Source organism: Microbacterium sp. 11MF, assembly GCF_000383475.1.
GTDB lineage: Bacteria > Actinomycetota > Actinomycetes > Actinomycetales > Microbacteriaceae > Microbacterium > Microbacterium aquilitoris.
On record NZ_KB911459.1, the window covers coordinates 994,386 to 1,051,328 of the forward strand.

51 protein-coding genes and 4 tRNA genes (2 of these 55 running past the window's edge) are annotated in these 56,943 nt (G+C 69.1%); 17 read left to right on the forward strand and 38 right to left on the reverse strand.

Going from position 1 to position 56,943, the window contains the following annotated elements; translation table 11 throughout:
- From mltG to H286_RS0104895, 7 genes are all read right to left on the reverse strand, one after another.
- A protein-coding gene (gene mltG / locus H286_RS0104865) for an endolytic transglycosylase MltG (RefSeq protein ID WP_020097308.1) crosses the window boundary here: on the reverse strand, positions 1–654 show its 5' portion. Its footprint begins 747 nt before the window's first position; only the first 654 of its 1,401 coding nucleotides appear in the window; its start codon is at positions 652–654; the stop codon falls past the left edge of the window.
- A 19-nt stretch (positions 655–673) separates the two neighbouring features.
- Positions 674–1,126 carry a Holliday junction resolvase RuvX gene (ruvX, locus tag H286_RS0104870; protein WP_020097309.1) on the reverse strand — a complete coding sequence of 151 codons (453 nt, stop codon included), beginning with the start codon at positions 1,124–1,126 and terminating at the stop codon, positions 674–676.
- Positions 1,123–3,789, reverse strand: a complete 2,667-nt coding sequence (gene alaS / locus H286_RS0104875) for an alanine--tRNA ligase (protein ID WP_020097310.1) — start codon at positions 3,787–3,789, stop codon at positions 1,123–1,125. The genes ruvX and alaS overlap by 4 nt, the downstream gene beginning before the upstream one ends.
- Positions 3,790–3,859: 70 nt before the next feature.
- Positions 3,860–4,096 carry a hypothetical protein gene (locus tag H286_RS0104880; RefSeq protein WP_018186732.1) on the reverse strand — a complete coding sequence of 79 codons (237 nt, stop codon included), beginning with the start codon at positions 4,094–4,096 and terminating at the stop codon, positions 3,860–3,862.
- 81 nt (positions 4,097–4,177) lie between these two features.
- The gene (gene rpsD, locus H286_RS0104885) at positions 4,178–4,834 is read right to left on the reverse strand and encodes a 30S ribosomal protein S4 (protein WP_018186731.1); all 657 of its coding nucleotides are present in this window, start codon (positions 4,832–4,834) and stop codon (positions 4,178–4,180) included.
- A gap of 139 nt (positions 4,835–4,973) precedes the next feature.
- Positions 4,974–6,482, reverse strand: a complete 1,509-nt coding sequence (locus H286_RS0104890; protein ID WP_231370887.1) for a tetratricopeptide repeat protein — start codon at positions 6,480–6,482, stop codon at positions 4,974–4,976.
- Positions 6,475–7,830: a replication-associated recombination protein A gene (locus H286_RS0104895; RefSeq protein ID WP_081630829.1), complete on the reverse strand. Its 1,356-nt coding sequence runs from the start codon at positions 7,828–7,830 to the stop codon at positions 6,475–6,477. Before H286_RS0104895 ends, H286_RS0104890 begins: the two co-directional genes overlap by 8 nt.
- A gap of 128 nt (positions 7,831–7,958) precedes the next feature.
- Between H286_RS0104895 and H286_RS0104900 the strand changes: the two genes are divergently transcribed.
- The 3 genes from H286_RS0104900 (at position 7,959) to H286_RS0104910 (ending at position 10,251) form a co-directional block, all read left to right on the forward strand.
- Positions 7,959–8,261 carry a hypothetical protein gene (locus H286_RS0104900; RefSeq protein WP_020097314.1) on the forward strand — a complete coding sequence of 101 codons (303 nt, stop codon included), beginning with the start codon at positions 7,959–7,961 and terminating at the stop codon, positions 8,259–8,261.
- 70 nt (positions 8,262–8,331) lie between these two features.
- On the forward strand, positions 8,332–9,585 hold the full coding sequence (locus H286_RS0104905) for a DUF349 domain-containing protein (protein WP_018186727.1): 1,254 nt from the start codon (positions 8,332–8,334) through the stop codon (positions 9,583–9,585).
- Between the two features lie 96 nt (positions 9,586–9,681).
- Positions 9,682–10,251, forward strand: coding sequence for an SAM-dependent methyltransferase (locus tag H286_RS0104910; RefSeq protein WP_036324048.1), 570 nt, complete (start codon positions 9,682–9,684; stop codon positions 10,249–10,251).
- On the opposite strand, the gene H286_RS0104915 is transcribed toward H286_RS0104910, so the two are convergent.
- The 10 genes from H286_RS0104915 to pdxS form a co-directional block, all read right to left on the reverse strand.
- Positions 10,230–12,497 (reverse strand): RelA/SpoT family protein, encoded by a 2,268-nt coding sequence (locus H286_RS0104915; protein WP_018186725.1) that lies wholly within the window; start codon positions 12,495–12,497, stop codon positions 10,230–10,232. The genes H286_RS0104910 and H286_RS0104915 overlap by 22 nt on opposite strands.
- 69 nt (positions 12,498–12,566) lie before the next feature.
- Positions 12,567–13,556 (reverse strand): protein translocase subunit SecF, encoded by a 990-nt coding sequence (gene secF / locus H286_RS0104920; RefSeq protein ID WP_028497396.1) that lies wholly within the window; start codon positions 13,554–13,556, stop codon positions 12,567–12,569.
- On the reverse strand, positions 13,556–15,271 hold the full coding sequence (gene secD, locus H286_RS0104925) for a protein translocase subunit SecD (protein WP_018186723.1): 1,716 nt from the start codon (positions 15,269–15,271) through the stop codon (positions 13,556–13,558). The genes secF and secD overlap by 1 nt, the downstream gene beginning before the upstream one ends.
- Positions 15,272–15,310: 39 nt before the next feature.
- Complete coding sequence (locus H286_RS0104930) at positions 15,311–15,760, reverse strand: preprotein translocase subunit YajC (RefSeq protein ID WP_018186722.1); 450 nt, start codon at positions 15,758–15,760, stop codon at positions 15,311–15,313.
- A gap of 76 nt (positions 15,761–15,836) precedes the next feature.
- Entirely contained in the window at positions 15,837–16,868 is a 1,032-nt protein-coding gene (ruvB, locus tag H286_RS0104935; RefSeq protein WP_018186721.1) for a Holliday junction branch migration DNA helicase RuvB, read from the reverse strand.
- Entirely contained in the window at positions 16,861–17,472 is a 612-nt protein-coding gene (gene ruvA / locus H286_RS0104940; RefSeq protein WP_018186720.1) for a Holliday junction branch migration protein RuvA, read from the reverse strand. Before ruvA ends, ruvB begins: the two co-directional genes overlap by 8 nt.
- Before the next feature lie 47 nt (positions 17,473–17,519).
- The gene (gene ruvC / locus H286_RS0104945; RefSeq protein ID WP_018186719.1) at positions 17,520–18,080 is read right to left on the reverse strand and encodes a crossover junction endodeoxyribonuclease RuvC; all 561 of its coding nucleotides are present in this window, start codon (positions 18,078–18,080) and stop codon (positions 17,520–17,522) included.
- 56 nt (positions 18,081–18,136) lie between these two features.
- Positions 18,137–18,901, reverse strand: a complete 765-nt coding sequence (locus H286_RS0104950) for a YebC/PmpR family DNA-binding transcriptional regulator (protein ID WP_020097317.1) — start codon at positions 18,899–18,901, stop codon at positions 18,137–18,139.
- A 58-nt stretch (positions 18,902–18,959) separates the two neighbouring features.
- On the reverse strand, positions 18,960–19,550 hold the full coding sequence (gene pdxT, locus H286_RS0104955) for a pyridoxal 5'-phosphate synthase glutaminase subunit PdxT (RefSeq protein ID WP_020097318.1): 591 nt from the start codon (positions 19,548–19,550) through the stop codon (positions 18,960–18,962).
- Positions 19,547–20,437 (reverse strand): pyridoxal 5'-phosphate synthase lyase subunit PdxS, encoded by an 891-nt coding sequence (pdxS, locus tag H286_RS0104960; protein WP_018186716.1) that lies wholly within the window; start codon positions 20,435–20,437, stop codon positions 19,547–19,549. The genes pdxT and pdxS overlap by 4 nt, the downstream gene beginning before the upstream one ends.
- Positions 20,438–20,477: 40 nt before the next feature.
- On the opposite strand from pdxS, the gene H286_RS0104965 reads away from it, so the two are divergent.
- Both H286_RS0104965 and pdxY read left to right on the forward strand, forming a co-directional pair.
- Positions 20,478–21,830 carry an aminotransferase class I/II-fold pyridoxal phosphate-dependent enzyme gene (locus tag H286_RS0104965; RefSeq protein WP_020097319.1) on the forward strand — a complete coding sequence of 451 codons (1,353 nt, stop codon included), beginning with the start codon at positions 20,478–20,480 and terminating at the stop codon, positions 21,828–21,830.
- The gene (pdxY, locus tag H286_RS0104970) at positions 21,827–22,678 is read left to right on the forward strand and encodes a pyridoxal kinase PdxY (protein WP_020097320.1); all 852 of its coding nucleotides are present in this window, start codon (positions 21,827–21,829) and stop codon (positions 22,676–22,678) included. Before H286_RS0104965 ends, pdxY begins: the two co-directional genes overlap by 4 nt.
- Before the next feature lie 21 nt (positions 22,679–22,699).
- Here pdxY and H286_RS0104975 read toward each other — a convergent pair whose 3' ends face one another.
- Positions 22,700–23,251 carry an HIT family protein gene (locus H286_RS0104975; RefSeq protein WP_020097321.1) on the reverse strand — a complete coding sequence of 184 codons (552 nt, stop codon included), beginning with the start codon at positions 23,249–23,251 and terminating at the stop codon, positions 22,700–22,702.
- Complete coding sequence (gene thrS / locus H286_RS0104980) at positions 23,248–25,257, reverse strand: threonine--tRNA ligase (protein ID WP_020097322.1); 2,010 nt, start codon at positions 25,255–25,257, stop codon at positions 23,248–23,250. Before thrS ends, H286_RS0104975 begins: the two co-directional genes overlap by 4 nt.
- 154 nt (positions 25,258–25,411) lie before the next feature.
- Here thrS and H286_RS0104985 point away from each other — a divergent pair, with 154 nt between their 5' ends.
- A complete protein-coding gene (locus tag H286_RS0104985) occupies positions 25,412–26,578 on the forward strand; it encodes an SLC13 family permease (RefSeq protein ID WP_020097323.1) in 1,167 nt (388 codons plus the stop codon).
- Between the two features lie 23 nt (positions 26,579–26,601).
- On the opposite strand, the gene H286_RS0104990 is transcribed toward H286_RS0104985, so the two are convergent.
- A complete protein-coding gene (locus H286_RS0104990) occupies positions 26,602–27,114 on the reverse strand; it encodes a glycine cleavage system protein R (RefSeq protein ID WP_020097324.1) in 513 nt (170 codons plus the stop codon).
- Positions 27,115–27,190: 76 nt separating this feature from the next.
- Between H286_RS0104990 and H286_RS0104995 the strand changes: the two genes are divergently transcribed.
- Positions 27,191–28,234, forward strand: a complete 1,044-nt coding sequence (locus H286_RS0104995) for an NAD(P)-dependent alcohol dehydrogenase (RefSeq protein WP_020097325.1) — start codon at positions 27,191–27,193, stop codon at positions 28,232–28,234.
- A gap of 18 nt (positions 28,235–28,252) precedes the next feature.
- On the opposite strand, the gene H286_RS0105000 is transcribed toward H286_RS0104995, so the two are convergent.
- Positions 28,253–28,603: a YnfA family protein gene (locus H286_RS0105000; RefSeq protein ID WP_020097326.1), complete on the reverse strand. Its 351-nt coding sequence runs from the start codon at positions 28,601–28,603 to the stop codon at positions 28,253–28,255.
- Between the two features lie 135 nt (positions 28,604–28,738).
- On the opposite strand from H286_RS0105000, the gene H286_RS0105005 reads away from it, so the two are divergent.
- Positions 28,739–29,047 carry a DUF7882 family protein gene (locus tag H286_RS0105005; protein ID WP_020097327.1) on the forward strand — a complete coding sequence of 103 codons (309 nt, stop codon included), beginning with the start codon at positions 28,739–28,741 and terminating at the stop codon, positions 29,045–29,047.
- Positions 29,048–29,118: 71 nt separating this feature from the next.
- On the opposite strand, the gene H286_RS0105010 is transcribed toward H286_RS0105005, so the two are convergent.
- The 3 genes from H286_RS0105010 to H286_RS0105020 all read right to left on the reverse strand — a co-directional run bounded on the left by H286_RS0105010 (position 29,119) and on the right by H286_RS0105020 (position 29,415).
- Positions 29,119–29,190 (reverse strand) — tRNA-Val (locus H286_RS0105010).
- Between the two features lie 24 nt (positions 29,191–29,214).
- Positions 29,215–29,288 (reverse strand) — tRNA-Cys (locus tag H286_RS0105015).
- 55 nt (positions 29,289–29,343) lie between these two features.
- A tRNA-Gly gene (locus H286_RS0105020) sits at positions 29,344–29,415 on the reverse strand.
- A gap of 160 nt (positions 29,416–29,575) precedes the next feature.
- On the opposite strand from H286_RS0105020, the gene H286_RS0105025 reads away from it, so the two are divergent.
- Positions 29,576–29,648 (forward strand) — tRNA-Val (locus H286_RS0105025).
- A gap of 45 nt (positions 29,649–29,693) precedes the next feature.
- On the opposite strand, the gene H286_RS0105030 is transcribed toward H286_RS0105025, so the two are convergent.
- The 4 genes from H286_RS0105030 to zapE all read right to left on the reverse strand — a co-directional run bounded on the left by H286_RS0105030 (position 29,694) and on the right by zapE (position 34,113).
- A complete protein-coding gene (locus H286_RS0105030; RefSeq protein WP_020097328.1) occupies positions 29,694–30,164 on the reverse strand; it encodes a type II toxin-antitoxin system PemK/MazF family toxin in 471 nt (156 codons plus the stop codon).
- Between the two features lie 32 nt (positions 30,165–30,196).
- Positions 30,197–31,480, reverse strand: a complete 1,284-nt coding sequence (locus H286_RS0105035) for an ABC transporter substrate-binding protein (protein ID WP_020097329.1) — start codon at positions 31,478–31,480, stop codon at positions 30,197–30,199.
- A 167-nt stretch (positions 31,481–31,647) separates the two neighbouring features.
- Positions 31,648–32,916, reverse strand: a complete 1,269-nt coding sequence (locus tag H286_RS0105040; RefSeq protein ID WP_020097330.1) for an ammonium transporter — start codon at positions 32,914–32,916, stop codon at positions 31,648–31,650.
- A 165-nt stretch (positions 32,917–33,081) separates the two neighbouring features.
- On the reverse strand, positions 33,082–34,113 hold the full coding sequence (zapE, locus tag H286_RS0105045) for a cell division protein ZapE (protein WP_020665424.1): 1,032 nt from the start codon (positions 34,111–34,113) through the stop codon (positions 33,082–33,084).
- 54 nt (positions 34,114–34,167) lie between these two features.
- Between zapE and H286_RS0105050 the strand changes: the two genes are divergently transcribed.
- A complete protein-coding gene (locus tag H286_RS0105050; RefSeq protein WP_231370889.1) occupies positions 34,168–34,872 on the forward strand; it encodes a dihydrofolate reductase family protein in 705 nt (234 codons plus the stop codon).
- Here the strand turns inward: H286_RS0105050 and H286_RS0105055 are convergent.
- Positions 34,844–36,082, reverse strand: a complete 1,239-nt coding sequence (locus H286_RS0105055) for an alpha/beta fold hydrolase (protein ID WP_020665425.1) — start codon at positions 36,080–36,082, stop codon at positions 34,844–34,846. The two genes, H286_RS0105050 and H286_RS0105055, sit on opposite strands and share 29 nt — an antisense overlap.
- Before the next feature lie 25 nt (positions 36,083–36,107).
- On the opposite strand from H286_RS0105055, the gene H286_RS0105060 reads away from it, so the two are divergent.
- The 4 genes from H286_RS0105060 (at position 36,108) to H286_RS0105075 (ending at position 41,309) form a co-directional block, all read left to right on the forward strand.
- A complete protein-coding gene (locus H286_RS0105060) occupies positions 36,108–36,689 on the forward strand; it encodes a DUF3000 domain-containing protein (protein ID WP_018186698.1) in 582 nt (193 codons plus the stop codon).
- Positions 36,682–37,878: a ribonuclease D gene (locus tag H286_RS0105065; RefSeq protein WP_020097333.1), complete on the forward strand. Its 1,197-nt coding sequence runs from the start codon at positions 36,682–36,684 to the stop codon at positions 37,876–37,878. The genes H286_RS0105060 and H286_RS0105065 overlap by 8 nt, the downstream gene beginning before the upstream one ends.
- A gap of 72 nt (positions 37,879–37,950) precedes the next feature.
- A complete protein-coding gene (locus H286_RS0105070) occupies positions 37,951–39,156 on the forward strand; it encodes a thiolase family protein (RefSeq protein WP_020097334.1) in 1,206 nt (401 codons plus the stop codon).
- A gap of 11 nt (positions 39,157–39,167) precedes the next feature.
- Positions 39,168–41,309, forward strand: a complete 2,142-nt coding sequence (locus tag H286_RS0105075) for a 3-hydroxyacyl-CoA dehydrogenase NAD-binding domain-containing protein (RefSeq protein ID WP_020097335.1) — start codon at positions 39,168–39,170, stop codon at positions 41,307–41,309.
- A gap of 54 nt (positions 41,310–41,363) precedes the next feature.
- Here H286_RS0105075 and pepN read toward each other — a convergent pair whose 3' ends face one another.
- From pepN to dut, 7 genes are all read right to left on the reverse strand, one after another.
- Entirely contained in the window at positions 41,364–43,886 is a 2,523-nt protein-coding gene (pepN, locus tag H286_RS0105080; RefSeq protein ID WP_020097336.1) for an aminopeptidase N, read from the reverse strand.
- 20 nt (positions 43,887–43,906) lie between these two features.
- Complete coding sequence (dxs, locus tag H286_RS0105085; RefSeq protein WP_020097337.1) at positions 43,907–45,874, reverse strand: 1-deoxy-D-xylulose-5-phosphate synthase; 1,968 nt, start codon at positions 45,872–45,874, stop codon at positions 43,907–43,909.
- 73 nt (positions 45,875–45,947) lie between these two features.
- On the reverse strand, positions 45,948–48,812 hold the full coding sequence (locus H286_RS0105090; RefSeq protein ID WP_018186692.1) for an aconitate hydratase: 2,865 nt from the start codon (positions 48,810–48,812) through the stop codon (positions 45,948–45,950).
- A gap of 149 nt (positions 48,813–48,961) precedes the next feature.
- On the reverse strand, positions 48,962–49,606 hold the full coding sequence (locus H286_RS0105095) for an LON peptidase substrate-binding domain-containing protein (protein WP_020097338.1): 645 nt from the start codon (positions 49,604–49,606) through the stop codon (positions 48,962–48,964).
- A gap of 28 nt (positions 49,607–49,634) precedes the next feature.
- Positions 49,635–50,414 carry a DUF3159 domain-containing protein gene (locus H286_RS0105100; protein ID WP_020665426.1) on the reverse strand — a complete coding sequence of 260 codons (780 nt, stop codon included), beginning with the start codon at positions 50,412–50,414 and terminating at the stop codon, positions 49,635–49,637.
- Positions 50,415–50,416: 2 nt separating this feature from the next.
- Positions 50,417–51,001, reverse strand: coding sequence for a DUF3710 domain-containing protein (locus tag H286_RS0105105; RefSeq protein WP_020097340.1), 585 nt, complete (start codon positions 50,999–51,001; stop codon positions 50,417–50,419).
- Positions 50,998–51,447 carry a dUTP diphosphatase gene (dut, locus tag H286_RS0105110; protein WP_026302850.1) on the reverse strand — a complete coding sequence of 150 codons (450 nt, stop codon included), beginning with the start codon at positions 51,445–51,447 and terminating at the stop codon, positions 50,998–51,000. Before dut ends, H286_RS0105105 begins: the two co-directional genes overlap by 4 nt.
- Before the next feature lie 12 nt (positions 51,448–51,459).
- Between dut and H286_RS0105115 the strand changes: the two genes are divergently transcribed.
- Complete coding sequence (locus H286_RS0105115; RefSeq protein WP_020097341.1) at positions 51,460–51,930, forward strand: DUF3093 domain-containing protein; 471 nt, start codon at positions 51,460–51,462, stop codon at positions 51,928–51,930.
- A gap of 36 nt (positions 51,931–51,966) precedes the next feature.
- Here the strand turns inward: H286_RS0105115 and H286_RS0105120 are convergent, their stop codons facing one another.
- The gene (locus H286_RS0105120) at positions 51,967–52,260 is read right to left on the reverse strand and encodes a DUF4193 domain-containing protein (protein WP_018186686.1); all 294 of its coding nucleotides are present in this window, start codon (positions 52,258–52,260) and stop codon (positions 51,967–51,969) included.
- A 219-nt stretch (positions 52,261–52,479) separates the two neighbouring features.
- On the opposite strand from H286_RS0105120, the gene sepH reads away from it, so the two are divergent.
- Positions 52,480–53,502, forward strand: a complete 1,023-nt coding sequence (gene sepH, locus H286_RS0105125; RefSeq protein WP_020097342.1) for a septation protein SepH — start codon at positions 52,480–52,482, stop codon at positions 53,500–53,502.
- Positions 53,503–53,504: 2 nt separating this feature from the next.
- Here sepH and H286_RS0105130 read toward each other — a convergent pair whose 3' ends face one another.
- A complete protein-coding gene (locus H286_RS0105130; RefSeq protein ID WP_020097343.1) occupies positions 53,505–54,617 on the reverse strand; it encodes an alkaline phosphatase family protein in 1,113 nt (370 codons plus the stop codon).
- Positions 54,618–54,711: 94 nt separating this feature from the next.
- Between H286_RS0105130 and H286_RS0105135 the strand changes: the two genes are divergently transcribed.
- Positions 54,712–56,943: the 5' portion of a DNA gyrase/topoisomerase IV subunit A gene (locus H286_RS0105135; protein ID WP_028497399.1), read on the forward strand. The gene runs 222 nt beyond the window's last position; only the first 2,232 of its 2,454 coding nucleotides appear in the window; its start codon is at positions 54,712–54,714; the stop codon falls past the right edge of the window.

Sequence of the window (56,943 nt, forward strand, 5' to 3'; positions counted from 1 at the left end):
TTGCGAGGTCATCTTCTTCTGCAGGGAGTACACGCCCGGTTTGAGGACGTTCGGATCCTCTCCGTTGTCGATCAGATAGGAGTAGAACGCGTCGGAGGTCTTCGTGACCCCCGCATCGAAGAGGGCGCGGGAGATGTCGGCACCCGTCTGGCCCGAGAGGACCGTGACGCTCGCCTCGCCTTCGGCGAGACCGGCCTCGTAATCCTTCGGCTCCTCCCATCCGAGGACCTTCCGGATCTGATCCTCGTAGGTGTTGAACACGGCGAACCCGCCGCCGACCAGCCCGCCGATGATCGCGATGATGATGACGAAGACGCCCCACGCGGCGACCCGGCTCTTGCGCCGGTCACGGTCCTGCCGGTGCGGTGCGGCGGACGGGGCCTTCAGCCCCTCGTCCTCGAAGAGCGCGTCGATCGGGGCGGTCGACGAGGCGGTCGCCCGCTCGGTCGGGCGAGGACGCGGAGCAGCAGCGGATGCTGCCTCTTCCCGCTGCCCACCGGGGGCGGCTCCGGCGTCCGTCGCCGACCCCGTCGGCTCCTGGCTCTGCGCCCTCCGAGCGGCCCGACGCGACGACGGGATCGCCCCGTCCGTCGGAGCGGAAGGATCTGCCGGGAAGGTCTCGGGGCGGTCGTCGCGCGAGGGGGTCTCGGACATCGGTGGACTCCTGCGTCTCCTACAGCGCCGCACCGGCCGGGTTACCGGTGCTCTTCTCGACGTCGATCGCCTGCTGGAGGAGGACGACCGCGGCGATCTGGTCGACAATCCTACGAGACGACTTCTGCGAACGCCCGTTCTGACGGAGCACGGCGTTCGCCGAAACGGTGCTCAGCCGCTCGTCGACCATTCGGATGGGCGCATCGACGGCGGCGGAGAGCTCGGTGGCGAACTCGCGTGCATCCGTCGTCGATGCGGTCTCGGTGCCCCCGAGGCTGATCGGAAGACCGACGAGGATCTCGATCGGGTCGTACTCGCGCGCGATCTCGACGATGCGCGCGACCGAGGTCTCGGAGCGGGGAACCGTCTCGACGGGGACGGCGAGCATCCCGTCCGGATCGCACCGAGCGACCCCGACGCGGGCTCGCCCGACGTCGATCCCGAGTCGGACCCCGCGACGGAAACCGCTCACGCGGTCGCGCCCTCCAGTGCCGCGACGATGCCGCTCAGCGCGGTCGGCAGAGCGGACGCATCCGTTCCGCCTCCCTGAGCCACATCGTCACGGCCGCCGCCGCCGCCGCCGAGCACACCGGCAGCGGTCTTCGCGAGCAGGCCGGCCTTGGCACCCGCGGCGCGCGCGGCCTCGTTCGTGGCGACGATGATGATCGGACGCCCACCGGCCTCACCCGCGAGGGCGACGACACCGGCGTCGGAACCGAGACGCTCGCGCACCTGCAGCGCGAGGGTCCGCAGGTCGTCTGCGGAGGCGACCGAGCCGATCGACTGCGCCACCACACGGTAGGAACCGGCGGAGACGGCGGATGCCGCAAGAGTCGGGACCCGCTCGCCGAGGGCCTTCGCCTCGAACTGGGCGATCTTCTTCTCTGCCGCCTTGAGGCTCGCCTGGAGCTCCGCGATGCGGGCGGGCAGCTGGTCACGCGGGATCTTCAGTCCCGAGGTGAGCTGGGACACGATCGCCCGCTCGGCCGCGAGCTCGCGGAACGCATCCTGACCCACGAGGGCCTCGACGCGGCGGTTGGAGGCGCCGACCGACGACTCCCCCACGAGGTTGATGAGCCCGACCTGGGCGCTCGAGGACACATGAGTGCCGGCGCACAGCTCGCGCGACCAGGGGCCGCCGATGTCGACCATCCGCACGGTGTCGCCGTACTTCTCGCCGAACAGCGCCATGGCGCCCGCGGCCTTCGCCTCGTCGAGCGACATGACCCGGGTCGTGACCTCCAGGTCGTCGCGGACGGCGTTGTTGGCGATCTCCTCGATCTCGCTCCGGGTCTCGGGCGAGAGCGCCTGACCCCACGAGAAGTCGAACCGCAGATATCCTGCGCGGTTGAGGGAGCCCGCCTGGGTGGCGCTCTTCCCGAGGGTGTCGCGCAGAGCGGCGTGAACGAGGTGGGTGGCGGAGTGAGCCTGCGCGGCCGCACGGCGGTTCGCGGCATCCACCACCGTCGTCGCGGCGTGACCGACGGCGACCTCGCCCGTGGTCACCTCGACCGTGTGGCTGATGAGACCGGGGACGGGCTTCTGCACGTCGAGGACCTCGAGTTCGTAGCCCGGACCGACGATGACGCCCTTGTCAGCGACCTGGCCGCCGGACTCCGCGTAGAGGGCGGTCTCGGCGGTGATGACCTCGGCGATCTGCCCCTGCGCGGCACGATCGGCCGGGGCGCCGTCGACGAGGATGCCGAGGATCCGGGACTCCGTCTCGAGATCCGTGTATCCCGTGAAGACCGTCTCACCCAGCGCGCGGAAGTCGCGGTAGACGCTCGTGTCGGCGAGCTGACGCTTGCGCGAGCGGGCGTCGGCCTTGGCGCGGTCCCGCTGCTCCTTCATGAGGGTGTCGAATCCGGCGCGGTCGACCGTGAGGCCGGCTTCCTCGGCGATCTCGAGCGTGAGGTCGATCGGGAAGCCGTACGTGTCGTGCAGCAGGAACGCCTGCGAGCCGCTCAGCGCGGTCGACTGCGTGGACTTCGCGGACTCGATCGAGGTGTCGAGGATCTCCGACCCGCTCGCGAGGGTGCGCAGGAACGTCGCCTCCTCGGCCAGCGCGTACTGCGACAGCCGGGCGTAGTCGGTCTCGACGACGGGGTACGACTCCTTCATGGCGTCCCGGGAGACGGCGAAGAGCTCCGCGAACGTCGGTCCCTCGACGCCCAGCAGACGCATCGAGCGGATCGCGCGGCGCATGAGACGGCGCAGGATGTAGCCGCGGCCGTCGTTGGCCGGAGTGACGCCGTCGGACAGGAGCATGAGCGACGAGCGGATGTGGTCCGCCACCACACGGAAGCGAACGTCGTCGTCGTGGTTCTCGCCGTACCGCTTGCCCGAGAGCTCCACGGCCTTGTCGAGGACGGGACGGACCTGGTCCGTCTCGTACATGTTGTCGACACCCTGCTTGATGAACGCGACGCGCTCGAGCCCCATACCGGTGTCGATGTTCTGCGCGGGCAGATCCCCGATGATGTCGAACTCGTACTTCGAGCGCACGTTCGTGATCTCGTACTGCATGAACACGAGGTTCCAGATCTCGACGTAGCGGTCGTCATCCGTGGCGGGTCCGCCGTCGACGCCGTACTCGGGACCGCGGTCGAAGAAGATCTCGGAGCACGGGCCGGCGGGACCGGGAAGCCCCGTGGTCCAGTAGTTGGTGTCCTTGCCCAGGCGCTGGATGCGCTCCTCGGGGAGGCTCGAGTGCTCGAGCCAGAGCTGGATCGCCTCGTCGTCCTCCTCGTAGACGGTGACCCAGAGGTCCTTCGGATCGAATCCGAGCCCCCCGTCGTCGTCGGGCGTGGTGAGGAGCTCCCAGGCGTACCGGATCGCGTCCTTCTTGAAGTAGTCGCCGAACGACCAGTTGCCCAGCATCTGGAAGAACGTGCCGTGACGCGGGGTCTTGCCGACCTCTTCGATGTCGTTCGTGCGGATGCACTTCTGGTTGTCCGCCGCACGCTTGTAGGGCGCGGGAACATCGCCCGAGAGATACGGGATGAAGGGGACCATGCCGGCGACGGTGAACAGCAGCGCCGGGTCGTCGCTGACGAGGGATGCCGAGGGCACGATCGTGTGCCCGCGCTTCTCGAAGTAGTCCAGGTAGCGCCGGGCGATCTCAGCGGTCTTCATCGTGTGTCCTCAAACTGCATGCGGGATCGGTCGCGTCCCAGGGGCCGCGACCGGGAGATGGGGAAGTGGGTCAGTCGCCCTGCGGGGCGGACGCGGCATCCTTCGACAGGGCGTCCTGCGCGTCGGCGACGATGCCCTCGATCTTCGCCTCCTGCGTCCGGTAGGCCTCGCCCATCCGGTCGGTGAACTCGGAGATGCGGAGGTCGACCTCGGAAAGGAGTTCCTGGCCTCGCGGGTCCTTGTTGACCAGGTGCGCGGCGACGAAGCCGGCGACGATGCCCATCAGGAACCAGAGGACTTTCTTCATGGGGTCCATGTTAGGTGCAAAGCAGAAGGGGCGCCGGGTGAACCCGACGCCCCTTCGAACCGCTGAGCGGTCGAACCTCGCTTAGCGCGCGGCGTAGTACTCGACGACGAGCTGGACTTCACAGGTCACCGGGACCTCGGCGCGCTTGGGGCGACGCTCGAGACGGGCCTGGAGCTTGTCGAGCTCGACCGACAGGTAACCGGGAACCGGGGGCAGGACTTCGGCGTGACCGCCGGCGGCTGCGACCTGGAACGGCTCGAGAGCCTCGCTCTTGGCCTTGACGTGGATCGTCTGGCCCGGCTTCACGCGGAAGGACGGGCGGTCGACGAGCTGGCCGTCGACGAGGATGTGTCGGTGCACGACGAGCTGACGCGCCTGCGCCGTCGTGCGGGCGAAGCCCGAACGGAGCACGAGCGAGTCGAGACGCATCTCGAGGAGCTCGACGAGGTTCTCACCGGTCAGACCCTCCGTGCGGCGGGCCTCGTTGAAGGTGTTGCGCATCTGCTTCTCGCGGATGCCGTACTGCTCGCGCAGACGCTGCTTCTCGCGAAGACGGACGGCGTAGTCGCTGTCCTGCTTGCGCTTGGTGCGGCCGTGCTCACCGGGAGCGTAGGGACGCTTCTCGAGGTAGCGGGCGGCCTTGGGGGTCAGTGCGACGCCGAGGGCGCGCGAGAGGCGCACCTTGCGGCGGTCCTGGGACTTCGTTGCCACGAAATCTTCCTTCCATGACGTGGCCATGTCTTTCACGGCTCACGGGCGTATCGCCGTCTCTCGCCCTTTCGGACTGCACGCCGGGGCACGCCGAAAGGTGGGAAAGAGAGAAGAGGATGCCCGAAAACACGGTTTCGAGCCGATTAAGCCTAACAGACGGTTGGGATCATCCCTGGCCGCGAGCCAGATCGAGTGCACCGGGCGGGTAGAAGGGGAACGCATCCGGGTGGAGGTCATCGAGCCGGTACCAGCCGACCGACGTCTCACCGTCGAGAACCTGGATCCGCTCGTCGACGCTCAGGGCATCGAGCTCGGGACTGCTCACCGCGAAGAGGTACGCGATCTCGTGTCCGGGCCGGCCCTCGTTGTCGAAGATGTTCTCGATGACCCCGAGGAGCCGCGACTCCGTCACCGTCGCCCCGAGTTCCTCTGCGAGCTCTCGGCGGACGGCCGCCTCGGCCGTCTCCCCCGGTTCCACACCGCCGCCCGGAGCCCGCAAGAAGGCCGGGCGGACCGTCGTCGCCGGATACAGCTCCCCCAGGATGAACCCGTCCCTCATGACGACCGCCACCGAGATCACGCGGATGCGAGGGCGGGAACGGACCTCGGCTGCGTAGGCGCGGAGCGCCCGGCCGTAGAGCGGTATCCCGTCAGCGAGAGCCGCGAGGGCGGTGCGGAGCGCACGGACGGCTTTGTCGTCGTCGTACAGGGCGAGCGCTCGGAAGCCGGCCGCGGCGCCCGCCAACGGGTCGGTCGGCGGGACGTCCCTCAGAATGGCGATCGCGCCCGAGGCATCCCCCACGTTGCGCAGGGAACTCGCCAGCTGGATCCTCGCCTGCGTCTCGTAGGGAAACTCGAGCCCCGCAGCGAGCGCCGCGCGATAGAGCGGGATCGCCGCCGCCTCCTCCCCCAGGAAGTCCTCGACGGACGCACGCTCGAACAGGGCTCGAGGGTCGCTGCCGGGAGTCCCCGCGAGCGCGCCGCTCATCGCGGCGCGGAGCTCGTCGGGCTTCTCTTCGTCGGCCGCCGCCCACACATCGTCGATCCTCCGGCCGAGGTCATCGGCCCCGCCTGCTGCAGGTGCATCGCCGCTCAGCATCGCTCGGACGCGCCGCTGCAGCGGTTCCAGCCCCACGTCGACGTTCGCGTCACGCGCGAAGACGGTGAGTCCGCGCAGCGCCACGCCGGCATCACTCAGCTCGCCGGACAGCAGATGGGCGAAGAAGGCGGCATCCGGGACCTCGCGCACGGTGCCGTGCTCGAGCTCATCCCATTCCGGCGGGCCTTCCGGGACGCAGTCCGCGGCGATCAGGACGTGCTGACGCCGCGTCGAGTTGGCGCCGCTCCACTCGGAGCCCGCCTCCACGACGATGCCCGCCCGATAGCCGGTCTCTTCGCGGAGTTCCCGGACGCCCGCCTCTCGCGGCGACTCACCCGGATCGACGGCGCCCCCGGGGATCTCGGCGATGACACGCTGCGGGCCGACCCGGAATTGATCGAAGAGGACCACCGTGCCATGCGGGGTGAAGGCGATGACCGCGATCGTGTCGCCCTGGTCGAGGACGTCCCAGTCGGCGCGCGCGCCGTCCGGCATCCGGTACACGTCGCGCCGGATCCGGGTGAAGCCGTCGTAGACGACCTCACCCGATTCGCGCACCCACCGAGGATCAGTCACCGAGGATCTTCCGGATCTTCTCGAGTCGGGCGGAGATGTCCCGCTCCACACCCCGACCGGTCGGCTCGTAATAGCGGCGACCACGCAGCTCGTCGGGCAAGTACTGCTGCGTCGCGACGCCGACATCGAGATCGTGCGGGTACACGTACCCCTTGCCGTGACCCAGGCGCTTCGCTCCGGCGTAATGCGCGTCCCTCAGGTGGATCGGCACCCGGCCGAAACCGCCGGCACGGACGTCCGCGATCGCCGCGTTGATCGCGGTGTACGCGGCGTTCGATTTCGCCGTGGTCGCGAGGTAGGCGGTCGCTTCCGCCAGGGGGATGCGTCCCTCCGGCATCCCGATGAACGCAACCGCGTCAGCCGCGGCGACCGCGATCTGGAGCGCCTGCGGGTCGGCGAGTCCGATGTCCTCCGCGGCGGAGATGACGAGGCGCCGCGCGATGAACCGGGGATCCTCACCGGCTTCGATCATTCGGGCGAGGTAGTGGATCGCGGCATCCGGGTCGGATCCGCGGATCGACTTGATGAAGGCACTGATGACGTCGTAGTGCTCGTCGCCCTGCCGGTCGTACCGCAGCAGCGCGCGGTCGACGGCCTGCGCGACGTGCTCCGCCGTGATGACCGGCGGGGCGGTCTCCTCGGCGCCGTCATCCGATTCGTCGGTCGGCTCCGCGGGTTCAGCCATGGACGCCGCGGCCTCGAGCGAGGTCAACGCACGCCGCGCGTCACCGGATGCGAGGTGGACCAACGCGGCGCGCGCCTCGTCCGACAGGCTGACCGCACCCGCGAGTCCCCTCGCGTCGCTGACGGCTCGGTCGATCAGCATCCCGAGGTCCGCATCGGTGAGCGGCTGCAGGGTGAGCAGAAGCGACCGCGACAGCAGCGGCGAGATGACCGAGAAGGAAGGGTTCTCGGTGGTCGCGGCGATGAGGATGACCCACCCGTTCTCGACACCCGGGAGCAGCGCATCCTGCTGAGCCTTCGTGAAGCGGTGGATCTCATCGAGGAAGAGGATCGTGGAGGCGCCGTAGAGGTCGCGCTGCGTCATCGCCTCCTGCATGACCTCGCGGACGTCCTTGACGCCGGCAGTCACCGCGGACAGCTCCACGAACCGACGGCCCGACGTCCGCGCGATCGCTTGCGCCAGCGTCGTCTTCCCCGTCCCCGGCGGCCCCCACAGGATCACGGACACCGCGCCGGTGGTCGCGCGCCCCGAATCTGCGAGGGCGACGAGCGGCGAACCGGGGCGCAGCAGATGCGTCTGACCGGCCACCTCGTCGAGAGATGCCGGTCGCATCCTGACGGCCAGTGGCGTCGCTCCACGGAAAAGCGCGTCACTCTGTGCCATCGTCCCAGGCTAATCGCCGTCACCGACATCCCGGGTCGAGGCATGGCCGCCGGGTTTTGTCGCGAGCGCGCGAGCCGAATAATCTGCAGGTGGCTGGGCTAGTGCGCAGCCCCGACGGAAGGATCGCCGTGGCAGCGGGCAAGAGCAGGCCGCGCGCAAGCGCACAGGAACGGGAGCGCGTCCGCCTCTATGAGGCGCGCCGACGCTTCAACGCGTCGCTGGTGCAGCGCCGCCGCCGCGACAACGTGATCGCCGGCGTCGCGGGCGGCATCCTTCTTCTGGGGATCCTGGCGGGTCAGGCGGCCTACTACACCGTGGGCCCCGGAACTCCCGGACCCGCACCGAGCCCGACTCCGACCTCGACGACGAGCGAGACACCCGCGCCGTCGCCCACGGCGACGGATTCGCCGACGCCCACTCCGACCCCGTGACCGCCGCGTACTAGGCTGAGTCACTAATCCGACCCCCCATGCGGCGCATGCCGCCGACGAGGTGACCCCCGTGAGTTCCGCCACCCCCGAATCCGCCGAGACCCAGCCGTGGGGCCGCGTCGACGACGACGGCACCGTCTCCGTCCGTGAGGGCGACCAGTGGCGCGTCGTCGGCCAGTACCCCGACGGCACCCCCGAAGAGGCGCTCGCCTACTTCGAGCGCAAGTATGCAGACCTCGCCTCCGAGGTGACGCTGCTCGAGGTGCGCCACCGTCGGGGCGGCGCCTCGGCATCCGACCTGCGCGGCACCGCCCGGACGATCCGTGAACGGCTCGACGGCGCTGCCGCAGTCGGCGACCTGGCCACGCTCGAGGCACGCGTCACCGCACTGGAGGGGGCACTGTCCGAGGCGAGCGCGGAAGAGGCGCAGGCGCAGCGGGCAGCAGTGGATGCCGCCGTCGCCGAGCGCGAGAGCATCGTCGCCGAGATCGAGGCGATCGCCGCCAAGGACCCGCGCTCCATCCAATGGAAGCAGACGACGGCGGACGTAGCCGCGCTGTTCGCACGCTGGCAGGAGCACCAGAGCACCGGCCCCCGCCTGCCCAAGGCGGTCGGTCAGCAGCTCTGGAAGCGATTCCGTGACGCACGTGCCGTCGTCGACAAGAACCGGCGCGAGTTCTACTCGAGCCTCGACGAGCAGCACAAGAGCGCCCGCGATGCGAAGACGCGCCTCGTCGAGCGCGCCGAGGCGCTGGCGCCGAGGGGTGAGGATGGCATCTCGGCGTACCGCGAGCTGCTCGACCAGTGGAAGAGCGCCGGCCGCGCCGGAAAGAAGGCGGACGACGCTCTCTGGGCCCGGTTCAAGGCAGCCGGCGACGTCCTCTACGGCGCGCGCATCGAACGCGAGAACGCGGACGTAGAAGCATCGAAGGAGAAGATCGAGGCCAAGCGCGCTCTGCTCGACGAAGCTGCCGCCGTCGCGAAGGAGAAGGACAACGCCAAGGCGCGCACACTCCTCACGAACATCCAGCGCCGCTGGGACGAGATCGGTCGGGTGTTCCCGCGCGACACCGAGCGCGGGCTGGACGACCAGCTCCGCAAGGTCGAGACCACGCTGAAGTCCCGCGAGGACGAGGACTGGAAGCGCAACAACCCCGAGACGAAGGCGCGTCAGAACGACATGACGAGCCAGCTCCAGGACGCCATCACCAAGCTCGAAGAAGAACTCGCGGCCGCAGAGGCCACGAAGGACAAAGCCGCCATCGCCAAGGCGAAGGACGCTCTCGAAGCCCGCAAGGGCTGGCTGCGCGCCCTCGGCGGCTGACACCTCGTACCGACAGAGAGCGGAGCACTCCCCCGGGGTGCTCCGCTCTCTGTGTTCTCCACAGAGGTGTCGGCAGTCCGACGGCGACGCACCTCGATGGCGCAGACTGCCCTCATGTGGCCGTTCCTCTACTTCGCCGATGATCGGTTGTCGACTGCGGAGCTGACTGCCGCCCGTCTCGACGGCGACCTGGTGGAGGTCGGCGAGGCGTTCATGCCGGCGGACGCCGTCGAGACACGAGAGCTGCGCGCAGCATCCTTCCGCTCCATCGGCGGGCCGGAGCGCGCAGTCACCCACGCGAGCGCGGCGTGGGTGCACGGTGCCATCCCGGACCCGCCGCTCATTCACACTCTGCAGCGCGCCGGCCGGCGGCGAGCAGCCTTCCCGGTCGACGCGCGCATCCGGTTCCGGGATGTCGCGCTACCCGCCGGCGACGTCGAGCTCATCAGCGGCATCGCTGTGACGACGCCCGTCCGCACCCTCGTCGACCTCGTCCGCGACGCCGTGGTCGGCGGATCGCCGCGCCACCTGGTCGATGACATGCTCGCGTGGCGACCGGACCTCCTCACCGATGCGGTCATCTGGATCGACGCGGCGGGGCCCATCCACCACAAACGGGCGGCGGCCGCAGAACTACGGCGGCGTCAGGAAGACGTGACCCGGTAGACGTCGTAGACGGCGTCGATGCGCCGGACGGCGTTCAACACGCGATCGAGGTGGACGGTGTCGCCCATCTCGAAGACGTAACGACTGAGCGCGAGACGGTCGTTGGTCGTCTGCACGGATGCCGACAGGATGTTCACGTGGTGTTCGCTGAGCACTCGCGTGATGTCGCTGAGCAGGCCCGAACGGTCGAGCGCCTCCACCTGGATGTGCACGAGGAAGACGCTCTTCGACGTCGGAGCCCAGGACACGTCGATCAGTCGATCGGGCTGATCGCGGAGCGAGCCGACGTTCGTGCAGTCTGCTCGGTGCACCGACACACCGCTTCCACGGGTCACGAAGCCCACGATCTCGTCGCCCGGCACCGGTGTACAGCACTTGGCGAGCTTGACGAGGATGTCGGGGGCACCGCGGACGAGGACACCGGAGTCGCCGCCGCGCGGCGCCTTCGAGCGCCCTACGGCCGGCAGGTCGATGGGACCGGTGGAGGTCTCCTCCTCCTCGGAACGGACGAGCGCGGTCACCTTCTCGATGACGGACTGCGTCGACACGTGGCCTTCGCCGACCGCCGCGTAGAGCGCGGTCACGTCTTCGTACCGGAGCTGGTGGGCGACAGCGGTGAACGAGTCCTGGCTCATGAGCCGCTGCAGCGGTAGGTTCTGTCGGCGCATCGCGCGGGCGATCGCGTCCTTGCCCTGCTCGACGGCCTCGTCTCTGCGTTCCTTCGTGAACCAGCCGCGGATCTTGTTGCGCGCTCGGGTGCTCTTGACGAAGGCCAGCCAGTCCTGGCTCGGCCCGGCATCCGGATTCTTCGAGGTGAACACCTCGACGACGTCACCCGAGTGGAGTTCGGACTCGAGGGGAACGAGCCTGCCGTTGACCTTCGCCCCCATCGTGCGGTGGCCGATCTCGGTGTGCACCGCGTACGCGAAGTCGACCGGGGTCGCCCCCGCGGGAAGCCCCACGACACGACCCTTCGGGGTGAAGACGTAGACCTCCTTCGCACCGATCTCGAAGCGCAGCGAGTCGAGGAACTCACCGGGGTCTGCGGTCTCTGCCTGCCAGTCGGAGATGTGCGCGAGCCAGGCCATGTCCTGGTCGATCGCCTTGGAGTCCGCCTTGCCGCCGGCGATCTGCTCTTTGTACTTCCAGTGCGCCGCGACGCCGTACTCGGCCTGCTGGTGCATCTCGTGCGTGCGGATCTGGATCTCCACCGTGCGTCCGCCGGGACCGATGACCGTCGTGTGGAGCGACTGGTAGAGGTTGAACTTCGGCGTCGCGATGTAGTCCTTGAACCGGCCGGGGATCGGCGTCCATCGTGCGTGGATCGCACCGAGGACGGCGTAGCAATCCCTGACCGTGCCCACCATGATGCGGATGCCGATGAGGTCGTAGATGTCGTCGAACTCGCGACCGCGGACCACCATCTTCTGGTACACGGAGTACAGCTGCTTGGGCCGCCCCATGACGCGTCCGCGGATGCGGAGGTCTCGCAGGTCCGCCTCGACGTTGTCGATGACCGTGTGCACGTACTGCTCGCGCTGCGGGGTGCGCTGCTTCACGAGCGAGTCGATCTCGGCGTAGAGCTTGGGGTGGAGCACCGCGAACGACAGATCCTCGAGCTCGCTCTTGGCGGTCTGGATGCCGAGACGGTGCGCCAGCGGCGCGTAGATCTCGAGCGTCTCGCGGGCCTTCTTGGCGGCCTTCTCGGGAGGGACGAACCCCCAGGTGCGAGCGTTGTGCAGGCGGTCCGCGAGCTTGATCAGCAGAACGCGGATGTCTTTGGACATCGCGACGATCATCTTGCGGACGGTCTCCGCCTGCGCAGCGTCGCCGTACTTGACCTTGTCGAGCTTCGTGACGCCGTCGACCAGCATCGCGACCTCGTCGCCGAAGTCGGCGGTCAGCTGATCGAGCGAGTAGTCGGTGTCCTCGACCGTATCGTGCAGGAGGGCCGCGGCGATCGCGCGTGGACCGAGGCCGAGTTCGGCGAGGATCTGCGCGACCGCGAGCGGATGCGTGATGTACGGCTCGCCGCTCTGGCGCTTCTGGGACGCGTGCGCTTTCGCCGCCGTCCGGTACGCGCGCTCGACGATCGCGATGTCGCCCTTGGGGTGGTGAACGCGCACCGTCCGCATGAGCTCTTCGAGGGCGTCGCGAGACGGCGCCCGCGAGAAGATGCGCGGCACGAGCCTGCGCAGCGATTGCCCGCCCGTCGCAGACCCTGTCGGAGTGACCGCTTCAGCCATGCGATCGCCTCCTGTATGCCCGTACGCGCCTGGAACTGGAGGTCAATCCTACGCCCGCGCGCATCCGGCTCAGACCGCGGCGACGGCTGCCGAGCGAGCCTCCACGACACGCTGGTCGCGCGCCTTGAGGTCGGCCTCGTTCTCGCGCAGGAGCGAGTACAGCGGCGCAGCGACGAACAGCGTGGAGTACGCCGCGACGATCGTTCCGACGAAGATCGACAGCGAGATGTCCGTCAGGGTCTGAGCCCCGAGCCACAGGGCGCCGATGAAGAGGATCGCCCCCGTCGGCAGCACCGCCACGACGGTCGTGTTGATCGATCGGATGAGGGTCTGGTTCACGGCGAGGTTGACCGACTCGCCGAAGGTCCGACCGGACTTCTCGCCGTCCTCGAAGGTGTTCTCGCGGATCTTGTCGAAGACGACCGTGGTGTCGTACAGCGAGTAGGACAAGATCGTGAGGAAGCCGATCACGGCCGCAGGCGAGATCTCGAAGCCGAACAGCGCGTAGACGCCCACGGTGACGACGAGCACGTCGACCAGACCGATCATGGCGGCGACCGACATCTTGAAGGTACGGAAGTACAGCGCGAGGATCACGAACGTCAGTACGAGGAAGATCGCCAGGCCCCAGAGGGATTGACGAGTCACGCTCTCCCCCCAGCTCGGCCCGATGAACGACGAGCTGACGCTCTTGTCCGACACCCCGTACGCCTCGACGAGAGCCGAGGTGACCTCGCGGGTCTCGATCTCACCCATCTGGTCGGTCTGGATGCGGAGGCTGTCGTCGCCGACCGTCGTGACGCGCGGCGCGGCGTCCGGGACGACCGACTGGACCGCCTTGGTCGCGAGCAGCTGGTCGGGCTTGGCGACGTCGTTGACGGTGAACTGCGATCCGCCGGTGAACTCGATCGAGAACTGGACCGGACGGAAGACCGGCACGAGCGCCGAACCGATCACGAGGATCGCCGCGATCAGGAACCAGAGACGGCGACGGCCGACGAACGGGAAGGAGACCTTGCCCGTGTAGAGATCGTTACCGAAATCACTCATGGAACGCATCAGTCGTTCCCCTCCCCTGCCGAGCGGTTGGTGCCGCTCTGCTCCGCGAGCTTGCGCTCAGCGATGGTCTGTCGGCGGACGGCTTCGCTGCGGGACCGCGACGAGCGCTTCTCGGCCTGGGACTTGCCGCCGGCGGCGACGGGTGCGCGGAACTGCGCACGACCACGGTAGACGGCACCGAGTGCGGTCGGGTCGAGACCCGAGAGCGGATGCCCCCCGCCGAAGAAACGCGTCCGCGCGAGCAGCTGCATCACAGGGTGCGTGAAGAGCACGAAGATCAGCACGTCGATGACGGTGGTCAGACCCAGCGTGAAGGCGAAGCCCTTCACCGTCGAGTCGGCCAGGATGTACAGCACGACGGCGGCGAGGATGTTGATCGACTTCGAGATGTAGATCGTGCGCTTGGCGCGATCCCAGCCGTCTTCGACGGCACCGGTAATCGACTTGCCGTCGCGGAGTTCGTCCCTGACGCGCTCGAAGTAGACGATGAACGAGTCGGCCGTGAAGCCGATCGTCACGATCAGGCCGGCCACACCCGCAAGCGAGAGTCGGAACCCCATCCGCCACGCGAGGATGCAGAGGGTGATGTAGGTGAGGACGCCCATGACCGCGAGCGAGGCGATGATGACCGAGCCGAGGGCACGGTAGACCGTCAGCGAGTAGATGGCGACCAGGGCGAGACCGATGAGTCCGGCGACGAGACCGATGAGCAGCTGCTGCGATCCGAGCGTCGCCGAGATCGAGTTGCTGCTCTGGACCTCGAAGCTCAGCGGAAGAGCGCCGTACTTGAGCTGATCCGCGAGCGTCTTCGAGGTCTCCTGGTCGAAGTTGCCGGTGATCTGCGGCTTGCCGTCGGTGATCACGGCGTTCATCGACGGAGCGGAGATGACCTCGCCGTCCAGGACGAAGGCGAACTGGTTCTGCGGCGACTGCAGGTTGAAGAGCCGCTGGCTGATGTCGCCGAAAGTCTTGGTGCCGGCGCCGTTGAAGACGATGTTGACGGCCCACTGGCCGTTCTGCGAGTTCAGACCGTTGGTCGCGTCGGAGATCGCGGAGCCAGTGAGCTCCACGGGCCCCAGGAGGTACTTGGCCGAACCGTCCGCGTCGCAGGTGATCAGCGGCTGATCCGCGGGTTCCTGGGCCGGGTCGTTCGCGGGCTTCGCGCAGTCGTAGGCGAGGAACTCGGCCTGCACCTCTTCCGTCGCCCACGACAGATCGCTGCCGTTCGTCGGCGCCGGAGTGGGAGTCGCGTTCAGGGACGGACCGGGCGTCGGGTACGGGGTCTGCTTGCCGTCGTCACCGACGAACGTGTTGCTCGGGGCCGCCGTGTAGAGGACGGCCCGCAGCTGCATCTGCGCCGAACGGCCGATGCGGTCGCGCGTCTCCTCGTCGGCGATGCCCGGAAGCTGCACCACGATCTGGTTGCCCGCCTGCGTCGTGATGTCGGTCTCGCCGACACCCGAGGCATCCACACGCTGACGGATGATCGAGACCGCCTGCTGCATCTGATCCGCTGTGGGCTGAGCGCCCTCCCGGGTCTGCGCCTGCAGGATGATCTGCGTGCCGCCCTGGAGGTCGAGCGCCAACTCGGGCACCCACGAACTCTTCTCGAAGAGGATGACGCCCGCGGCGTTCACCCCGAAAAGCACGGCGGTCAGGGCGAGAAGTCCGATGAGTGCGCGCCAGGCGCGGCGGACGGGGGTGGATGAAGCCACGGAGGGAACTTTCTTCAGGGACCGCCGAAGCGGAGGAGATCAGGCCTTGGGCTTGTCGTCCGCGTCGGGCGTGCTGTCGACGGGACGCGAGTCGAGGATCGTCTCGTCGCGCGAGACGATGACGTCGTCACCGGCGACCTGCTCGTCCTCGTCGACGACAGGCTCCTCGTCCTCCACGATGCGGAGGATGGCCTGGCTGTGGACCTCGACGACCATGCCGGGAGCGAGCTCCACGTGAGCCGGCTTGGAGAGGTCGGTCGGATCGTACTCGACGATCGTGCCGTAGAGCCCGCCCTGGAGCAGGACCTTGACGCCCGGGACCATCTGCTGAGCCTTCTGCTCCTGCTGCTCCTTCATCTTCTTCGCGCGGCGACGCGAGCTGACGAACATGAAGACCAGCAGAGCCGCCAGCAGGATGAGCAGGCCGTAGTCCATGAAGAAGTTTCCTCCGGTGGCCTGCTGGGTGTTCTGCTGGGAGAGAAGCAACATGGACGCGGGTCCGCCTTTCGGGAGGGCACGCCGCATCGATGCGGCGAAGAGGGTGGGAGGCCGGAGCCTTCAGCGATTATAGGTCATCGAGGGTCAGCGCCCCGTCGTGACGGGGGATCCCCAGGTGGGCGTAGGCCTCGGGGGTCGCGACCCGCCCCCGGGGAGTGCGTCCCATGAACCCGATCCGGACGAGGTAGGGCTCGACGACCGACTCGATCGTGTCGGCTTCCTCCCCCACCGTGACGGCGAGGGTGTTCAGTCCCACGGGGCCGCCGCGGAAACGTCGCACGAGCGCGTCGAGCACCGCTCGGTCGAGGCGGTCGAGTCCGAGGTCGTCGACGTCGTAAAGCTCGAGGGCCGCCGAGACGTCGCCCGTGGTCGCCTGTGTCGACGAGCCGCCGTGGACGACGACGTAGTCGCGCACGCGGCGCAGCAGCCGGTTCGCGATGCGAGGGGTGCCGCGCGAGCGGCGGGCGATCTCCTCCCGGGATGCCGCGGGCACATCGACGTCGAGCATCACCGCCGAGCGGGCGATGACCTGCTCCAGCTCGACCGGCTCGTAGTACTCGAGGTGCGCGGTGAAGCCGAAGCGGTCGCGCAGGGGGTTGGGCAGCAGCCCGGAGCGGGTGGTCGCACCGACGAGGGTGAAGGGCGCGAGGTCGAGCGGGATGCTGGTCGCACCCGCTCCCTTTCCGACCATGATGTCGATGCGGAAGTCCTCCATCGCGAGGTACAGCATCTCCTCGGCGGAGCGCGCCATGCGGTGGATCTCGTCGATGAACAGCACCTCACCCGGCACGAGGCTCGACAGGAGGGCGGCGAGGTCGCCGGCGTGCTGGATCGCGGGACCGCTCGACATCCGGAGCGGCCGCTCGCTCTCGTGCGCGACGATCATCGCGAGAGTCGTCTTACCCAGTCCGGGCGGGCCCGACAGGAGGATGTGGTCGGCGGGACGCTGTTGGATGCGGGCGGCATCCAACAGCAACTGCAGCTGTCCGCGCACCTTCATCTGCCCGATGAACTCCGCGAGTGAGCCGGGGCGGAGCGCACCCTCGACGGCGAGCTCGGTCTCGTTCTCGGGGAGGCGCTGGTCGCGGGGATCAGACACCGGAGCGCTCCGCACGGGCCGGGCCCAGCTGGGCGAGCGCGAGTTTGAGGAGTGCCGGTACCGACGCTCCGGCGGGCGCATCGGCGAGGACGTTCTCCGCCGTCTCGAGTGCGACGCGTTCGTTCCACCCGAGCGCCATGAGGGCCGCGGACACCTGCGCGCCCAGCCCCTGCGGAATCGGGGCGCCCGCGGCGGTGCGGGTGGGCGCCGTGAGCTTGCCGGCCAGCTGGACCACGATGAGCTTGGCGGTCTTCGGACCGATGCCCGAGACACGACGGAACGGAGCGTCGTCCTCGTCGGCGACCGCCGTCGCGATCTGGTCGACAGTGAGGGACGAGAGGACACCGAGGGCGGACTTCGGACCCACGCCGGACACGCTGAGCAGATGCCCGAAGACGTCGAGCTCGGAGCGGTCCTCGAATCCGAAGAGCAGCATGGCGTCTTCACGGACGATCATCGCCGTGTGGACGAAGACCTCGTCGCCCAGGTGCACCTGCCGTGCGTACTGAGCGGTGACGGCCACGGCGTATCCCACACCGTGCACGTCGATGACGGCGGAGTCGGGTTCGAGGTGGATCACGCGACCGCGCAGCGAGGAGATCATGCGACGAGCCTACGGGAGCGTTCGGACGTATGTTCGAGCGACACGCGTCAGCGTCGCGACGCCTTCTCGGCCTCAGCCCAGGCGCGCTGGGCCGGCGTCAGCGCCGCACCGACGGGGGCCGACGACCCGCGCCGCCAGGCATGGCACAGCGCGAGCGCCAGGGCATCCGCTGCGTCGGCCGGCTGCGGGAGAGCGTCCAGACGCAGCACGCGGGCGACCATCGTCTGGACCTGGAGCTTCTCGGCGTTCCCATACCCGGTGATCGCCGCCTTCACCTCCGACGGAGTGTGCGTCGCGGCGGGCAGCCCGTGCTCGGCCGCGAGGAGCAGAGCTATGCCGCTCGCCTGGGCGGTGCCCATCACCGTGCTCCGGTTCTGCTGCGCGAAGACCCGCTCGACGGCGACGACGTCGGGCCCGTGCTCGGCCAGGACCGCACGGATGCCGGCGGCGATCGTCGCGAGGCGCTGCTCGATCGGCGCCTCCGGCGAGGAGCGGACGACACCTACGTGGACGAGCGAGGCCGACCGGTCGGGGCGGACATCGACCACCCCGACGCCGCACCGGGTCAGGCCCGGGTCGATCCCGAGAACGCGAAGAGCGGATGCCACTCCCCCACGCTAGGCGGGAGGTGCGGCATCCGCTCGTCGGCGCGCCCGGTGAGGCCTTACTCTGACTCGTCGTCCTCGAGCTCGGCCTGCACCTCGGCGGTGAGGTCGAAGTTGGCGTACACGTTCTGGACGTCTTCGCTGTCCTCGAGGGCGTCGATCAGTCGGAAGACCTTGCGCGCCGTGTCGGCGTCGATCTCGACCTTGAGGTTCGGGACGAACTCGACGTCCGCCGACTCGTACTCGATACCTGCGTCGGTCAGCGCGGTGCGGACAGAGACGAGGTCGGATGCCTCGGTGACGACCTCGAAGCCCTCGGAGTGCGGCTCGATCTCCTCGGCGCCCGCCTCGAGGGCGGTCATCATGACGTCGTCCTCGGTCGTGCCCTCGCCGGAGACGACGATGACGCCCTTGCGGGCGAAGTTGTACGCGACCGAGCCGGGGTCGGCGAGCGTGCCGCCGTTGCGGGTGAGGGCGGTCCGGACCTCGGCGGCGGCGCGGTTCTTGTTGTCGGTCAGACACTCGACCATGAGTGCCACGCCGTTCGGGCCGTAGGCCTCGTACATGATCGAGGTGTACTCGACGGACTCGCCACCGATGCCTGCGCCACGCTTGATGGCGCGATCGATGTTGTCTTTGGGGACCGACGTCTTCTTGGCCTTCAGGACGGCGTCGAACAGCGTCGGGTTGCCCTGCAGATCGGCGCCGCCGAGCTTGGCGGCGACCTCGATGTTCTTGATGAGCTTCGCCCACGACTTCGCGCGACGCGAGTCGATGACGGCCTTCTTGTGCTTGGTGGTCGCCCACTTGGAATGTCCGCTCATGGGACTCCTCTCGGAAAAAGCGCAGGGTCCAGTCTAGGACCGAGGCCGAGCCCCTTCGCTACGCGTCACGCGCGGCATCCAGGAGGAGCTCGTGGAAGCGCCTCTCGCCGTCGAGCTCGGGGTGGAACGCGAGCCCCATCACGCCCCCCTGCCGGACCGCGACGACGCCGCCGTCGGGGAGACGCGCGATCACCTCGGCCGACGGACCGACCTCGCTCACGATCGGCGCACGGATGAACGTGGCCTTCACGCGCGGGTCCCCCACCGCCGGAACCTCGAGATCGGTCTCGAACGACTCGGTCTGCGAGCCGAACGCGTTGCGTCGCACGGTCACGTCGAGCCCGCCGAACGTCTGCTGACCCACGATGCCGTCCTCGAGCCGGTCCGCGAGGAGGATGAGGCCGGCACACGTGCCGAGGACCGGCATCCCGCCCGCGATCGCGGCACGCAGGGGCTCGCGCATTCCGAAGGCGCGGGAGAGCTTGTCGATCACGCTCGACTCGCCACCGGGGAGGACGAGCGCGGACACCGCGGCGAGATCGCCGGGACGCCGGACCGAGACGACGTCGGCACCCAGGTCCGTGAGCACCCGGGAGTGCTCACGGACATCGCCCTGGAGGGCGAGGACGCCGATGCGAGGTCTCGTCACCAGCCCCGGTCCGCCAGCCGGTGCGGGGCGGGGAGATCGGACACGTTGATACCGACCATGGCCTCGCCGAGCCCCCGGGACACGTCCGCGACGACCTTCGGGTCGTCGAAGAAGGTCGTCGCTTTCACGATCGCGGCGGCGCGCTCGGCGGGGTTGCCGCTCTTGAAGATGCCGGACCCGACGAACACCCCGTCGGCCCCGAGCTGCATCATCATCGCCGCATCCGCGGGCGTCGCGACGCCACCGGCGACGAAGAGGACGACGGGGAGCGTGCCGGTCTCGGCGATCTCGGCAACGAGCTCGTACGGCGCCTGCAGGTCCTTCGCGGCGACGTAGAGCTGATCCTTCGACAGCGCCGACAGGGCGGCGATCTCACCGCGGATCTTGCGGATGTGCTTCATGGCCTCCGACACGTCGCCCGTGCCGGCCTCCCCCTTGGAGCGGATCATCGCCGCTCCCTCGGTGATCCGCCGCAGTGCCTCGCCGAGGTTCGTCGCACCGCAGACGAAGGGCACGGTGTAGCCCCACTTGTCGATGTGGTTCACGTAGTCGGCGGGTGAGAGGACCTCGGACTCGTCGATGTAGTCGACGCCGAGCTCCTGCAGCACCTGAGCCTCGACGAAGTGTCCGATACGCGCCTTGGCCATCACGGGGATCGAGACCGACGCGATGATGTCGTCGATGAGATCGGGGTCGCTCATGCGTGCGACGCCGCCCTGGGCGCGGATGTCGGCCGGTACGCGCTCGAGCGCCATGACGGCGACGGCGCCGGCGTCCTCGGCGATCTTGGCCTGGTCGGCGGTGACGACGTCCATGATGACGCCGCCCTTGAGCATCTCGGCGAGGCCGCGCTTGACGCGCGCCGTTCCGGTCGAATTCGTTGGCATAGGCCAAAAGCTAGCATGACCCGGACATAGACTCGACGGCATGACGAACGATGTCCTGGCGATCAGCGGCGACACCGCTGCGGAGATCGCGGACAGCATCCGTTCCCTCATCGACCGCGGCGATCTCACCCCGGGCGCTGCGCTGCCGCCGGTTCGCGCGCTCGCCGACACGATCGGCGTCAACCGGAACACGGTCGTCGCGGCGTACCGCCACCTCGCCGCCGCGGGCGCCGTCGAGACGGCCGGCCGAGCCGGAACCCGCGTGGCGCCGCGCTCGGACCCCGCCCAAGAAGGCTTCGCCGCCGACACGGTCCTCCGCGACATCGCGACGGGGAACCCCGATCCGACCCTCATCCCCGACCCCTCCCTCGCCCTGTCGAGCCTCGCCGGTCGCCCCGTCCTCTACGGAGAGCCGACGATCGACCCGGACCTCGAAGCGTGGGCCGCCCGGTGGATCGAGAACGACCTGCCGGGCCGCGACGACCTCCGGTTGACGATCACCGGCGGTGCCGTCGACGCGCTCGAGCGGCTGTTCGCCGACGCCCTCACCCGCGACGACGGAGTCGGACTCGAAGACCCTTGTTTCCTGTCGGCACTGCGGACCGTGAAGATCGGCGGCTACCGGCCCGTCGCCATCCCCGTCGACGACCACGGGATGACGGTGGCCGGCCTCCAGGCCGCGCTCGACGCGGGCGTCCGCGCCATCGTCTGCACGCCCCGCGCGCAGAACCCCACGGGCGTGAGCCTGACCGCCGAGCGGGCGGCGGAGCTCCGCGCCGTGCTGGCGCGGCATCCGTACGTCCTGGTCATCGAGGACGACCACTTCTCGATGCTCTCGCGGGAGCCGTACCACTCGATCATCGGCCCCGACCATCGTCGGTGGGCCCTGATCCGGTCGGTCTCGAAGTTCCTCGGGCCGGACATGTGCCTGGCCGTGACCGCGAGTGACCGCGACACGGCGGAGCGACTGGCTCGGCGACTCAGCCCCGGGTCGACGTGGGTGAGCCATCTCCTGCAGCGCCTCGCCGTCACCCTGGTGTCCGACGACGAGGTCATGGCAGGGGTCGAACGCGCGGCTCAGCACTACCGATCGCGCAACGAGGCGTTCGCCGACCAACTGACGCGCCAGGGTGTCCCCACGACGGCGGGCGACGGCCTCAGCCTGTGGGTGCGCGTCCCGGCTCCCGCCCGCGCCGTCGCCGAGCAGCTGATGCGACGCGGCTGGCTCGCTCGACCCGGCGACGAATTCGTCCTCGCCGACGACGACGCCCGTCGCCGCCTGCGCCTCACCGTCCACGACCTGTCCGACACCGACCTCGCGCGGCTCGCCGCCGACGTCGCCGCCTCGGCGCGAGCGATCGCGCCCTCACCGGAAGCGAGTACCGCCCCGTGAAGATCCTCTCCATCCAGTCCGCCGTCGCGTACGGCCACGTCGGAAACTCCGCCGCCGTGTTCCCGCTGCAGCGCATCGGCGTCGAGGTCTACCCGGTCTACACCGTCAACTTCTCGAACCACACCGGGTACGGCGCCTGGCGCGGCCCGCTCATCAGCCCGCAGGACGTCGCCGACGTCATCACCGGCATCGAGGAACGCGGCGCCTTCGGCGAGATCGACGCGGTCCTCTCGGGCTACCAGGGCGGCGAGGGGATCGGCGACGTCATCCTCGACGCCGTCGCGCGCGTCAAGGCCGCCAATCCGAACGCGATCTACGCTTGCGACCCTGTCATGGGCAACGCGAAGAGCGGATGCTTCGTGGCCCCCGCCATCCCGGTCCTCCTGCGCGAGCGGGTTGTCCCCGCCGCCGACCTGATCACGCCGAACCAGTTCGAGCTCGGCTTCCTCACCGGGACCGACCCGGCCGATCTCGAGTCGACCCTCGCCTCCGTCGACGCGGCGCGTGCCCTGGGACCGTCGACCGTGCTCGTGACGAGCGTCGAGCGGCCCGACCGCCCCGAGGGGACGATCGAGATGCTCGCCGTGACGGATGACGGTGCCTGGATCGTCCGCACCCCGCACATCCCGATGAAGGCGAACGGCTCCGGCGACGTGACCGCCGCCCTGTTCACCGCCCACTTCCGCGAGAGCGGGAACGCCGCCGACGCGCTCGCGAAGACCACCTCGAGCGTGTTCGACCTTCTGCAGAAGACCTACGACGCCGGCACGCGCGAACTGCAGCTCGTCGAGTCGCAGGAGGCGTACGCGCACCCGCGGATGCAGTTCGAGGTCACTCAGGTCCGGTGACCACCGCGGGCGGCGGGCTCGTCAGAGGACGGGCCAGCCGTCCGCCACCGACTGGCGGACCTCGCCGAGCAGCTGGGGAAGCGCCTTCGTCTTCGCGATGATCGGGAAGAAGTTCGCGTCCGTCGCCCAGCGGGGGACGACGTGCTGGTGCAGGTGCGCCGCGACGCCCGCACCGGCGACCTCGCCCTGGTTCATCCCGAGGTTGAAGCCGTCGCAGTTCGCGACCTTCCGCAGCACCCGCATGGCCACCTGGGTCAGCGCGCCGATCTCGGCGACCTCCTCGGGCGTCGCCTCGTCGTACGTGCCGAAGTGGCGGTACGGGCACACGAGCAGGTGACCGGAGTTGTACGGGAACAGGTTCAGCAGGACGTACGCCGTCTCGCCGCGGGCGACGATGAGCCCCTCCTCGTCCGACTTGCCGGGTGCGGCGCAGAACGGGCAGTCGTGCTTGAGGGGTTCCGGTCCCGCCTGGATGTAGGCCATCCGATGCGGGGTCCAGAGTCGCTGGAACTCGTCCGGCACACCCGCGAGAGCGGATGCCGGTTCCGCACGACCCTCGTCGGGGTCGCTCATACGAGGTCCTCGGCCGTGTTCACGAGAAGACGACCCGAGATCGCCGCGACGATCTTGTCGATCGCCTCGTCCACCGGGATGCCGTTGGTCTGCGACCCGTCGCGGAACCGGAACGACACCGTGCCCCCGGAACGGTCCTGCTCCCCCGCGATGAGCTGCAGGGGGACCTTCTGGGTCGTGTGGGTGCGGATCTTCTTCGGCATGCGGTCGTCGGAGTGGTCGACTTCGGCTCGGACGCCGGCGGCGCGCAGACGAGCGATGATCTCATCGAGGTACGGGCCGTACTCCTCGGCCACGGGGATGCCGACGACCTGGACCGGGGCGAGCCACACCGGGAAGGCCCCCGCGTAGTGCTCGAGGAGGATCGCGAAGAAGCGCTCGATCGACCCGAACAGCGCACGGTGGATCATGACGGGACGGTGCTTCTCACCGTCGGGGCCGGTGTACTCGAGCTCGAACCGCTCCGGCTGGTTGAAGTCGAGCTGGATCGTCGACATCTGCCAGGTGCGACCGATCGCGTCACGTGCCTGGACCGAGATCTTCGGGCCGTAGAACGCGGCCCCGCCCGGGTCGGGCACAAGCTCGAGACCGGAACCCTCGGCGACCTCGCGGAGGGTCTGCGTCGCCTCGTCCCACAGGCTGTCGTCGCCGATGAACTTGGGGTTCCCCTCCTCCTTCGTGGAGAGCTCGAGGTAGAAGTCGTTCAGCCCGTAGTCGCGCAGGGTCTTCAGCACGAACTCGAGACTGTGCTCGAGCTCGCCCTTGACCTGTTCGGCGGTCACATAGATGTGGGTGTCGTCCTGCGTCATCCCCCGCACTCGGGTGAGGCCGGCGAGCGTGCCGCTCTTCTCGTAGCGGTAGACCGAGCCGAATTCGCTGAGCCGCAGCGGCAGTTCGCGGTAGCTGCGTCCGCGCGAGCGGAAGATCAGGTTGTGGAACGGGCAGTTCATGGGCTTGAGGTAGTACTCCTGGCCCTCGCGTGAGACGTGACCGTCGGCATCCACCACCTCGTCGAGCACCATCGGGGGGTACATGCCGTCGGCGTACCACTGCAGGTGACCGCTCGTCATGAACAGGTCGCCCTTGGTGATGTGGGGCGTGTTCACGACCTGGTACCCGTTGGCGAGGAGGCTCTCGCGCATGTAGCGCTCGATCTCGTACCGGATGATCCCACCCTTGGGGTGGAACACCGACAGGCCGGGCCCGATCTCCTCGGGGAAGGAGAAGAGGTCGAGGTCCTTGCCGAGCTTGCGGTGGTCGCGCTTGGCCGCCTCCTCGAGTCGGTGCTGGTAGGCGCGCAGCTCGTCCTTCGTGGGCCACGCGGTGCCGTAGATGCGCTGCAGCTGCGGGTTCTTCTCGCTGCCGCGCCAGTAGGCGCCGGCGACGCGGGTGAGGTCCCAGCCGTTGCCGGCGACACGGGTGCTCGGCACGTGGGGTCCGCGGCAGAGGTCCTTCCAGGCGGTCTCGCCGTCGCGGGTGACGTTGTCGTAGATCGTCAGCTCGCCGGCGCCGACCTCGACGGACGCGCCCTCGGCCGCCTCCTGGGATCCGCCCTTGAGCCCGATGAGCTCGAGCTTGAACGGCTCGTGGGCGAGCTCGGCGCGGGCCTCGTCATCGGTGACCACACGGCGGACGAAGCGCTGTCCTTCGCGGACGATGCGCTCCATCTCCTTCTTGATGGCCTTGAGGTCCTCCGGCGTGAACGGCTCGTCGACGCCGAAGTCGTAGTAGAAGCCGTCGGTGATCGGCGGACCGATACCGAGGTTCGCCTGCGGGCGGACGCGCTGCACGGCCTGCGCGAGGATGTGGGCCGTCGAGTGGCGCAGGATGTTGAGCCCATCGGGGCTCGACACCGTCACGGGCTCGACGCCGTCCAGAGAGTCGACGACCGTCGCGAGGTCCTTCAGCTCGCCGCGGACACGGAGGGCGACGACGGAGCGGTCGGGGAACAGGGCGAAACCGTCGGCAGGAAGGTCGACATCCGCCGGGGCGATCAGATCAGACAAGGGAGGATCTCCAGGAAGTGGCTCGGATGAGAGTAGTCAGCTTCGAGCGCACGACGCGCTCCGCCCGCTCAGGCCCGCGGCGTTCGCGTACCGGCGAGGTGGGATGACCGGCCGTTCTGCATCCTGCGAGTCTACTGGGCGGCGGACAGGGGCGATGATGGATGCCGTGAAGCTCGCTCTCGCGGGACTCGTCCTGCTCCTGGGGGCGATCGCCGCCCTCGTCACCGGGGTCCTCCCCCTCGCCGACCTCGGCGACGTCGCCGAACGCGTCCTGCCGATCCTCGCGTTCGTCGTGGCGGTCACGATCGTCGCAGAGCTCGCCGCGAAGGCCGGCGTCTTCGACGTCACGGCGTCGTGGCTCGCTCGCCTGTCGCGGGGACGCACCGCGCTCCTCTGGGTGCTCGTCGTCGTGCTCGCCGTCGTGACCACGGCGTTCCTCTCCCTCGACACGACAGCCGTGCTGCTGACGCCCGTCGTCATCGCCGTCGCCCGCGCGAACGGTCTGCCCCCACTGCCGTTCGCGCTCACCACCGTCTGGCTCGCCAACACCGCCTCCCTCGTGCTCCCGGTGTCGAACCTGACGAACCTCCTCGCCCTGGCTCGGATGCCGGGGGCCGCCGACCCTGCCTCGTTCGTCCTCCTTCTGGGGCCGTCCGCCGCGGTCGCGATCCTCGTGACCGTCGGGTTGCTCTGGTCGTTCCACCGCCGGTCGCTGGTCGGGATCTTCACGGTGGCGGCGCCGCCGCCGGTGAGCGACAGGGTGCAGCTGGTCGCGGCATCCATCGTCGTCCTGGCACTGCTCCCCCTGCTGGTCAGCGTTATCGAGCCATGGATCCCGGCGACGGGCGCAGCCGTCGCGCTGCTCGTCCTTTTCGCCTGGCGTTCGCCGCGGGCCCTCGGCATCCGCTTGGTGCCGTGGTCGCTGCTGGTCTTCGCCGCCGGCCTCTTCTCCGCCGTCGCGGCGCTCGAGGCGTGGGGTTCCGGCCAGCTCGCCACGGCGCTCGCCGGCTCGGGGTCGGAGCCCCTCGACCTCCTGCGCATGTCGGGAACCGCGCTCGTCACAGCGAATGGGCTCGACAACCTGCCCGCGTACCTGCTCCTCGAGACGACGGCAGACACGCCGGAACGTCTTGCCGCGCTGCTGATCGGAGTGAACGCGGGCCCCCTGATCACCCCGTGGGCCTCGCTCGCGACACTTCTGTGGCATCAACGGCTCGTCGCCGCAGACGTCCACCTGCCGTGGCGTCGGTTCATCCTCTGGGGCCTCGTCGCCGCGCCGCTCGTCGTGGCCGCAGCCACGGTGCCGCTCCTGTTCCGCTGACCCCGCGCCGCGGGCGCCCGGGGTCAGGCGACGGTGAGGTCGACCTGGATCTCGCCCGCGAGCTCCTCGAGCGCGGTGGTCACCGGGGCGGCGTCCGCCCCAGCCGGGAGACGGAACGCGACAGTCGCCTCGAAGAGCGTCCCACCGGCCATCGGCGCGTCGAGCGTGCGACTGCGGAACGTGTCGATGCTGAGAGTGTGAGCGGGGATCGCGGCGGTGACGTCGCGGACGATGCCCGGACGGTCATTGCCGAGGACCGTCACCTCGAGGGAGCGCTCGACGGCGTCAGCGGGCGCGATGGCCCGGCCGCCGTGGACGGTGACGCGCAGCATCCCTTCGAGCCCCTCGAGAGCCGCGACCAGGTCGGCTTCGCGGTCGTCCTCGATCGTGACGAGGACGATGCCGGCGAACGCGCCGGCGAGTTCGGCGAGCTCGCTGCGCTCCCAGTTGCCGCCGACGGCGGACACCTGCTCGGCGAGGGCGTTGACGAGTCCGGGACGGTCGTCGCCGACCACAGTGAGCACGAGGTGGGCCATGGCCGGATCCTATCGTCCCGGCTGCGCGGGCGCAGGGCCGTGCGCGCGGGGGATCCGCAGGCGTAGCGTGCGGAGCATGAAGGCACTCCAGTACACGCGCATCGGTTCCCACCCTGAAGTCGTCGAGATCGAGAAGCCCTCTCCCGGACCCGGTCAGGTCCTCCTGAAGGTCACCGCCGCGGGCGTCTGCCACTCGGACGAGTTCGTCATGAGTCTGAGCGAGGAGGAGTACACCGCCGCCGGGTATCCGCTCCCGCTCACCCTCGGGCATGAGGGCGCGGGCATCGTCGAGGAGCTCGGCGAGGGCGTCGAACACCTCCAGATCGGCGACGCGGTCGCCGTATACGGGCCCTGGGGTTGCGGTCGTTGCCGCAATTGCGCTCAGGGCAAGGAGAACTACTGCACGAACGCGCAGGCCGAAGGGATCATGCCTCCGGGTCTCGGCGCGCCCGGTTCGATGGCGGAGTACATGATCGTCGACAGCGCACGTCACCTCGTGCCGCTGGGCGACCTCGATCCCGTGCAGAACGTGTCACTGACGGATGCCGGTCTGACGCCCTACCACGCGATCAAGACGTCCCTGCCGAAGCTCGGCGCCGGGACGACCGCGGTCGTCATCGGAACGGGCGGGCTGGGCCACGTCGCGATCCAGATCCTCCGTGCCGTCTCGGCGGCGACGGTGATCGCGCTGGACGTCACCGACGAGAAACTCGAGCTGGCACGGGAGGTGGGCGCGCACCACACCGTGATCAGCGACGAGAACGCGGTCGATCGGATCCGCGAACTCACCGACGGCCTGGGAGCGAACGCCGTCTTCGACTTCGTCGGCGCCGAGCCCACGATCGCGACCGCTGTCGCGGCGGCGGCGCTCGACGCGGACGTCACGATCGTCGGGATCGGCGGCGGAACAGCGCACGTCGGCTTCGGTTCCATCGCCTACGACGCGGCTCTCCGCATCCCGTACTGGGGGTCGCGCAGCGAGCTGATCGAAGTGCTCGAGCTCGCTCGTTCCGGGCAGGTCGGCGTCGAGATCCAGCGGTACTCGCTCGACGAGGGACCGAAGGCATACGAGGCCCTCGCCGCGGGAACGGTCCGCGGCCGCGCGGTCATCGTCCCCTGAGGCGACCCGGGGTCGCGGTCACGCCTCTCCTGCGTCGACGACGACGGGAGCCAGGATGATGATCGCGGCCCCCACGAGGGCGATCGCCGACCCGACGTAGTCCCAGAGCGTCGGACGGAACCCGTCGACGACGATTCCCCAGGCGAGTGAACCTGCGATGAAGACGCCGCCGTAGGCCGCGAGGACTCGACCGAAGTTCGCATCCGGCTGGAACGCGGCGACGAACCCGTACGCGCCGAGTGCGACGATGCCCAGGAGCGCGAACCACCAGCCGCGGTTCTCGCGTACGGCCTGCCAGATCAGCCAGGCTCCGCCGATCTCGGCGAGGGCGGCAACGACGAAGAGGGCGACGATCCGGGCGGTGGTCATGGGGTCAGTCTGTCAGCGAGGGATCCCCGGGTGTGACACGGCCGCGCCGGACACGGGAACGGCTGATCGGATGGCACAATGACAGAGGAGACCGCAGCTCCGCCCTCTTTGTACGCCTAGACCTGGGTCGGTTCCATGGGACTCCTCTCTTACAACGCCACCACTCGATTCGACATCGACGACCGCACCCTCGTGCACCTCGAAGCCGTGATCTACGCGAAGCTCCGCCGAGGTGAGGCGTTCCTGTTCACGTGGTCGCGAGCAGCGGGAGAAGGCACCGGGCGCACGACCGTCTGGATGAACCGCGCGGCGCGTCTCGCGTTCCGGCGCCGCCACGACACCCGCATCCCGCTGAATCAGGACTGGGTCGCGCGGCTGATGACCCTGGCGAACTCGCCTGCCGGCCTGCACGAGTTGCCGGAGTCCGACGAGACCGCCGGCTGACGGCGCAGGGCGCGCGATCGCGCGCCCTGTCGGCGCAACAAAAAACCCCCGGATGATCGGGGGTTTATCTGTGCGCGATACTGGGATCGAACCAGTGACCTCTTCCGTGTCAGGGAAGCGCGCTACCGCTGCGCCAATCGCGCCTGTGAAGGCTGTTGAGTTGTGAGTGGAGGTGGCGACGGGATTCGAACCCGTGTGGACGGCTTTGCAGGCCGCTGCCTAGCCACTCGGCCACGCCACCGTGTGTGGTTTGACCCACGTGACGTGATCTCCCCGGAGGAAGATCCCCACACTCGAGCGGATGACGAGATTCGAACTCGCGACCCTCACCTTGGCAAGGTGATGCGCTACCACTGCGCTACATCCGCATTTCGTTCCGGATCTCTCCGGCACTCGTTAAACATTAGACGATTCCCGCGCCAGCGCAAAACCGGCGCCGCCCCGCGCGTGTCTCGCCGTCACGGCGCGGGCGGGTTCGGTCGGGGCCGCGGCATCCGGTATGCTCGGTCATCGGCCCGAGTGTCATTCGGGCGATTGGCGCAGTTGGTAGCGCGCTTCCTTCACACGGAAGAGGTCGTCGGTTCGAGTCCGGCATCGCCCACCGAGAAGCCCCCGGATTTCCGGGGGCTTTCGTCGTTCTCAGGTCTCAGACGGACCAGCCGTACCGGGCCTTCAGCGCTGCGGCGACCTGATCGAAGCGGCGACGGTCCAGGGCGGCTCCCTCGCGTCGCATCGCACCCGGCGGGACGCTGTAGAGGTGGCCGAGGTCTACCCATGACGGGCGGCCGGAGGCATCCCACTCCCCCGATCCGAGCGCCAGATGCTCTCCATAACGGTCGTGGGGTTTGCTCGTCAGGCGGACCGCGTACAGCCGGTCACGACCGTGCTGCCCGATGACGAGGACCGGACGATCCTTGCCACGCCCGTCAGCTTCGTCGAACGGAACCCAGGTCCAAACGATCTCACCCGCCTCGGGATCCCCGTCCGACTCCGGGCGATAGCTGATGCGGAGGTCCCGCACGTCGCCGGGCATCACACGCACGGTTCCGGCGGGCCGGGTCGTGTCAGGCGAGGACCGGAACAAGCGGACGAGGGCGGAGATCAGACGGGATGCCACGCCGTCACCCTAGCCCTCGTCCGCGGGTCCGGTCAGTTGTTGAGGATCACGTCCGCCTCGGCGAAGAACTCGTCCACCGCGGCATCCACCGACTTCGTTCCGAGCCCGAGTTCCTTGCCCAGATCCCAGAACTTCTGCTCGAGCGAGCCGTATCCCACGACCGCCGGCGGCGGGGCGTCGCCGATCCGGTCGGAGACCGACTCGATGTAGTCCGCGACCTGCTGATCGGGCCCTTCGAGCTTCGTGCCCTCCAGCTTGCTGCTGGATGCCGGGAAGCCGAGGGTCGTGCCGAAGATCTCCCCCGCCTCCGGGCTGTTGACGACGTAGTCGAGGAAGATCGCGGCGGCCTCGGGGTGCTTCGTCCGCGAGGAGATCGCGACCTGCAGACCGCCCTGGCGGTAGAGGTCCTTCGCCCCGGCATCCGTCGTCGGCGGAGCCACGATCGCGATGGACGACGCACCCGAATCGGCCAGGTACCCGCCGAGGAAGTTGCTCCAGCTCATCTCACTGAGCGTCCGGGTCGAGCCGAAGCCCGAGATGGGACTGATCTCCTCGAGCTGCTGCTGGGGAATGGTGATCCCGTCGCGCAGCGGCGCTCCGGACTCCCAGAATGTCGCCAACTCGTCCTTCGTGAAGCCGAGCTCACCGTCGTCGGTGTACAGCGCCTTCCCCGCGGCGCGAAGCTGCAGCTCGAACACCTGGATGCGCTGCGTGTAATCGGTCCCGCCGAAGGGGTCGCCGCCGGTCTTCTCTGTCACCTCGGCGAGCCAGTCATCGAACTCCTCGAACGACGAGCCCGCCGCCGGGAGCTCGAGACCCGCCTTCTTCAAGAGGTCCTCGTTCACGAAGTTCGCCCAGAGGCTGTAACCGGTCGGGAGGGAGTACTGCGTGCCGTCCAATCGGCCCGTGCCGAGCAGGCTGTCGTCGAACGTCGTGACATCGATCTGATCGGCCACCTCGTTCAGATCGAGGATCGCACCACTCTCGCCGTACTGGCGCAGGTAGCTGTCCGAGAACTGGAAGACGTCTGGGAGACTGCCGCTCGCTGCCTCGACCTGCCGCTGCTCCCAGTAGCTCGGGAAGTCCGTGAACGTCGTCTTGATCGTGATGTTCGGGTGCTCTTCGTTGAAGGCCTCGATGAGCTTCGCGTAGCGAGCCGCACGGTCGTCGTTGCCCCACCACGCGAAATCGAGGGAGACCTTCTCATCAGGGTCGAACGAACCGCCCGACTGAGACGTGGCAGGGGTGCAGCCGACCAGCGAGACAGCGAAAACGGCTGCGGCCGCCCAGGCGGCGGTCGTACGGATGCGGGACATCGTCGTCCTTTCTCGTCCTTCGTTGGACGGAGACAGTGTGGAAAGCGCTTCCCGCTCAACGTAGGGCAGCCGGCCGAGAATGCACAAGCAGAAAATGAAACGTGTCACGAACGACGACGAAGGGCGCCGCGGGTAATCCCGCGACGCCCTCCGTGTGTTGTGACGGCTCAGACCTTGGCGTCCTCCAGGACGTAGCCGGCCTCACCGTGCACGATCGTGTCGATACCGGCGATCTCGTCCTCGTTCTTGACGCGGAAGCCGATGGTCTTCTCGATCGCGAAGCCGATGATGAAGGCGAGCACGAAGGAGTAGATCAGCACGGCGAAGGCCGCGATCGCCTGGACGATCAGCTGCGAGGCGTCTCCGCCCATGAACAGTCCCGTGCCGCGGGCGAAGAACCCGAGGTACAGCGTTCCGATCAGACCACCGACGAGGTGGATGCCGACCACGTCGAGCGAGTCGTCGAAACCGAGCTTGAACTTCAGCTCGATCGCGAGGGCGCAGACGGCACCGGTGATGATGCCGAGGACGATGGCCCAGATGGGGTCCAGCGAACCGCAGGCGGGGGTGATGGCGACCAGACCTGCGACGGCACCCGAGGCGGCACCGACCGACGTCGGCTTGCCGTCCTTGATCTTCTCGACGACGAGCCACCCGAGCAGCGCCGCCGCCGGAGCGGCGATCGTGTTCACGAAGGCGAGCGCAGCGGTGTTGTCGGCCGCGAGCTCGGACCCGGCGTTGAAGCCGAACCAACCGAACCACAGGAGGCCGGCGCCGAGGAGGACGAACGGCGGGTTGTGGGGGACGTGGACGCCCTTCTGGAAGCCGACGCGCTTGCCGAGGACGAGCGCGAGGGCGAGAGCCGCCGCACCGGCGTTGATGTGGACCGCGGTGCCGCCGGCGAAGTCGATGACGCCGACGCCGAAGACGTCCTGCAGACCGTGGGTGATCCAGCCGCCGTATTCGAACGATCCGTCGTCAGCGAGACCGAAGTTGAAGACCCAGCTGGCAACCGGGAAGTAGACGACGGTCGCCCAGACACCCGCGAAGATCATCCACGCACCGAACTTGGCCCGATCGGCGATCGCGCCAGAGACCAGAGCGACGGTGATGATGGCGAACGTCGCCTGGAAGGCGATGAAGGCCAGCTCGGGGTAGCTTGCCCCGTCAGCGAGCTCCAGTGCGTTGCTCAGGCCTATCGCTCCGCCATCGATGGCCCACGGGAAGACCGTTCCCGACTCGCCCGGGAACGCGATGGCGTAGCCGTAGAGCACCCACAGGACGCCGATGAGGCCGAGTGCGCCGAAGGACATCATCATCATGCTGATGACGCTCTTCGCCTTGACGAGGCCGCCGTAGAAGAACGCGAGACCTGGGGTCATCAGCAGGACTAGTGCGGCCGCGATGAGTATGAATGCGGTGTTGCCTTGATCCATCTCGAAGGGAACCTCTCTGCAGGGACGCAGGTGTAGCGTCGGGTGCCCCCAGTGTCGGGGTCCGCGGTTTCGCCCGGAGGCGCGTCCGTGTTTCGCGCCGGTTACGAGGGTGGCGACGAGGTAAACATCAGGTTTCCCGGCACTCCGAGAAGAACCTGATGCTGCTTACGAGTGGGTGAGAGCGACCAGTCGCGAGACGGCGCGGAGGTACTTCTTGCGGTACCCGCCCGCGAGCATGTCCTCGCGGAACACCGAGTCCAGGGCCACGCCTGTCGCGCGGATCGGGATCTGCGCGTCGTAGGCCCGGTCGACGAACGCCACGAACCGGAGCGCGGCAGCCTGATCATCGAAACCGACCACGTTCCGCAGACCGATCGCTCCGATGCCCTCGATGAGGCGGATGTAGCGCGACGGGTGCACCGACGCCAGGTGACCGATGAAGGCGCTGAAGTCGTCATCGGAGACGAGGGCGGATGCCGCGGCATCCGTCATCGCGCTCTCGTAGGCGGCGTCGTCGAGGACCACGGCGTGGCCGTCGACGGCTCGCTGCCGGTAGTCGGTGCCGTCGATGCGGATCGTCTGGAAGTGCTCGGACATCGCCTGGATCTCGCGGAGGAAGTCCTGCGCGGCGAAACGCCCCTCACCGAGGGCGTTCGGCGGTGTGTTCGAGGTCGCGGCGAGCTTCGTGCCGGTCGGCACCAGCTCGGCGATCAGTCGGGTCATCACCATCGTGTCGCCCGGGTCGTCGAGCTCGAACTCGTCGATGCAGAGGAGGTCGGCGCCGCGGAACAGCTCGACCGTCTTCTGATACCCCAGCGCGCCGACGAGGGCGGTGTATTCGATGAACGAGCCGAAGTACTTCCGACGGGCCGGCGTCGCGTGGTAGATCGCGGCGAGGAGGTGGGTCTTGCCGACGCCGAACCCACCGTCGAGGTAGACGCCGGGCTTCATCGGAGCCTCGCGCTTGGCCCGGCGGAAGAACCCGCCGCGGGCCGCGGGGGCCCCGCGGCCCGAGCTGAACACCTCGAGCAGGTCCTTCGCCCCCTGCTGAGACGGGTAGGACTCGTCGGCACGGTAGGTCGCGAAGGTCGCGTGATCGAACTGCGGAGGCGGTACGAGTGCGGCGACCATCTCGGCTCCGCTCACCTTCGGATCGCGTTCGCTCAGATGAGTGGTTCCGGAGGAGGTGACAGGCACCCGTCAAGCCTAGTCACCCGGGCAGGCGTCCTCGCCGCGTGCGAGGATGGCCGGGTGTGGGTCACAGAGGTGTTGCCGTCATCCGGAGAGCGAGTGGATGCCGCGAGCGCGGACGGCCGTCGCTGGATCGCCGATCGGTACGCGCCCGCTCAGGAGAACTGGGTCCGGCTCAACATGATCACGTCCCTGACGGGATCCGCGGTCGGGCCCGACGGCACGAGCGACACGCTCACCAACCGCGCCGACCGGGCGATCCTGGGCGTCATCCGCGCCAGCGCCGATGCGATCATCGTCGGCGCCGAGACCGTGCGGGCAGAGGGCTACCTGCTCCCCCGTCGCTCGCGACTGGCGGTGATCACCGGCTCCGGAGACCTCGCCGGTCACCGCCTCGACCCGGATCCGGACGGCCCCGACGACCAGGTGCTGCTCGTCATGCCCGAGGGTGCGGAGCCGCCCCCGGCTGCCCACGGTGTCACCGTGGTGCCCGTCGCGGCGAGCGAGGGGCGGATGTCGGCCACCGGCATCCTGTCATCCCTCATCGAGCGAGGGCTGCGCCACATCGTGTGCGAGGGCGGCCCCACCCTGGCGGCCCAGTTCGCAGCGGACGACCTGATCGACGAGTACTGCGTCACCGCCGCACCGCATCTGGTTCCCACGGCCGGGCCGTTCCTGCCCCTTCGTCGACCGATCGACACGTGGCCGGCCGGCGTCCTCGTCGACGACGACGGCTTCAGCTACCTGCGGCTCCGGCGACGCTGAGCCCTCGCGCGTCGAGCCATTCGCGGATGCGGCTCGTCCAGCGCTCCTCGTCGTAGTTCCACAGCTTCGTGTGGCGGGCACCCTCGAACTCCTCGAGCTCGATGAGGTCGGGGCGCAGGTCGCGGAGATCCCGCGAAGCCTGCGCGGGGACGAAGTCGTCTCCGTCGCTGTGCAGGATCAGCGTCGGCGTCACGAGATCACGGGCCTGGGCGAGAACGTCGAGACGGTCCCAGGAGATCGGGTCGGCGGCGCCGGTCAGCGGGGACGCCCACCGACGAGTCAGAGCATCGAGGGCCACTCGGGTCAGCGGACGAGGGATGCCGCTGAGGGCCGCGTGGTGGCTGAGCACTTGGCGCCAGTCCACGACGGGGGAATCGAGGACGACCCCGCCGATCAGGTCGCGGTGAGCGGAGTTGACCGCGAGCTGCATCGCGATGGCGCCGCCCATGGACCACCCGACCAACACGATGCGTCGGGCTCCGGCCCGACGGGCGTAGCCGATCGCGCGATCGACGTCGCGCCACTCCGTCGCCCCGAGGGCCGACGTGCCCCCTCTGCTCCGGGGAGCGTCGGGGTCGTTCCGGTAGGAGGCCAGGATCGATGTGATCCCCGCCGCATGGAACAGCGGCACGCCACGCAGCGTCTCGGCGCGCGTCGTGCCTCGACCGTGGATGTGGACCGCCCACACGTCTTCGGTTGGGGCGGCATCCTCGGACGCAGCGCCCGGGAACACCCACGCAGGACAGACGCCGAGCGCTGTTCCGACCTCCACGCACTCGAAGGGGAGGTGGAGCTCGGCGGGGTCGGAGAAGTACCACCCGCTGAAGCCGGCGGCCGATGCCAGACTGTCGGACTCGTCGATCTGGGTCAGCAGCTTGCGCGTCACCGTCTCGCCGCGTGCGGAGAGCACCGTGCCGAGCTTGACGTAGCTGTGCGTCCCGGTTGTGAAGAGGCCGTAGCGGCCCGGGAGGACCGTGTCGTCCGAGCGCGAGAGGGTGATCGTCTGCGCCGCGGTGTCGACGTCGATGATCGTCGTGTCGGGGACGCGTGCCGACGGGGTCACCACTCTCCGGGCGACGCCTCCGGCGAGGAGCGCCAGAAGCCCCGTCGCACTCACGAACGCGGTCGCGAGTGCGACCACCGTGCCTCGGAGGGCGATGACGGTTCCTTGCCGGGCGACGTCGGGAGCGGCGCGCCTGGAAGCCATCATGGTGCCCTCACTCTAGTCTGTCGCCGTGACCGAACCTCCGTCCGCGACGCCGGATTTCCCCGCCGTCAGCGACGAGCTCCGCGCGCTGGGCTTCCGCGACGACTTCGTGGTGCGCGAGATCGCCGCCCCCTCCTCGCTGGCTCCCGATGCCATCGCGTTCGCCGGCGACGTGCGTCCCGACGACGACGGCGAATCCCCGTACGGCACCGGACGCATCGTGATCCTCCACGACGCGTCCGAACCGGATGCCTGGGGCGGACCGTGGCGGATCGTCTGCTTCGCGCAGGCACCGCTCGAACCCGAGATCGGCACCGACCCCCTTCTGGCCGACGTAGCCTGGTCTTGGCTGGTCGACGCCCTCGCCGCACGTGGAGCGACGTTCCACGCGGCATCCGGCACAGCGACGAAGACCCTCTCGAAGGGATTCGGAACGCTGGCCGCGGAGGGCGACGGCGCGCAGATCGAGCTCCGCGCTTCGTGGTCCCCCGAGGGGGACGTCGCCAGTCATATGGATGCCTGGGGTGAGTTGGTCTGCATGTTGGCAGGCCTTCCCCCGGGCTCGGAGAACATCGCCGTGTTCGGCGGGCAGCGGAGTACACGTGGCTGAATACGAGGTCATCGCCGATCAGGAGACGGCGGCGGCCGCAGCGTCGCGCCTGGCGGCCGGGCACGGTCCGGTCGCGGTCGACGTGGAGCGGGCGTCCGGGTTCCGGTACTCGCAGCGCGCCTATCTCATCCAGGTCTACCGTCGCGGGAGCGAGGTCTATCTCTTCGATCCGCCCGCGATCGGCGACCTGTCGGCGCTGCAGGCAGCGATCGGCGACGAAGAGTGGGTGCTCCACGCCGCGAGCCAGGATCTGCCGTCCCTCCGCGAGGCAGGTCTCGAGCCGCCCCGGATCTTCGACACGGAGCTCGCCGCCCGGCTTCTCGGCCATGAACGCGTCGGCCTCGGCGCCGTGGTGGAGCAGACGCTCGGGATCACCCTCGCCAAGGCGCACTCCGCTGCGGACTGGTCGACGCGCCCTCTGCCCCAGGGATGGCTGGAGTACGCGGCCCTCGACGTGCTGCACCTCATCGATGTGCGCGATGCCCTCGCAGCTGAGCTCGACGAGCATGAGAAGACCGGATTCGCCCAGGAGGAGTTCGAGGCCGTCCGCACGCGCGCACCCAAGCCCGCACGCGAGGAGCCGTGGCGTCGTCTCAGCGGACTGCACACCGTCCGCGGTCGTCGCGCCCTGGCGGTAGCCCGTGCCCTCTGGACGGCGCGCGAGGAGTATGCGCGGGAGGAGGATGTGTCTCCGGGCCGTTTGGTTCCCGACCGCTCCCTCGTCGCCGCCGTCATCGCCGACCCCGCGACGAAACAGGACCTCGCACGGGTCAAGGAGTTCACGGGTCGCGCGAGCCGCAATCAGCTGGATCGCTGGTGGGCGGCCATCGAGGCGGGACGAGCCGACCCCGCGCTTCCCTCCGAGCGCGGCCCGGGTGACGGGATGCCCCCGCCGCGCGCGTGGGCGGACCGCAACCCCGCCGCGGACGCACGTCTGAAGGCTGCCAAACCTGTCGTCGAGGCGCGCGCCGAAGAGCTGCACATGCCGACCGAGAACCTCCTGACGCCCGATCTCCTGCGTCGGGTCGCGTGGAATCCTCCCGCGGAGATCACCGCGGAATCAGTAGGTGAGGCCCTCCTCAACCTCGGCGCCCGGACCTGGCAGATTGAACAGACCGCACAGGTGATCGCCGCCGCCTTTGTGGATTCCGTGCAGAGCCCCGACGAACCGTCCGAGCCCGCTTCGTAGGTTCGAACCAACCGATTTTCACGGTCGGAGCGCCTCTCTAGGCTGGGTGGGAACCCAATCTTTGGAGGCAATGTGGCCGAGCTTTCGGACGTCTATTTCGTCGACGGAATGCGCACCCCGTTCGGGCGTGCCGGCGAGAAGGGCATGTATTGGAACACCCGCGCCGATGACCTCGCCGTCAAGGCGACGATCGGTCTGATGGAGCGGAACCCCGGCGTTCCCGCCGAGCGCGTCGACGATGTCGCGATCGCCGCCACCAGCCAGACCGGCGAGCAGGGGCTGACGCTCGGCCGATCGGTCGCGATCCTCGCAGGCCTCCCCCAGACGGTCCCCGGCTTCGCCATCGACCGCATGTGCGCCGGCGCCATGACGAGCGTGACCACCATGGCGGCATCCATCGGTGTCGGGATGTACGACGTCGCCCTCGCCGGCGGCGTCGAGCACATGGGGCACTACCCGATCGGCGGCAACGCCGACCCGAACCCGCGCTTCGTCGCAGAGAAGATGGTCGACCCCGGCGCGCTGAACATGGGCGTCACGGCCGAGCGCATCTTCGACCGCTACCCGCAGCTCACCAAGGAGCGCTCCGACCGCTTCGGAATGCTCAGCCAGCACAAGGCGCAGGCCGCCTACGAAGCCGGCAAGTTCCAGCCCGATCTGGTCTCGGTCGCGGTGAAGGATGCCGCAGGCGCATGGGGACTCGCGACCGAAGACGAGGGGCGCCGTCCGCAGACGACGATGGCCGACCTCGCCGCGCTGAAGACGCCGTTCCGTCCGCACGGGCGGGTCACGGCCGGCACCTCGTCGCCGCTCACCGACGGTGCGACGATGTCGCTGCTCGCCGGCGGCGGTGCCGTCCAGGAGCTGGGGCTCGCCCCCAAGATGCGGCTCGTCTCGTTCGCGTTCGCAGGCGTGCAGCCCGAGATCATGGGCATCGGCCCCATCCCCTCCACGGAGAAGGCCCTGAAGAAGGCGGGCCTGACGATCGACGACATCGGCCTCTTCGAACTGAACGAGGCGTTCGCCGTCCAGGTCATCTCGCTCCTCGACCACTTCGGGATCGCCGACGACGACCCGCGGGTCAACCCGTGGGGCGGTGCCATCGCGCTCGGGCACCCGCTCGCGGCATCCGGCGTCCGCCTCATGATCCAGCTGGCGGCCCACTTCGCCGAGCGCCCCGACGTGCGTTACGGCCTCACGGCCATGTGCGTGGGACTCGGCCAGGGCGGCTCCGTCATCTGGGAGAACCCGCACTACAACGGCAAGAAGAAGAAGTGAGGCCGCCGACGATGACCAACTACGACCAGATCGACTTCTCGCCCCTGCTCGCCCTCTCCGACACCGAGGTCGTGACGAACTCGCCGGTGCGCGACGTGACCCTCGCCACCGGCAGGGTGCTCGCCCTGATCACGCTGGACAACGGCCGCGATCACACCCGTCCCAACACGCTGGGGCCCGCGACGTTGACCGCCCTGGGCGCCACCCTCGACACGCTCGCCGCTCGGGCGCGCGCCGGCGAGATCCAGGCCGTCGGCATCACGGGCAAGCAGTACATCCTCGCCGCCGGCGCCGACCTCAGCGAGGTCAGCAACGTCGGCTCCGTCGAGAACGCGCGACTGATCGCCCAGCTCGGTCACCACGTCCTCGGCAAGCTGTCGGATCTCGGCGTGCCGTCGTTCGCCTTCGTGAACGGGCTCGCCCTGGGCGGCGGGCTCGAGATCGCGCTGAACTCGACGTACCGGACGGTGGATGCCTCCGCCGCCGCGATCGCGCTGCCGGAGGTCTTCCTCGGAATCATCCCCGGCTGGGGCGGCGCGTACCTCCTGCCGAACCTGATCGGCATCGAGAACGCGCTCGAGGTCGTCGTCTCCAACCCGCTGAAGCAGAACCGCGTCCTGAAGCCGCAGCAGGCCTTCGACCTCGGGATCATGGACGCGATCTTCCCGGCGTCGAGCTACCTCGAGTCGTCACTGCGGTGGGCCGACGGCGTCCTCGGCGGCACGATCAAGGTCGAGCGCAAGAACGCCCCCGGCAAGATCGAGCGGCTCACCAAGTGGCCCATCGCGATCAAGATGGCCCGCGGCATGCTCGAGTCGAAGATCGGCACGGTCCCGCGCTCCCCCTACGTCGCGCTCGACCTGCTCGACAAGGCCAAGAGCGGCACGAAGGCCGAAGGGTTCGCGCGTGAGGACGACGCGCTCGCCTCGCTCGTCACGGGCGACCAGTTCGCGGCATCCATGTACGCGTTCGATCTGGTGCAGAAGCGGGCGAAGCGTCCCGTCGGCGCGCCCGACAAGGCGCTCGCGAAGAAGGTCACGAAGGTCGGCGTCATCGGCGCGGGGCTCATGGCCAGCCAGTTCGCCCTTCTGTTCGTGCGCAAGCTCCAGGTGCCCGTGCTGATCACGGACCTCGATCAGGCGCGCGTCGACAAGGGCGTCGCCTACATCCACGACGAGATCGGCAAGCTCGAGGCGAAGGGCCGGCTCGACGGCGACACCGCCAACAAGCTGCGCGCCCTCGTGACCGGGACGACCGACAAGTCGGCCTATGCCGACTGCGACTTCGTCATCGAGGCGGTCTTCGAAGAGGTCGGCGTCAAGCAGTCGGTGTTCGCCGAGATCGAGGCCGTCGTCGCGGAGGATGCGATCCTCGCGACCAACACGTCGTCGCTCTCGGTCGAGGAGATCGGCGCCAAGCTCGCTCACCCCGAGCGCCTGGTCGGCTTCCACTTCTTCAACCCGGTCGCGGTCATGCCGCTCATCGAGGTCGTGAAGACTCCGCTGACGTCGGATGCCGCCCTCTCGACGGCGTTCGTCGTCGCCCGGGGGCTGGGCAAGAACGCGGTCCTCACCGCCGACGCGCCCGGATTCGTCGTGAACCGTCTGCTCGCCAAGGTCATGGGCGAGGCCGCGCGCGCCGTCTACGAGGGCACGCCCGTCGCGGACGTCGAGAAGGCGTTCGCGCCGCTCGGCCTGCCGATGGGACCGTTCCAGCTCATCGACCTCGTCGGCTGGAAGGTCGCCGCCCACGTGCAGGACACGATGGTCCGCGCTTTTCCCGACCGGTTCTATGCGAACGAGAACTTCCACGAGCTCGCCGCGTTGGACGAGGTCGTCGAGAAGGACAAGGGCGGCCGCGTGACCGGATTCACGAAGGCCGCCGAGAAGGTCGCGAAGAAGGCGACGGGATCGACACCGGCATCCGCCGAAGAGATCCTCCGCCGTGTGCAGGACGGCCTTGCGCAGGAGATCAGACTCATGTTGGACGAGGGCGTCGTGCCCGAGGTCGAGGACATCGACCTGTGCCTGATCCTCGGAGCAGGATGGCCCTTCATCGACGGCGGTGCGACGCCGTACCTCGACCGTGAGGGCGCGAGCGACCGGGTGTTCGGCGACACGTTCCACCACCCGCCGATCCGCGGCATCGCCTGACGGACCCAGGAACGCGTACGGCCCCCGGGGTGTCCCGGGGGCCGTACGCGTCCGTCAGTGCCGAGTGAGCTGCGCCTGGGCCGCACGGACCCGGAGATCGCGCGCGAGGTGATCACGCTGCTCGATCACGATGCGCCTGAGCGAACCGGGTGCATCGGTGTTCGCCTCAAGCCAGGCGTCGACCGACGCGGTGTCTTCCGTGGCGGGGAACAACCCCCGCACGAGGCGCGCGGCGATCTCGATGCTGCGCGAGCGCCACGCCGGCAGGATCCGCTCGAAGTACGGGGCGTCGAACTCCGCGACGAGGTCACGACTCTCCCCCGCCCGCGCGCCACGGATGGTGGCATCGAGGTGGTCGTTGGTCAGCGTCTCGTCCTCCCAGGCCGCCCGCCACGCGTCGCGACGGACGGATGCCTCCGGCCGCGCCGCGAGCGCCGCCAGACGCGCCGTGCGGCCCGAGGCGGTCGCATCCCGCTCCGCTTCGGCGTCGATGCGCGCGGCGTCCGCGTGGCCGGACGCCGCGAGACCGAAGAGCCATCCCCACCGGAGGTCGGGGTCGAGCGGGAGACCCGCCGGTGCCGGTGCCTCTCCTGCCAGGATCGCCGACATCTCGGCCGCGCGGTCCCCGGACAGTTCGGCGGCCACACCCACTGCTCGTGCCCAGATGAGCTGCGCGTCGGACCCGGCGTCCGCCGCCGCCATGGCGCGCCATGCTCCCTCCAACCACGCGGCCGATGCCCGCTCGACGTCCGACACGTAATGACGGATCGCGAAGGCGGCGTGGGCGAGGACGTCGCTCAGGAGCGCCGGGTGCGATTCGCGGGGAGCGTGATCCGCCGCGATCGCCAGATAGACGGATGCCGCGAGTTCCCGGTCACGCACCGCGTTCCACAGCGCCGCCCAGACGACGCCGCGCGCGACCGCGTCGGGCATCGATGACAGGCCTGCCGTGACGGCTGCGAGCGACCGGTCGTCGAGCCGCACCTTCGCATAGGAGCGGTCGTCGACGTTGGCGATCACGAGGGCGGTGTCAGGGAGGACGGGCGCGTCGACGAGGGTGCGCTCACCGAACAGGTCGACGGTGACATCGCCGCGCGCGACGAGACGTCCCGCCTCGTCGTCCCACAGACCGACGCGGACCGCGTGCGGTCGTGCGACGTCCTGCACGACGGCCAGAGGGCCGCGATCGACGGTGAGGGTCGGCAGGCCGGTCGTCTCGAGCCACGCCGTGCTCCACGATCGCAGGTCGCGCCCCGACGCCTCCTCCAGCGCGACGAGGAGATCCTCGAGCGTCGTGTTGCCGTAGGCGTGGGCGGCGAAGTACCGCTGCGCGCCGCGGAAGAAGGCCTCCTCGCCGACGAACCCGACGAGCTGCTTCAGAACCGACGCACCCTTTGCGTAGGTGATGCCGTCGAAGTTCAGCTTGGCCGCCTCGAGATCGGGGATGTCGGCGACGATCGGATGCGTCGTGGGGAGCTGGTCCTGGACGTACGCCCACCCCTTCCGCCGGCTCGCGAAGGTGACCCAGGCATCCGGGTGCAGTCCTGTCGCGACGTTCGCGTGCGTCCCCATGAAGTCGGCGAACGACTCCTTGAGCCACAGATCGTCCCACCACCGCATCGTGACGAGGTCGCCGAACCACATGTGCGCCATCTCGTGGAGGATCGTGTTGGAGCGCGCTTCGCGTTGCGCGGCCGTCGCCGCGCCGCGGAAGACGTACGCCTCGGTGAAGGTGACGAGACCCGGGTTCTCCATCGCCCCCAGGTTGTACTCGGGGACGAAGATCTGGTCGTACTTACCCCACGGGTAGTCCTGGTCGAAGGCCGCTGTGAAGAAGTCGAGTCCTCGGCGGGTGATGTCGAGGATCTCGTCCGCGTCGAGGTGGTCCGCGAGCGAGGCGCGGCAGAGGACGCCGAGGTCCACGCTCTGCCGCTCCCCCGTCCAGGCCCCGTCGACGCGGTGGTACGGCCCGACGGCGACCGCGGTGACGTAGCTCGACAGCAGGGGCGTCTCGGCGAAGGACACGCGGACCCCGCCGTCGACGTCGACGTCGAGGCGAGAGGTCTCGGCGCCGCCCGACAGGACGACGCCGTCACCCGACGCCGTGATGTGGAAGGTCCACCGCGCCTTCAGGTCGGGCTGCTCGAAGCAGGGGTAGACGCGGCGGCTGTCGGCAGGCTCGTACTGCGTGTACAGATACACGGCCCCGTCCACGGGATCCGTGAAGCGGTGAAGACCCTCACCCGACCGGCTGTACCGACCACGGGCGCGGATGCGGACCGTGTTGTCCTCGGCGAGTCCCGAGAGGCGGATCCGGGCACCGTCCCACTCGACCGGTTGCGGCGCACCGTTGAGCTCCACCTCGTCGACGGCGACGCCGAGGAAGTCGACCCACGTCTCGGCGGCCGACGCGCGGAATCGCAGAGTGCTCTGCGTCGCGAAGTCATCGCGGGAGGCGTCGGACGCCGACCGGACGTCCAGGTCGACCTCGATCGTGTCGAGATCGATGACGGATGCCCGGGCCGCGGCATCCTCTCGACTCAGGTTCTCATCGCCGGAATGCTGCCGTGTCTGCATCCCTCCATGCTGTCACGCGGTCAGTCGGAAGCCGCGTCGGTCGGGCCGCGGAGTTCGACCTCCTGCGAGCTCCACACGGCGTCGTCGCTCGACTGGCGGGCGACGGGTACGCGCGTGCCGAGCACCTGCGACACGACGTCCTGCGCGATCTTCGAGGCCGTCAGGCCTGCATCGGCGAGGATCTGCTCGCGGGTCGCGTGGTCGATGAACTCGTCCGGAAGGCCGAGCTCGTCGACGGCCGTCGAGACGCCCGCCTCGCGCAGCACTTGACGCACGCGCGTCCCGACACCGCCGACGCGGATGCCGTCCTCGATCGTGATCACCAGGCGATGGGATGCCGCGAGCTCGACGACGGCAGGGCGGATGGGAACAGCCCAGCGAGGGTCGATGACCGTCGAACCGATGCCCTGGGCGCGGAGCCGGTCGGCGACCTCGACGGCCATATGCGCCATCGGGCCGATGCCGACGATGAGGACGTCCTCGGCGCCGCTGCGGTACAGCACGTCCGTGCCGTCCGCCAGACGCTCGATCGCGTCGAGGGCATCCGGCACGGACCCCTTCGGAAAACGCACCACGGTGGGCGCGTCCTCGACGGTGATCGCCTCGTCGAAGAGTTCGACCAGCCGCTCCGCGTCGCGGGGCGCGGCGATCCGGATGCCGGGCACGAGCTGCAGCATGGCGAGGTCCCAGATGCCGTGGTGGCTCGGACCGTCGGGCCCGGTCACGCCCGACCGGTCGAGGACGAAGGTGACGCCCGCCTTGTGCAGCGCGACATCCATCATGACCTGGTCGAACGCCCGGTTCATGAACGTGGCGTAGATCGCCACGACCGGGTGGACACCGCCGAACGCGAGCCCTGCGGCCGAGGCGACCGCGTGCTGCTCGGCGATGCCGACGTCGTACACGCGCTTCGGGAACCTCTGTGCGAACTCCTGCAGGCCGGTCGGTCGCAGCATCGCGGCGGTCATCGCGATGATGTCGTCGCGCCGCTCCCCGGCCGCCACGAGCGCCTCGGAGAAGACGTCCGTCCAGGCGACCGCATCCGAGGACCCGATCGGCTCCCCCGTGACCGGATCGATCTTGCCGACCGCGTGGAACTGGTCGGCCTCGTCACGCCGCGCCGGCTCGAACCCGCGCCCCTTGTCGGTGATGGCGTGCACGATGACCGGCGCGCCGTACTGCTTCGCGAGACGGAGCGTCTCCTCCATGGCATCGAGGTCGTGCCCGTCGACGGGACCGAGGTACTTGATGTCGAGGTTGGAGTACAGCGCCACGTTGTTGGTGAAGCGCGACAGGAAGCCGTGCGTGCCGCCGCGGACGCCGCGGTAGACCGCGCGGCCGATGGGTCCCAGCAGCCGGGAGACGTGGGCGGAGCTCTGACGCAGGGTCTTGTAGCTGTCGGCCGTGCGAACGCGGTTGAGGTAGCGGGCCATGCCCCCGATGGTCGGCGCGTATGAGCGGCCGTTGTCGTTGACGACGATGACGAGGTTGCGATCGTTGTCGTCGGAGATGTTGTTGAGCGCCTCCCACGTCATGCCGCCCGTGAGCGAGCCATCACCCACGACGGCGACGACGTGACGATCCTTGCGCCCGGTCACGGTCAGGGCACGCGAGACGCCGTCCGCCCAGCTCAACGAGCTCGACGCGTGCGAGGACTCGACGACATCGTGCGGGCTCTCGGAGCGCTGCGGGTAACCGGCGAGACCGCCGCGCGAGCGCAGCTTCGAGAAGTCCTGACGACCGGTGAGCAGCTTGTGGACGTAGGACTGGTGTCCGGTGTCGAAGATGATCGGGTCGTTCGGGGAGTCGAAGACGCGGTGCAGTGCGATCGTCAACTCGACGACACCGAGGTTCGGGCCGAGGTGGCCACCGGTGCGCGAGACGTTCTCGACGAGGAAGGTCCGGATCTCATCGGCGAGGATGTGAAGCTCCTCGCTCGAGAACCGATCGAGGTCACGCGGACCGGAAATTCCCTCGAGAAGACTCATGACAGGAGTCTACGTGCCCGCATGCGAGAGGACCCCGACTCCACGCGGAGCCGGGGTCCTCTTGACACGCGGGTCAGACCAGCGAACGCAGCACGTACTGCAGGATGCCGCCGTTGCGGTAGTAGTCAGCCTCACCGGGGGTGTCGATGCGGACGACCGCGTCGAACTCGACCGTCTGCTTGCCCTCCGGCGAGAACTCGCTCGGCTCGGCGACGACCTTCACCGTCTTGGGCGTGACGCCCTCGTTCAGCTGCTCGAGGCCCGTGATCGAGACGATCTCGGTGCCGTCGAGGCCGAGCGAGCTCCAGCTCTCCCCGGCGGGGAACTGCAGCGGGACTACGCCCATGCCGATCAGGTTCGAGCGGTGGATGCGCTCGAAGCTCTCGGTGATGACCGCCTTGACGCCCAGCAGGCTCGTGCCCTTGGCCGCCCAGTCACGCGACGAACCGGAGCCGTACTCCTTGCCGCCGAAGACGACGAGCGGGGTGCCCTGCGCCTGGTAGTTCTGGCTCGCGTCGTAGATGTACGACTGCGGTCCGCCGGGCTGGGTGAAGTCGCGGGTGAAACCGCCCTCGACGACCTTGCCGTCGTTGACCGCGGCGACGATCTCGTTCTTCAGGCGGATGTTCGCGAACGTGCCGCGGATCATGACCTCGTGGTTTCCGCGACGCGAGCCGTAGGAGTTGAAGTCCTTCTGTGCCACCCCGTGCTCGGTGAGGTACTGAGCCGCCGGGGTGCCGGCCTTGATGTTGCCGGCCGGGCTGATGTGGTCGGTCGTGACCGAGTCGCCCAGGGTCGCCATGACGCGCGCACCGGAGATGTCGGTGACGGGTGCCGGCGTGCTCTCCATGCCGTCGAAGTACGGTGCCTTGCGGACGTACGTCGAATCCTCGTCCCATTCGAAGATGGGGCCGGTGGGCGTGGGCAGGTTCTGCCAGCGCTCGTCGCCGTCGAAGACGGTCGAGTACTGCTTGATGAACTGCTCGCGCGAGATGGAGTGGTCGATGACCTCCTGGACCTCGTCGGGCGAGGGCCAGATGTCCTTCAGGAACACGTCGTTGCCGTCCGCGTCCTTGCCGAGCGCATCGGTCTCGAAGTCGAAGTTCATCGACCCGGCGAGAGCGTAGGCGACGACCAGCGGCGGCGAGGCCAGGTAGTTCATCTTCACATCGGGGCTGATGCGGCCCTCGAAGTTGCGGTTGCCCGAGAGGACGGCGGTGACGGCGAGGTCGTTCTCGTTGATCGCCGCCGACACCTCCTCGATGAGCGGACCCGAGTTGCCGATGCAGATCGTGCAGCCGTAGCCGACGGTGTAGAAGTCGAGGCCCTCGAGCGCCTTGTCGAGACCGGACTTCTCGTAGTAGTCGGTGACGACCTTCGAGCCGGGTCCGAGCGTCGTCTTGACCCACGGCTTGCGCTTCAGGCCCTTGTCGACGGCCTTCTTGGCGAGGAGGCCCGCCGCGATCATGACCGACGGGTTCGACGTGTTGGTGCACGAGGTGATGGCCGCGAGGGTGACCGCACCGTTGTCGAGGAGGTAGGACTGCCCGTCGGGAGTCGTGACCTTGACCGGCTTGGATGCCGCGTGGCGGGCACCGCTCGAGATCATCGAGGGGACGTGCTCGTGCTCGTGCTGGTGCGAGACGCCCTCGGCCGAGACGGTCTCGTGCTCGACGCCGGGAGCGGAACCCGGGTCTGACGCGGGGAAGGTGCCTTCGATCTCGACGGAGTCCTCAGCCGCGGCATCCGCGTAGTTGAGGATGTCCTTCTCGAACTGGTTCTTCGCCTCGGAGAGCAGAATGCGGTCCTGCGGACGCTTCGGGCCGGCGATGGAGGGGACGACCGTCGACAGGTCGAGCTCCATGAACTCGCTGAAGCTGAGCTCGCGGGAGGCGTCGTGCCACAGCGACTGAGCCTTGGCGTACGCCTCGACGAGGGCGACGGTCTGCTCGTCGCGTCCCGTGAGGCGCAGGTAGTCGAGGGTCACGTCGTCGACCGGGAACATCGCGGCGGTCGAACCGAACTCGGGGCTCATGTTGCCGATGGTGGCGCGGTTGGCCAGCGGCACCTGGGCGACGCCCTCGCCGTAGAACTCGACGAACTTGCCGACCACGCCGTGCTTGCGGAGCATGTCGGTGATCGTGAGGACGACGTCCGTCGCGGTCACGCCGGCGGGGATCTCACCGGTGAGCTTGAAGCCGACGACGCGCGGGATGAGCATGGAGACCGGCTGGCCGAGCATGGCGGCCTCGGCCTCGATGCCGCCGACGCCCCAGCCGAGCACGCCCAGGCCGTTGACCATCGTGGTGTGCGAGTCGGTGCCGACGCATGTGTCGGGGTAGGCGCGCAGGACGCCGTCGACCGGACGGTCGTAGATGACCTTGGCGAGGTGCTCGATGTTCACCTGGTGGACGATGCCGGTCCCCGGGGGGACGACCTTGAAGTCGTCGAAGGCGGTCTGACCCCAGCGCAGGAACTGGTAGCGCTCACCGTTGCGCTCGTACTCGATCTCGACGTTGCGCTCGAGGGCGTTCTCGGATCCGAAGAGGTCGGCGATGACCGAGTGATCGATGACCATCTCGGCCGGCGACAGCGGGTTGATCTTGCTCGGATCGCCGCCGAGGGCGGTGACGGCCTCGCGCATGGTGGCGAGGTCGACGATGCAGGGAACACCGGTGAAGTCCTGCATGACCACGCGCGCCGGCGTGAACTGGATCTCGGTGTTGGGCTCGGCATCGGGGTTCCAGTTACCGAGGGCCTCGATCTGCTCCTTGGTGACGTTCGCGCCGTCCTCGGTGCGAAGCAGGTTCTCGAGGAGGATCTTGAGGCTGTACGGAAGCTTCTCGAAACCGGGAACGGTGTCGATGCGGAAGATCTCGTAGTCGGTGTCGCCGACTGTGAGTGTGCTCTTGGCACCGAAGCTGTCAACTGTGGACACGTGTGCTCTCCTTCGTCGGCGGGCGCGGCGTGAGCCGGCCCTCCCATCTTCGCCCGGCCTGGTCCCGGTGACTAGTGAGGTCCGCCTTACCCAGGCGGGCGAAATTTATCTTGATATCAAGATACTCTACGCGGGCGGATGCCGCTGCCTCAGGCGCCGCTCTCCTCGTCTGGATCGACCTCGTCCGCAGCGCGCGCGACGAGCACCGGCTCCTCGTCGAGACACAGCCGGACCAGCAACGTGAGGAGATCGCGCAGGCTCGTGGCGCCGAGCAGACGGAACTGGTCGTACTCGCCGAGGGGTGCGATCGCGGCGAGCTGCCAGCTCGACTCGACGGGGTCGTCCGACACCTCCGTATCGGGATCCCACCGCGCTTCCCCGAGCACCGAAGCGAGCGTGGCGACACGGCGGACCACCCGCTCCGCGTCGCGCCGCAGCGGTGCCAGCTCCTCGTCCCAGGCCAGCGGCTGCAGGGGCGTCACGTCGGCGATCGGATGCGGGTCGTCGAGACCCCAGCGGTCGACCGTGATGCGATCTCCGCCGACGGCGATCACGAAGAGGTCGGCGCTTCCCGCTTCGACCTGGACGATCCTGGCCATCGTGCCGAGGGAGGAGCGTTCCTCTCCCCCGCCGGCTTCTCGTCCGCGCTCGATCAGGACGACGCCGAACTCCGGGTCCTCGTGCTCGAGCAGTCTCCCGAGCATCGTCAGGTAGCGCGGTTCGAAGATCCGAAGGACGAGCGGCGCGTGCGGGAACAGCACACTTCCGAGCGGGAACATCGGGACGGCGTCCATACGGCCAGTCAACCAGCCGTCGGACCGGTCAGGGGCGTTCTGCTGCGGCTTCCTCGGTCGACGCGGCGCGCGGCGGATAGAGCGCACGGACGGCGAGCCAGGTCACGGCGACCATCGGCGCGAACAGCGGCAGGCCCATGATGAGCTTCAGAGTGCCGAGTGCCGCCGTCTGATCCGTGAGGTACAGCGGCAGCTGCACCGCGAGGCGCGCGAAGAACAGCGCGGCCCACGCGATCGTCAGCCAGAAGAACACCCGGCGCTTGCGGCGGTCTGCCCGCCACGCCGTGCCCTCGTTCATGAGGAACCCGACAGCGACGCCGATGAGCGACCACCCGATCAGCGCCGAGACGAGGAGCCCTGTCCCGTACGCCGCGTTCGTGATCAGCCCGGGGACGAAATTGTCGACGCCCCGACCCGTGAACAGCGCGAGCGCTGCGGCGGCGCCCGTCGCGATCAGGCCGCCGAAGGCCGCCGCAACGGGAGACCGCTGAACCAGGCGAATGATCGTGAAGACGGCCGCCAACCCCACCGATGCCACGAGCGAGAGCACGAGGTCCTGACCGGTGACCGTGTAGAGGACGACGAACACGAGCCCCGGGAGGACGGACTCGCCGATCCCCCGCCATCCGCCCATCGCCCGCCAGACGACGTGTCCGGTCGTGGCGTCGTCGGTCGGATCGAGTCCCGCACGTTTCGCGGCGCCTCCGAGGGCCTGACCGATGAGGTCGGATGCCGTCGGTTCACCCGCTGACGGCGGGACGAGATCCGGTCGATCGGCCGACGGCTCGCCGGGTCGGTCCTGCGCCATGCTCACGCGCTGCCGGGCGTCGCGGGCATCTTGAGAGGGATGAGGTCCCGCGGGGGCATCGGCGTCGTCCCGCGCACCACGACGATCGATCGGAAGAGGTCTTCGACCTGCTCGGCAGCCGCGACGTCACCGGCGGCGGCTCCGCCGATCACGCCGCGCAGGAACCACCGGGGGCCGTCGACGCCCACGAACCGTGCGAGCCGCTTACCGGCCGCGCCATCCGCGCCGGCGACGGGGACTTCGGCGAGCAGCTCTGGTCCCAGAGGACCTTCGCGCTCCTCGACGCGTCCTCCCTGCTGACGGACCTGCTGACGGATCTGCTCGCGCGTCTCCTCCCACAGGCCGCTGGAGCGCGGTGCGGCGAACGGCTGCACCTGGAGGGTGGAGCCGGCGTAGTCCAAGCCCACTGCGACGATGCGCTTCGTCTGCTCCTCGACCTCGAGCCGGAGGTTCAGCCCCTCCCGGGGCAGGACCTTGACGCCGCCGAGATCGATGTAGGGGCGGACGGGATTGGCTTCCGCCTCGTCGAAGGGGCCGTTGGCGGCACGATCGCTCGGTGCCGACTTGGGGGCGAGCTCGTCGCTCATGCGGTTGTTCCTGTCGTGTAGCCGGTGGATCCGAATCCCCCGTCACCGCGCACACTGTCGGGAAGCGCGTCGACGGGGAGGAAAGTCGCCCGCGAGACGGGCATCACGATGAGTTGGGCGATCCGATCGCCCGGTGCGATGTCGAACGCCTCGGCGGCATCCGTGTTCAGCAGCGTCACCTTGATCTCACCCCGGTATCCGGCGTCGACCGTGCCCGGGGAGTTCACGACGGTGATGCCGTGTTTGGCGGCCAGACCACTGCGGGGGACGACGAAGGCGACGTAGCCGTCGGGAAGCGCGATGCGCACTCCGGTGCCGATGAGGGCGCGCTGGCCGGGAGCCAGCCGCACCTGCTCGGTCGAGACGAGGTCGGCGCCTGCATCCCCGGGGTGCGCGTAGACGGGCACATGAGCCGAGATAATGGGAACGTCCACGGTATCCATCACCCCCCGAGGCTAATGCACAACACCGACCGCACCGTCCCCGCTTCCTACCGCGAGCGGCTGAGCCCGTCCCTGTGGCTCCTGGTGAGCGCAGCGGTGTGCGCCCCGATGGCAGCCGTGGTGTTCTCGCCGATCGACACGACCCTCGCCCTCGTCATCGGACTGGCCGTCGGAGTCGTCCTCGTCTCGGCGCTCGTCCTCGCCGCGCCCGTGATCGCCGTCCGTGACGGGGTCCTGCACGTGGGGCGCGCCCACATCGCGGTGTCCGAACTCGGCGAGCCCGAGTTCCTCACCGGGGACGACGCCCGCACGGCGAGAGGCGGCGGCCTGCGCGGGGACGATTGGCATGTCCTGCGCGGCGGCATCGACGGCGTCGTCCGCGTTCCCGTCTCAGACGACGACGACCCCGCGGCACGCTGGGTGTTCTCGTCGCGCACACCCGATCGGGTGGTGGCGATCATCACCCGCGCGCAGCGGGGTCGCTAAGTCTCCGCGGCTGACGCCGAGGAAGGTCGGCGCTGCTTACGCGGCGCACTCGGTGCAGATGGCACCGATCGAGGTCTGGTGGTCGATCTGGGTCCGGTGCTTCACGAGGAAGCACTCGACGCAGGTGAATTCGTCCTCCTGAGGAGGGAGGACGACGACGTCGAGGTCGACGTCGGAGAGGTCTGCGCCGGGGAGCTCGAACCCGCTCGGGTTGTCAGAGTCCTCGACGTCGACCGAGCCGGACATCTTGTCCGGGACGCGTTCCTTGAGAGCCTCGATCGACTCGCTGTCGTCTTCGGTCTTGCGGGGGGCGTCGTAATCCGTGGCCATTCGAGAACGTCTCAACTTTCGGGGTGGTGCTGTGGGGTGCGGCCCGTTCGGGCGGCCATAGTTTGCATCACCTCACGGTGAATCGCAAATGAGCCGCCGGGCCGCAGCTGCCTTTCGGGGGTGCCACACCGCAAACTCGCGGCGCGCCCCGGATATTCCCGCCGCCGGGCCTGCTCCGTGACAGCATGAACGCACACGCTGGATCTGGAGGACGTCCGCATGGAACAGCTCAAAGTGATCGGCACCGAGGACGGTCGCCTCATGCTCGCGACCGACGACGGCGACCGCTTCTCGCTCGCCGTCGACGAGGCGCTGCGCACCCACCTGCGCCGCCTGCAGCGGGATGCCGAGCCCCGCACAACCCGCCCGAACCCCCGCGACATCCAGGCTCACATCCGTGCCGGCATGACGGCCGAGGATGTGGCTCAGCTTCTCGGTGTGCGCGTCGAGGACGTTCAGCGCTTTGAAGGACCGGTCTTGGCCGAACGCGAGCACATCGTGGGTCAGGCGCTGGCCGTGACCGTGCTGATCGGGGGCGAACTCGATCCCGGGGCGCAGCCGACCTTCGGCAATGCCGTCCGCGCGAAGCTCACCGAAGCCGGCGCCACGGGCGAGCGCTGGACGAGCTGGAAGGACCAGAACGGCTGGACCGTGAAGCTCGAGTTCACCGTCGGGGAGGTCGAGCACGACGCCCGCTGGTCGTTCGATCCGCGCCGATCGTCCCTCGCGCCGCAGAACTCCGACGCGACCCAGCTGTCGCGCCAGGGCTCGCTGCCCGAAGGCCTCATCCCCCGCCTGCGTGCTCTGGACTCCGCGCCGCAGAAGGATGCCTCCCGCTTCGACAGTGGTGCATTCGGTCCTCGTGCACTCTCCGAACCTGACGCCGACCTCGAATCCCCTGAGCCGCGTCCCTCCTCGTCCGCCGCTGTGCAGCAGGCCGCCATCAAGCGTGCGCCCGACGCACCCGTGACGTCTGCGGAGACGGCAGACCTCCTCGAAGCGCTGCGCCGCCGCCGCGGCCAGCGCGAGCCGATGCCGGGTGAGCACGGGGAGGAGCGCACCTCCACCCCCGTCGCCCTCTTCGACGCACCCGAGCCCGACGACGAGCCGGCGCCCGCCGAGCCGGAGAGTTCCCAGCCCGAAGCCGCGGAGCCGGCCGCCGAGCAGACGCGTCGACGGGGTCGCACGTCGATGCCCTCGTGGGACGAGATCGTCTTCGGCGCACGCACCGAGGACGGCTGACCTCAGCCGAAGGCCCCGAGCCGCACGAGCGGGACGACCCGCTCCTGATCGGTGAGCGAGCCGTGCTGCCCGATCATGTTCTGCGGCTTCTTGTCGGCCTCCCGGTCGTCGTAGTACGCGACGGCGGACCGGGCGGCGATGAGGACATCGCCGATCCGCGGCAGCACCTCGGGATCGGGCGAGGCGCCGAACAGTCCGGCGGCGACCGCCTCGTCGCGTGACATCACCCAGGCGCGGGGGGACTCGGCATCCCGCCACCGCTCCAGGACCTCGTCCGCGCGTCCGTCCTCCGTGTAGAGGTGGAGCATGCGCGGCTCGCCCGCGACGATGGTCACGTTCTCGACGAGCGGGTCGCCGTCACGCAGGAGGACCTGGCGATGGCGGGGGACGTCGACGATGCCGTGATCGGCGGTGAGAACCGCCGCGGCGTGGGAGCCGATGGCGGCATCCAGATCGCGTGCCGCACCGTCCACTCGCTCGAGCGCCGCGGCCCACTCGTCGCTCTCCCACCCGCGGGCGTGGGCGATGGTGTCCAATTCCGGGACGTACGCGTAGACGACGGCTCCGGGATGCCGGAGTGCCAGGTCCGCGGCACGTTCCACGCGCTCGGCGATCGAGGCCGCACCCACGAACTCGGCCCCCCGCTGCAGGGCGGCGGTGAACCCGGTCCCGGCGTAGCGCGGCTGCGAGACGACGAAGCACGGCCGCCCCGCCTCTGCCTCGCGCTGGAGCAGCGGGACCGAGCGCTGCCAGGTCAACGGGTCGAGTCCGTCCGTCTCCCAGCCCTTGAGCTGGTTGGGCGCGAGATCCGTGCCGGGGACGCGCGCGCGGTAGCCGACCAATCCATGCGTGCCGGGCGTCTCCCCCGTGAGCAGGCTCGCGAGCGCGACCGCCGTGGTCGAGGGGAAGACGGTGCGGGCGGAATCTTTCTTGGTCATCCGCCCGGTGAGGAAGCGCGCGTATCCGGCGCGGGCGGTCAGGTTCGCACGGCCGAGACCGTCGACCAGCAGCACGATCGCCGACCGGGCGGGCGGGAACCACTCGCCCCGCCCCTCGAGAGAGGCCAGGATCTGCGGCACGACACCGGTGAGGCTCCGGGCTGACGGCGGGTCCACGGGTAGGCTGAGAGACACCCGGGTCAGTCTTCCACACGGTGCTCCGCCGCCGTTTCTGGCCCCTCGCAGCATCTCCCGAAGACCGATCGAGGCCATGGCATCGCGCACTCCCCCTCCCCCGCCCGCTGTTGAACGCATTGAGGACGTCGACCTCGCTGACGAGATGCAGGGCTCGTTCCTGGAGTACGCCTACTCGGTCATCTACTCGCGCGCCCTTCCGGATGCCCGCGACGGCCTGAAGCCGGTGCAGCGCCGCATCCTCTTCCAGATGTCCGAGATGGGCCTGCGCCCGGACCGCGGCCACGTGAAGAGTGCGCGTGTCGTCGGTGACGTGATGGGCAAGCTCCACCCGCACGGCGACTCCGCGATCTACGACGCGCTCGTCCGCCTCGCGCAGGACTTCGCCCTCCGCGTGCCCCTGGTGGACGGGCACGGCAACTTCGGTTCGCTCGACGACGGGCCGGCTGCCGCGCGATACACCGAAGCCCGACTCGCGGCATCCGCTCTGGCGCTCACGGAGAACCTCGACGAGGACGTCGTCGACTTCATCCCGAACTACGACGGCCAGTTCCAGCAGCCGGAGGTGCTTTCCGCCGCGTTCCCGAACCTGCTCGTCAACGGTGCGACCGGTATCGCCGTCGGCATGGCGACGAACATGGCGCCGCACAACCTCATCGAGGTCGTGTCGGCCGCCATCCACCTGCTCGAGAACCCCGGGGCGACCCTCGAGGAGCTCATGGAGTTCGTGCCGGGACCGGATCTCCCCGGTGGCGGCGTCATCGTGGGCCTCGACGGCATCAAGGAGGCCTACCAGACCGGCCGCGGCACGTTCCGCACCCGCGCGAAGACGTCGATCGAATCGCTCGGCCCGCGCCGCACCGGCATCGTCGTCACAGAGCTCCCTTACATGGTGGGGCCGGAGCGCGTCATGGAGAAGATCCGCGACGCCGTCTCGTCGAAGAAGCTCACCGGCATCTCGGACCTCACCGACCTCACCGACCGCAACAACGGCCTGCGGCTCGTCATCGGAATCAAGACCGGCTTCGACCCGAACGCGGTCCTCGAACAGCTCTATCGGCTCACGCCGCTCGAGGACTCCTTCGGCATCAACAACGTCGCCCTCGTCGGCGGACAGCCCCAGACGCTCGGCCTCAAAGAGCTGTTGCGCGTGTACCTGGATCACCGCATCCAGGTCGTCACCCGCCGCAGCCGTTACCGGCTCGCGCGCAAGCAGGAGCGCCTGCACCTCGTCGAGGGCCTCCTCATCGCGATCCTCGACATCGACGAGGTCATCCAGGTCATCCGCACCTCGGATGACAGCGAGCAGGCCCGTACGCGCCTCATGGACGTGTTCGACCTGTCTCAGCTGCAGGCCGAGTACATCCTCGAGCTGCGGCTGCGCCGACTCACGAGGTTCTCGCGCGTCGAACTCGAGGCCGAGCAGAACACGCTGAAGGCCGACATCGCCGCCCTCGAGGAGCTCCTCGGCAGCGAGGTGCTCTTGCGGCGCCAGGTCGCGACCGAATTGGATGCCGCATCCGACGCCTTCGGCACGCCCCGCCGGACGCTCCTCATGAACGGTGGTCCCGTCGCTCCCCGCGGCCGCGCCGCAGCGCCGGCGGACCTTCAGATCGCCGACGCCCCGTGCCGCGTCTATCTCTCGGCGACCGGACGCATGGTGCGCGCAGAGCTCGTGGCCGACGCGCCCGGCGGGGGCGTGGTCCCGCCCGCTCGCCGGTCGAAGCACGACGCGATCCGCTCCTGGGTGAACGGCACGACGCGCGGCGACCTCGGCGCGGTCACGACCCGGGGTCGACTGGTCCGCTTCACGCCCGTCGACCTGCCGTCCGTGCCGGCGAACTCGGTGCAGCTCGCCGCGGGAACCCGCGCGGACCAGTATCTGGGACTCGCCCCGGCCGAGCACGTCGTCGCGATCGTCCCGCTGACGGATGCCGCCCCGATCGCGCTCGGCACGGCGCAGGGCGTCGTCAAGCGCGTCTCGGCGACCGAGCTGCCGCCGGGAAAGCCGGACGTCGAGATCATCTCGCTCAAGCCGGGCGACACCGTCGTCGGTGCTACCCTCGCCGACGACGCGAGTGAGCTCGTCTTCGTCTCGAGCGACGCGCAGCTCCTGCGGTTCGAGGCCTCGGCGGTCCGCCCTCAGGGTCGGTCGGCCGGCGGGATGGCCGGCATCCGGCTCTCGGACGGCGCCCGCGTCATCGCCTTCACCGCCGTGACCGCAACGGACGAGACCGTCGTGGCGACGGTCGCGGGAGCGAGTGCCGCCTTGCCGGGGACCGATCCGGGGTCGGCGAAGGTCTCGCTG

Excerpts from the sequence above, each read along its gene's own strand:
- H286_RS0105100 (WP_020665426.1), bottom strand. The coding sequence starts at position 50,414 with ATGGCGCAGGACCGACCCGGCGAGCCGTCGGCCGATCGACCGGATCTC.
- H286_RS0104910 (WP_036324048.1), top strand. The coding sequence starts at position 9,682 with ATGGCGCAGACTGCCCTCATGTGGCCGTTCCTCTACTTCGCCGATGAT.
- ruvA (WP_018186720.1), bottom strand. The coding sequence starts at position 17,472 with ATGATCTCCTCGCTGCGCGGTCGCGTGATCCACCTCGAACCCGACTCC.
- H286_RS0105055 (WP_020665425.1), bottom strand. The coding sequence starts at position 36,082 with ATGATGGCTTCCAGGCGCGCCGCTCCCGACGTCGCCCGGCAAGGAACC.
- H286_RS0104990 (WP_020097324.1), bottom strand. The coding sequence starts at position 27,114 with ATGGCCCACCTCGTGCTCACTGTGGTCGGCGACGACCGTCCCGGACTC.
- H286_RS0104880 (WP_018186732.1), bottom strand. The coding sequence starts at position 4,096 with ATGAAGAAAGTCCTCTGGTTCCTGATGGGCATCGTCGCCGGCTTCGTC.
- H286_RS0105000 (WP_020097326.1), bottom strand. The coding sequence starts at position 28,603 with ATGACCACCGCCCGGATCGTCGCCCTCTTCGTCGTTGCCGCCCTCGCC.
- H286_RS0105115 (WP_020097341.1), top strand. The coding sequence starts at position 51,460 with ATGCACAACACCGACCGCACCGTCCCCGCTTCCTACCGCGAGCGGCTG.
- H286_RS0104965 (WP_020097319.1), top strand. The coding sequence starts at position 20,478 with ATGACGAACGATGTCCTGGCGATCAGCGGCGACACCGCTGCGGAGATC.
- H286_RS0104915 (WP_018186725.1), bottom strand. The coding sequence starts at position 12,497 with ATGGCTGAAGCGGTCACTCCGACAGGGTCTGCGACGGGCGGGCAATCG.
- H286_RS0105105 (WP_020097340.1), bottom strand. The coding sequence starts at position 51,001 with ATGAGCGACGAGCTCGCCCCCAAGTCGGCACCGAGCGATCGTGCCGCC.
- rpsD (WP_018186731.1), bottom strand. The coding sequence starts at position 4,834 with ATGGCCACGTCATGGAAGGAAGATTTCGTGGCAACGAAGTCCCAGGAC.
- secF (WP_028497396.1), bottom strand. The coding sequence starts at position 13,556 with ATGCGTTCCATGAGTGATTTCGGTAACGATCTCTACACGGGCAAGGTC.
- H286_RS0105095 (WP_020097338.1), bottom strand. The coding sequence starts at position 49,606 with ATGGACGCCGTCCCGATGTTCCCGCTCGGAAGTGTGCTGTTCCCGCAC.
- H286_RS0105040 (WP_020097330.1), bottom strand. The coding sequence starts at position 32,916 with ATGGATCAAGGCAACACCGCATTCATACTCATCGCGGCCGCACTAGTC.
- H286_RS0105005 (WP_020097327.1), top strand. The coding sequence starts at position 28,739 with ATGGGACTCCTCTCTTACAACGCCACCACTCGATTCGACATCGACGAC.
- H286_RS0104895 (WP_081630829.1), bottom strand. The coding sequence starts at position 7,830 with ATGGCACAGAGTGACGCGCTTTTCCGTGGAGCGACGCCACTGGCCGTC.
- H286_RS0104975 (WP_020097321.1), bottom strand. The coding sequence starts at position 23,251 with ATGAGCGACCCCGACGAGGGTCGTGCGGAACCGGCATCCGCTCTCGCG.
- H286_RS0105035 (WP_020097329.1), bottom strand. The coding sequence starts at position 31,480 with ATGTCCCGCATCCGTACGACCGCCGCCTGGGCGGCCGCAGCCGTTTTC.
- alaS (WP_020097310.1), bottom strand. The coding sequence starts at position 3,789 with ATGAAGACCGCTGAGATCGCCCGGCGCTACCTGGACTACTTCGAGAAG.
- pepN (WP_020097336.1), bottom strand. The coding sequence starts at position 43,886 with ATGCAGACACGGCAGCATTCCGGCGATGAGAACCTGAGTCGAGAGGAT.
- pdxS (WP_018186716.1), bottom strand. The coding sequence starts at position 20,437 with ATGCCAACGAATTCGACCGGAACGGCGCGCGTCAAGCGCGGCCTCGCC.
- H286_RS0104985 (WP_020097323.1), top strand. The coding sequence starts at position 25,412 with ATGATGGATGCCGTGAAGCTCGCTCTCGCGGGACTCGTCCTGCTCCTG.
- H286_RS0105120 (WP_018186686.1), bottom strand. The coding sequence starts at position 52,260 with ATGGCCACGGATTACGACGCCCCCCGCAAGACCGAAGACGACAGCGAG.
- sepH (WP_020097342.1), top strand. The coding sequence starts at position 52,480 with ATGGAACAGCTCAAAGTGATCGGCACCGAGGACGGTCGCCTCATGCTC.
- H286_RS0104995 (WP_020097325.1), top strand. The coding sequence starts at position 27,191 with ATGAAGGCACTCCAGTACACGCGCATCGGTTCCCACCCTGAAGTCGTC.
- H286_RS0104950 (WP_020097317.1), bottom strand. The coding sequence starts at position 18,901 with ATGAGCGGACATTCCAAGTGGGCGACCACCAAGCACAAGAAGGCCGTC.
- H286_RS0105075 (WP_020097335.1), top strand. The coding sequence starts at position 39,168 with ATGACCAACTACGACCAGATCGACTTCTCGCCCCTGCTCGCCCTCTCC.
- H286_RS0104930 (WP_018186722.1), bottom strand. The coding sequence starts at position 15,760 with ATGTTGCTTCTCTCCCAGCAGAACACCCAGCAGGCCACCGGAGGAAAC.
- dxs (WP_020097337.1), bottom strand. The coding sequence starts at position 45,874 with ATGAGTCTTCTCGAGGGAATTTCCGGTCCGCGTGACCTCGATCGGTTC.